This is a genomic window from Streptomyces endocoffeicus, assembly GCF_016741935.1.
GTDB classification, from domain to species: Bacteria; Actinomycetota; Actinomycetes; order Streptomycetales; family Streptomycetaceae; genus Streptomyces; species Streptomyces endocoffeicus.
The window spans coordinates 1-51,105 of the sequence record NZ_JAERRG010000049.1 but is presented as its reverse complement, the minus strand read 5'-3'; the positions used below and the strand labels follow the sequence as shown (position 1 = coordinate 51,105).

The following is a 51,105-nucleotide window of genomic DNA, read 5'->3' as shown; positions in this document are numbered from 1 at the left end:
GTTGTTTTCGACTTTAGCAGACGATCATCCGCCGAACCTAATCGGCTTCGTGTGATGCCCGCGGGTGTCAAAAGGTGCTCCGTTTGGATTTCCATCCGTCTGCGGAGCGGTTCAGATGCGCTTTGGGGGCGAGCGGACTCCGCTCACCACAACCGTTTAAACCTACCTCCCCGGACTACCTTGGTCAAGGACTCCGGGCAAGATTCTTTATACGGTCCGGCCGGAGTGCCTGTGCACTCCGCTTGCCGCGACCCTCCAACGTACGCACCGGTACCCCTCGGGTCAATAGGTTCCGGGAAGTTTCTCAATGTCGCAGGTCAGAGGGGTTGGAGGGCCGTCAGGCCGCGAAGGACGACGGTGGGCTCTCCAGGTGCTCCAGCTCGATGCCGGGGGCGGCGAGCACCACGTCGCCGGCGATGTGGACCGTCCGTACCTCTCCGGTGTCCAGCTCGCTCACCTGGTACTCGTCCACAACGAGTGGTCCGGTGTCGGTGTCGTGACCAGCTCTGTCGAGGAGTGCCCAGGACTGATCCAGGGTGAGGGGTGCGAGGACCGGATCGGTGAAGGCCACGAGGCGTACGCGGACGGCCCCGGCGCCCGGTTCCAGCCGCAGCAGGCGGGAGACGGCGACCAGGAAGGCCGGAGAGGCGCCGGTGAAGGAATGGGCGCGGACATTGCCCTCCGTCGCGTGCTCCCCGGTGGGGTCCGTGCGGACCCAGGTGACCCCGTCCAGGGCGGCGCCCCTGACCTGCCAGCTGGACGCGTGCAGCTCCATCCTGAGCGGGCGGCCGAGCTCGTCGAGAGTGAGGTCCACGGATCCGGTGTGATCGCCGGAGGGTGAGGTCCGCTGTGCGACATAGCGCCATCCGCTGGGGCCGGGAGCGCAGTGGAAGTGCTCCTCGCCCAGGGGGGCGTGATCGTGCGGGTCGTGGAGGGAGTAGCGGCCGCGGGGCATGGTGAGGTCCTTGACGAGCGTCGGGCCCGCCCGGCCGGATGGCGCGGACGGGCCCTGGGGCCCCCGCCGGGGCGGGGGCCGGGTCAGCGGCCGCCGACGGTGTGGTCGGCGGCGCCGGTGCGATCAGCGGATGCGATCAGTAGCGGTAGTGGTCGGGCTTGTACGGGCCCTCCACCGGGACGCCGATGTAGGAGGCCTGCTCGGGCCGGAGCGTGGTCAGCTTGGCTCCGAGCGCGTCCAGGTGGAGGCGGGCGACCTTCTCGTCCAGGTGCTTGGGGAGCACATAGACGTCGGTCGGGTACGACTCCGGCTTGGTGAAGAGCTCGATCTGGGCGATGGTCTGGTTCGCGAAGGAGTTGGACATCACGAACGACGGGTGACCGGTCGCGTTGCCGAGGTTCAGCAGACGGCCCTCGGAGAGCAAGATGATCTTCTTGCCGTCGGGGAAGGTCCAGGTGTGGACCTGCGGCTTGACCTCATCCTTCACGATGCCCGGGAGGGCCGCGAGCCCGGCCATGTCGATCTCGTTGTCGAAGTGGCCGATGTTCCCGACGATCGCCTGGTGCTTCATCTTGGCCATGTCCGAGGCCAGGATGATGTCCTTGTTGCCGGTCGTGGTGATGAAGATGTCGGCGGTCTCCACCACGTCGTCCAGGGTGGCGACCTGGTAGCCGTCCATCGCGGCCTGCAGCGCGCAGATCGGGTCGATCTCGGTGATGATCACCCGGGCGCCCTGGCCGCGCAGCGACTCGGCGCAGCCCTTACCGACGTCACCGTAGCCGCAGATGACCGCGACCTTGCCGCCGATCAGCACGTCGGTGGCGCGGTTGATGCCGTCGACCAGGGAGTGGCGGCAGCCGTACTTGTTGTCGAACTTGGACTTGGTGACCGCGTCGTTCACGTTGATCGCCGGGAAGAGCAGCGTGCCGTCCCGCTGCATCTCGTAGAGGCGGTGAACGCCGGTGGTGGTCTCCTCGGTGACCCCGCGGATCTCGGAGGCCAGCTGCGTCCACTTCTGCGGGCTCTCCGCGATGGTGCGGTTCAGCAGTTCGAGGATGACGCGGTGCTCGTCGTTCTCGGCGGTGGCGACGTCAGGGGCGGCGCCGGCCTTCTCGTACTCGACGCCCTTGTGGACGAGGAGGGTGGCGTCGCCACCGTCGTCCAGGATCATGTTGGGCCCGCCGGTGGGGGTGCCGGGCCAGGTCAGCGCCTGCTCCGTGCACCACCAGTACTCCTCCAGGGTCTCGCCCTTCCAGGCGAAGACCGGGATGCCCTGCGGGTTCTCCGCGGTGCCCTCGGGACCGACGGCGATCGCGGCCGCGGCGTGGTCCTGGGTGGAGAAGATGTTGCAGGAGGCCCACCGGACCTGGGCGCCGAGGGCGACCAGGGTCTCGATCAGCACGGCGGTCTGCACCGTCATGTGCAGGGAGCCGGTGATACGGGCGCCGGCCAGCGGCTGCTGCTCGGCATACTCCTTACGGATCGCCATCAGGCCGGGCATCTCGTGCTCGGCGAGGGTGATCTCCTTACGGCCGAAGGCAGCCAGGGAGAGGTCCGCGACCTTGAAGTCCTGACCGGAGACGGCTGTCGTCATGAGTGCTGCTCCTCGTCGATCGTGTGCGAGCGAGAGTGGTTCGGCTGGGCATGCGAGGCGTCGGGCAGGGCTCCCGACAACGGGCACACCTGTCCCCTTCTACCTCACAGTGCGCAGTCCGTCGGAGGCCCTCTCTCCCTCGGCCGACCCGGGGTGCGGGCCGCCCGACCGCCATCAGCAGCGACGTCTGGCTCGGTCACGAATCTACACCGATCGGCGGAGCGAACCCCAGCCCCCATCGGTCATCTTCGGCCGTACGGCTATGACCAGGGGCGACGGGGGCGCTGTTTTGGGCGGTGTCGGCCGCGCTGCTTTGGGGGGGGGCGACGGCCGCGCTGCTCGGGGACCGTGGGGTGCGTTGCTTCGGGGGCCGAGGTCGCGTCGTTTGCGGAGTCGGGGGTTCAGCCCGTCGCTTAGATCCCGGCCGGATGTATTGCACGATGCCACGAGCGCGGGGACGCTGGCAGCTTCCCGCGCCCGCTCAACGCGTTAAGGAGAACCACGTGACCAGTCCAGCCGATCCCCCCAACGGTGCGGGGGCCAGCGGACCGGGGCTCAAATTGCTCGCGGTGACCGCGTGTCCCACGGGTATCGCCCATACCTATATGGCCGCTGAGAAGCTGGCCCAGGCGGCGGAGTCGCTCGGCCACAGCATGAAGGTGGAGACCCAAGGCTCGATCGGGGCCGAGAACGTACTGTCTGACAACGATGTCAGCGAGGCTGACGGCATCATCATCGCCGCCGACAAGGACGTCGACCGCAGTCGTTTCGTCGGCAAGAGGGTGCTTGTCGTCGGGGTCGCCGATGGCATTCACCGGCCGCAGCGGCTGATCGAGCAGGTGCTGGACGCGCCGGTGTACGAGGGCGACGGTTCTGGCGCCGGGCGCGGTGGTGCCTCGGGGGCGGCGGCTTCCGGGGGTGGTGGCGGTGGCGGCAGTAAGGGGCGCAGCGTCACCTATAAGGCGCTCATGAACGGTGTCTCGTACATGATCCCGTTCGTGGTGGTCGGCGGTCTGCTGATCGCGGTCTCGCTCGCCCTGGGCGGTGATACGACGTCCAAGGGCATCGTCATCCCCGACGACTCCTTCTGGAAGACGGTCAACGACATCGGGAGCATCGGCTTCGAGCTGATGATCCCGGCCCTGTCCGGCTATATCGCCTACGCCATCGCGGACCGGCCCGCGTTGGTGCCCGGCATGGTGGGCGGTTGGATCGCGGCGCACGGCGAGCTGTACGACAGCGAGGCGGGCGCCGGCTTCATCGGGGCGATCGTCACCGGCTTCCTGGCCGGTTATCTGGTGCTGTGGATCAAGCGGGTCAAGGTTCCGAAGTTCGTCCAGCCGATCATGCCGATCATTGTGATCCCGATCGTGGCGACCTCGGCGCTCGGCCTCTTCTTCATCTATGTCCTCGGCGAGCCGATCTCCTGGGTCTTCGAGCAGCTCACTGACTGGCTCGGTGGGCTGACCGGCACGAGTGCGGCGGTGCTCGGCATCATTCTCGGGCTGATGATCGCGTTCGATATGGGCGGTCCGGTCAATAAGACGGCGTTCCTTTTCGGTGCCGGGCTGGTGTCCAAGAACCCCGAGGTCATGGGGGCGTGCGCGGCGGCCATTCCGGTACCGCCGCTGGGCCAGGGGCTGGCCACGCTGTTGCGCCGCCGGATGTTCGACGACCAGGAGCGGGAGACCGGGCTGGCGGCGCTCTTCATGGGCTTCTTCGGCATCACGGAGGGCGCGATTCCGTTCGCGGCGGCGCGTCCCGCGCGGGTCATTCCGGCGAACATGGTGGGTGGCGCGGTCGCCGGGGCGATAGCCGGGGTGGCGTCGGTCGAGGACAACGTGCCGCATGGGGGGCCGATTGTGGCGGTTCTCGGTGCGGTTGGTGGGGTGCCGATGTTCTTTGTCGCGGTGGTGGTGGGTACGGCGGTGACGGCGTTGGTGACGATTGGGTTGATGTCCGTGGGCGGTGCTGGTGATTCGGGCGGTGCGGGTGGTGTGGTTGGTGCGGGTGGTGTGGCTGGTGCGGGTGCCACCGCGGGTGGTGGCACCGGGGCATCGTCGGTCGCGGCTGAGCCCGTCCTTGCTGGGGTGGGCGGCGGCGGTGACCGTGCCGGGGAGGCGAGTGGTGCTGCGGGTGCCCGTAAGGCGGTCGCTTCTCAGAGCGGGGCCGGCGAGGCCGGTGCTGGGGGCCAGGTGCTGTCCGGGTATCTCACTGAGCAGACCGTCAAGGAGCGGCTGGCGGCCGACGGTAAGGACGCCGCGATCCGTGAGATGGCTGAGCTGCTGGCCGCGACCGGCAAGGTGACGGATGCGGAGGAGCTGGTGCGGGCCGCGTTTGCCCGGGAGGACCAGGGCACGACCGGGCTCGGCGAGGAGATCGCGATTCCGCATGCCAAGACGGATGCGGTGACCGCTCCGGTCGTCGGCTTCGCGCGTTCCCCTGAGGGGATCGAGTGGGGTGCGCCGGATGGGACGAAGGCCCGGCTGGTGTTCATGATCGCGGTGCCGGAGGCGGATGCGGGGGATGAGCATCTGCGGATTCTGGCGTTGCTGTCGCGGAAGTTGATGGCTGAGGAGTTTCGGGAGCGGTTGTTGGAGGCGGGGGATGTGGGGGCGATATTGGGGGTGCTTGGGGAGATTGAGTAGGGCGGGGGTTGGGGGTGGGTTTTTCCCCCACCCCGCCCCTTCCCGAAACCGGGGGCAAAGCCCCCGGGCCCCCACCGGGGCTCCGCCCCGGACCCCGGCTCGGGCACTCGGCCCAGGCTCCGGTTCGGGCTGTGCCCGAACCCCAGCCCGAGTGCTCCGCCCCGGACTCCGGTTCAGGGGCTCTGCCCGGACCCCGGCCCGAGGATTTCCGCTCCGGACTCCGGTTCAGGTTCTCCGCCCGGACCCCGGCCCGAGGATTTCCGCCCCGGGCTCCGGTTCAGGGGCTCCGCCCGGACCCCGGCCCCCGGTTTTCCGCCCCGGGCTCCGGTTCTCCGCCCGGGGTCCGGCTCGGGGTTCCGCCCCACAGCCCGGTTCAGGGTCCTACCCCAGAGCCCCGGCCCTGGTCTCCGCCCCGGTTCCTGGGGTTCGAGGACTCAGTTCCCCTGTCCACGCCCCCTGCTCCGCCGTCCCGACGGTTTGTGCGGCGCGTAGCGTCCGGACCGCGGTGCGTTGTCGAGTGCGGGACGGTTGGGGGGCACCCGTTCCGCTATTCGGAACGGGTGGGCACAAACCGGGTGATACGTGTTGGCCCTCCGAACCCGTGATCTCGGGTTCGGAGGGCCAACTGCGAGGCGGCTCTGCCCCGTTCGCTCAGGCGGATGTCGAGGTTCGGAGGATGTCGGGTTCCAGGTAGATGACTCGGGCGATCGGGACCGCCTCGCGGATGCGGGCCTCCGCGGCGTCGATCGCGCGGGCGATCTCTACCGCTGTGTCGTCGTGCTGGACCGCGATCTTGGCGGCGACCAGCAGTTCCTCGGGGCCGAGGTGGAGGGTGCGCATGTGGATCACGCTGGTGACGGTCTCGCCGTCCACGACGGCTTCGCGGATCTTGGCGACCTCCGTGGCGTCGGCCGCCTCGCCCAGCAGCAGCGACTTGGTCTCGGCCGCGAGCACGAGGGCGATCACCACCAGCAGGATGCCGATGCAGAGGGTGCCGATGCCGTCCCAGACGCCGTCGCCGGTCAGCATGGTGAGGCCGACGCCGCCGAGCGCGAGGACCAGGCCGACGAGGGCGCCGAAGTCCTCCAGGAGGACGACGGGGAGCTCGGGGGCCTTGGCGCGGCGGACGAACTGGGACCAGCTCTGCTTGCCGCGGATCTCGTTGGACTCCTTTATGGCCGTACGGAAGGAGAAGCCCTCGGCGATGATCGCGAAGATGAGCACTCCGACCGGCCAGTACCAGTGCTCCAGCTCATGGGGGTGCTGGATCTTCTCGTAGCCCTCGTACAGCGCGAAGACGCCACCGATGGTGAACAGCACGATGGAGACGAGGAAGCCGTAGATGTAGCGCTCGCGGCCGTAGCCGAAGGGGTGCTCGGGGGTGGCCTCGCGCTTGGCCTTCTTCCCGCCGAGGAGCAGCAGCCCCTGGTTGCCCGAGTCGGCGATCGAGTGCACGCCTTCGGCGAGCATCGACGACGAGCCGCTGAAGGCGAACGCCACGAACTTGGCTGCGGCGATAGCCAGGTTCGCGCCCAGCGCGGCAACAATCGCCTTGGTTCCGCCTGATGCACTCATATGTGCCGAATTTCCCTTCCACTTACATGGCAGCTCACGGCGGCTTTGCCAGTGCTTTACCGCCTCACGGCGGGCCATTGTTCCAGCCCCTCCAGCGGGCTGTACCTCAGGCGGTCACTGTGGCCCTGAACACAGTGCCATCGCCGCTCAGGGTGGCCTCCTCGCCGGCCGGTACGAAGGCCGACTCCCCGCGCTTCAGCGGGAGTTCGCCGTCCGCGCCGCGTAGGGAGACCTCGCCCGAGGCGCAGAGCAGGATCTGCGGGCCGGTCGCCGGCAGCGGGCTGGGAGCGGCGCCGTCGGCCAGGACGTGGCGGGAGAGCCGGAACTCGTCGATCGGGGTGGTGTAGAGCTCCTCGCCGGAGGAGTCCGCTTCGGGCCGCAGCACGCCGGGGGCGGCGCTCTCGAAGCGGACGACGCGCAGCAGCTCGGGGACGTCCACGTGCTTGGGCGTCAGCCCGCAGCGCAGCACATTGTCGGAGTTGGCCATGATCTCGACGCCCAGGCCGTCGAGATAGGCGTGCGGTACGCCGGCGCCGAGGTAGAGGGCCTCGCCGGGCTGGAGGGTCACGAAGTTGAGCAGCATCGCGGCGATCGCGCCGGGGTCGCCCGGGTAGTGCCGGGCGATGGAGGCGTACGCCGCGTACGCCGGGGCGTACGGTCCGTCCTGCGCGCCGAGCCGCTCGGCGGCGGCAGTCGCCTGCCTTACGGTCTCCGTCATCGCCTCCGGGTCGGCCGTAAGGACGGCGGTCAGCACCTCGCGCAGGGCGTGCGACTCCGGGTGGGCGTGCAGGATGTCGACGTACGGCTTGAGCGAGTCGACATCGAGGGCGGCCAGCAGCTCGGCCGCCTCGTCCGGGTCGCGGAAGCCGCACAGCCCGTTGAACGGCGTGAGTGCGCATATCAGCTCGGGCTTGTGGTTGGCGTCCTTGTAGTTGCGGTGCGGGGCGTCGGCCGGGACGCCGCGCTCCTCCTCGTCCGCGAAGCCCTCCTTTGCCTGCGCGAGGTCCGGGTGAACCTGGAGCGACAGCGGCGAGGCGGCGGCCAGCACCTTCAGCAGGAACGGCAGCCGGGGCCCGAAGAGCCTTACGGCGGCCGCGCCGAGCTCGCCCTCGGGGTCCGCGGCGATCACCTCGGAGAGCGCGACGGAGCCCGCGCCCCGGTCGACCCGGGACGGCGCCCCGGGGTGCGCACCCATCCACATCTCGGCCTGCGGCTCCCCGGTCGGCCGGACGCCCAGCAGCTCCGGGATGGCGGTGGTGGAGCCCCAGGCGTAGGGGCGCACGGTGTTGACGAGGCGGTCCATGCGGTGCGGTTCCTGACTGTGCAGTGAGGGACGTGGGGCAGGTGGTGCGTGCCTTACGGCCTTGGGCACGGCCTTACGGTCGTACTCAAGGTCTCTGACGGCCTCAAGTTCTATCCGGCGAAGCGAGCGCGAGGTAAACGGCGGCGAAATCCGTGATGGCGAGAAGTTCCGCGGCGCTCTCCAGTGGGGTGCCCTCGGCCGGTTCCAGCTCGCTGAACGCGGTCTCGTGCGCCAGCGCGAGCTCCCGGGCGGTCGGCACGGCCGAGACGGGGCCCACCGGCTCGTCGTGGAGCAGCACGATCCGGGCGCGGAGCGCCTCGGGCTCCTCCACCCGGTCGCGGAAGAAGTCGTCCGGGTCGGCGCCGCCCGCGAACGCCCCGGTCAGCAGCGCGCCATGCGCGGCGAGCGCCCCGGGGAGCTCGGCGACGAGCGCGGGGCGCCCGGCGAGCGCCGCGAGCAGCCCCGAGAAGCGCCGTCCGGTCGCGGCGGCGACCGGGCCCTCGGTCCACAGCAGCGGAAGCGCCCCGGCGAGCTCGGCCGCGAGCGTCTTGGCGGGGTTGGTGTAGGTGGCGATGGCCGGGCCACAGCGCTCGGCGACCTGGTCGAGCCGGTCGGCGACCTGCTGCAGCGCGGTGGGCGGCGCGGACACCAGGCCGATCCGGTCGACCAGCAGGAGCAGCGGGGTGAGCAGGGCCCACAGCGTGCCGGGCAGCGCGGGACCGGTCATCTCGTCGGGGGCGGTGCCGGGCGGCTCGACGGGCTGCGGGACGGATGGCGTCCCGTACGGGGCGGGGGCGTCGCCCAGGGCGCCCTCGGCGAGGGCGGTGCCCTCGGTGCCGGTCGCGCCGGGCGCGTGCGGGTCCCCGCGGTAGGGGTCGGTGCCGTACCCGCCGGTGGCGTACGGGGCCGAGCCGTTCGGCGCCGTGGCCAGCGGCACCGTCAGGCCGCGGGCCTGCGCGACCGCGTCGGCCAGCGGGGACTGGCCCGGGGCGACGGAGACGATGGCGCAGCCACGGCGGTACGCCTGCTCGACCAGACGCGGAAGGCCCGGTTCCGTGCCGTCCGGGGTCGCGATGACCAGCAGGTCCAGCGGCCCCGCCCAGCCGGGCAGCGTCCAGCGCAGCGCGCCCGGCGCGGGGGCCACGCCGGTGGGCGCGATCAGGCTGACCGGGCAATTGCCTCCGCTGAGCGCGCCGAGGAGATCGGCGGTGCAGCTTCCGGCCGCCCCCGGGCCCGCGACCATGACGGCGCGCGGGCGCCCGTCCGGCTTGAGGTCGCCTATCCCGGCCTCGGTGGCGTGCCGGGCGGCGGTACGGACGCGGGCACCGGCCTCGGCGGCCCCGCGCAGCAGTCCGCGGGTATCCGCGCGGGCGAGCGCCTCGGGGGCGTCGAGGAGGGATTCGTCGAGCATCGTGCTTCGGCCTCCGATCGCCGTGGCGGGCGGTACGCGTGGGATCGCGCGGGGCTTACGCGTGGGACCGCGCGGGGCTGGGGCCCGGCGGACCGGCGGGTCAGGCCGGGCGGCGCGCCTCGTCGACGAGCAGCACGGGGATGCCGTCCCGCACGGGGTACGCGAGACCGCACCCCTCGCCCGTGCACACCAGCTCGAGGGTCTCCGGGGACTGCTCCTCGCGCAGCGGGGCGTGGCACGCCGGGCAGGCGAGGATCTCCAGAAGACCGGCTTCGAGCGGCATGGGGGCGTCCCTTCGGGTATGGGTCCAGCCGGACATCGGTCCGGCGAGGTCAGCGTACCGCCGGGCGGGCCCGGGGCGCCGCCGGTGTACAACCGGAGCCCGGGGGCTCCCGAGGGCCCCCGTAGCGGGTGCGGGTCCTGCGCACGGGCCTCCGTAAGGGCACGGGGGCTTCTGCGAGGGCTGCGGGAGCCGCGCGCGGACAGCCGCAGGACCCGCGGGACTCCGTAAGGGCGTGCGGACCTCCGGTACGGCGCCGCGGGCCCTCCGTAAGGCCGCGGGCCCTCCTAAGAGGGTGTGACCCGACAGGGCGTCGCGGGCTTCGTAAGGGCGCCCTGGGCCTGCATGAGGCGGACGACCGCAAGGGCCGCCTGCGGGCCTCCCCGCGGAGCCGCGGACCTACCTGAGGGGCGGGCGGGTCGGCCGCGCCGACCGCCGTAAGGACGTCCCGACCCCGTATGGACGCCGGGACCGTCCCCTCGCAGCCCCTACGGCCGCGTGAGGACAGTCGTAAGGGGGGTGCGGGGCTCCCTACGGCCCGTCCGCCTCCCGGAGGAGGGGACGGCCGCGCGTCGACAGCCGTGAGGACGTGCGGGACTCCCCACGGGCTCATCCGCCTCCCGGAGGAGGCGGATGAGCCCGTCGAGGAGCCGGACCGGCCGGATCGGCCGCGCGGCGGCCGCCTTAAGGGCTAGGCGCGGACGATGGAGAGGACCTCGTCGCGGACCTCGGCCGCCGTCTCCTGGTCCCGGGCCTCGACGTTCAGGCGGAGGAGCGGCTCGGTGTTGGAGGGGCGGAGATTGAACCACCAGTTGGGGGTGGTGACCGTAAGGCCGTCGAGTTCGTCGAGTTCGGCGCCCTCGCGGCGCTCGTACGCCGCCTTGACGGCCTCCATGCGCCCGGCCTGGTCGTCGACGGTGCTGTTGATCTCGCCGGAGGCCGCGTACCGGTCGTACTGGGCGACCAGGTCCGACAGCGGGCCCTTCTGGCCGCCGAGTGCGGCCAGGACGTGGAGGGCGGCCAGCATGCCGGTGTCCGCGTTCCAGAAGTCGCGGAAGTAGTAGTGCGCGGAGTGCTCGCCGCCGAAGATCGCGCCGGAGCGGGCCATCTCGGCCTTGATGAAGGAGTGGCCCACGCGGGTGCGGACGGGGGTGCCGCCGTTCTCCTTGACGACCTCGGGGACCGACCAGGAGGTGATGCAGTTGTGGATGACCGTCCCGCCCGGGTGCTTGGCCAGCTCACGGGAGGCGACCAGGGCGGTGATGGCGGAGGGGGACACCGGCTCGCCGCGCCCGTCCACGACGAAGCAGCGGTCGGCGTCGCCGTCGAAGGCGAGCCCGATGTCGGCGCCGGTCTCCCGGACCCGGGCCTGCAGATCGACGATGTTCTTGGGGTCGAGGGGGTTGGCCTCGTGGTTGGGGAAGGTGCCGTCCAGCTCGAAGAAGAGGGCGTCGAGCTCGAGCGGGAGCCCCTCGAAGACGGTCGGGACGGTGTGGCCCCCCATGCCGTTGCCCGCGTCCACGACGACCTTCAGCGGCCGGATGGCGGTCAGGTCCACCAGCGAGCGCAGATGGGCGGCGTAGTCGTCGAGGACGTCCCGCTGGGTGATGGTGCCGGCCTCGGCGGCGGGCTCGGGCGCGCCGCTGTCCGCCCATCCCTCCACCAGGGCGCGGATCTCGCCGAGCCCGCTGTCCTGGCCGATGGGGGCGGCGCCCGCGCGGCACATCTTGATGCCGTTGTACCGCGCGGGGTTGTGGCTGGCGGTGAACATCGCGCCGGGCAGGTTGAGATATCCGCTCGCGAAGTAGAGCTGATCGGTCGAGCACAGTCCGATCTCGGTCACATCCACCCCGAGCGAGGCGGCGCCGCGCGCGAAGGCCCGCGCCAGACCGGGCGAGGAGGGGCGCATGTCATGGCCGACGACGATCGCGTCCGCGTCGGTCACCCGGGCGAAGGCGGCGCCGAAGAGTTCGGCGAGCGACTCGTCCCACTGGTCCGGGACCACACCGCGCACGTCGTAAGCCTTCACGATCTGCGACAAGTCGGGCACAGCCAACCCCTTCTGGAGGTCCTGGTGGAGATGTCTTGCGGACGTCTCCGCGTACGTCCCTGCGGACGTCTCCGCGTACGTCCCTGCGGACCTCAAAACCTACCCGCAGGACCTGGGTCGGAACTGTGAGCCCCGTCGCGCGGCGTGCTGTCGGCCAACTTGCGCGGCCCGCCACGGGGCCATCCCCGGCCCGGGTCACGGCAGCATCCAGCCCAGCAGGAACGACGACTGCGCGACGACGATCAGGCACATCACCAGCAGCAGCACGAGGCTCCACGGCAGCACCTTACGGAGCAGATCGCCCTCGCGCCCCTTCAGACCGACCGCCGCACACGCGATGGTGAGGTTCTGCGGGGAGATCATCTTGCCGAGCACCCCGCCCGAGCTGTTGGCGGCGGCCAGCAGATCCGGGGACAGCCCGGACTCACGGGCGGCGGTCACCTGGAGAGCGCCGAAGAGGGCGTTCGCGGAGGTGTCCGAGCCGGAGACGGCGACGCCGAACCAGCCGAGCACCGGGGAGAGGAAGGCCAGTCCGGCCCCGGCGGCCGCGACGAAGTGACCGATGGTGGCGGCCTGCCCGGAGAGATTCATGACATAGGCGAGCGCGAGCACCGAAGTGACCGTAAGGATCGCATGACGCAGTTCGCGCACCGTGGCGGCCCACTCCCGCAGGGCGTCGCCCGCGGTCACCTTGAGGACGGCGGCGGTGGCCACTCCGGCCACCAGCACCAGGGTGCCGCCAGTGGCGATCAGCGGCATCGAGAAGACGTTGGCGCCCACCGCCTTTCCGCCGGGGTCGGCGACGTCCAGGAAGGGCCAGTCGAAGGTGCGGGTGGCCTTGGCCAGGAGGTCCTTGACCGGGCCGATCTGGGCGATGGAGAAGATCGCGACGATGAGCGCGTACGGGGCGTAGGCGCGCACCACCTCCCGGCGCGGGTCCTCGCGGTCCAGGTCGTCGCTGCGTACGCCGGTGAGCACGGCGGCGCGCACCGGCTCCTCGGCCGGGCGGCGGGCAGCGGGCACGGCCATCAGCACGGCCGCGCCGACCAGCGCCGCCGCGATGTCGGCGAGCTGGACGGAGAGGTAGTTGGAGACGGTGAACTGGGCGATGGCGAAGGCGACCCCACAGGCGAGCGCGGGCGCCCAGGTCTCGCGCAGCCCGCGCCGCCCGTCGACGAGCGCGACCAGCAGCAGCGGAACGACGAGGGCGAGCAGCGGGGTCTGCCGGCCCACTAAGGAGGCCACGGAGTCCAGCGGCAGCCCGGTGACCTGAGCGAGCGTCACCACCGGGGTGGCCATGGCGCCGAAGGCGACCGGCGCGGTATTGGCGACGAGCGCGACGACGGCGGCGCGCACCGGGTCGAAGCCGAGCGCCACGAGCATGACCGAGCAGATCGCCACCGGTGCGCCGAACCCGGCGAGGGCCTCCAGGAGCGCACCGAAACAGAAGGCGATGACGAGGGCCTGGATGCGGGGGTCGTCAGAGAGCCGGCCGAAGGAGCGGCGCAGCACGTCGAAATGGTCGGTACGGACGGTCATCCGGTACACCCACAGGGCGTTGACGACGATCCACAGGATGGGGAAGAGGCCGAAGAGCACCCCTTGGGCGGCGCTGGAGACGGTCTGGCCGACGGGCATCCCGTACGGGAGGCAGGCGACGAGGGCGGCGACGACGAGCCCTATGGGGCCCGCGTAGTAGGCGCGCATCCGCACCCCGCCGAGCAGGACGAGGACGGTGACGAGGGGAAGGGCGGCGACGAGGGCGGACAGGGAGAGTGAATCGGCGACGGGGTCCAACTGCTGCACGAACACACGGGCCTCCCGGCATGGGCCATCCCTGGAAGGTCACATCCGAGATGCGGAAACGGAGGACCCTGGGGTGCAGGCATGGTCGTGTCCGCGCCAAGTCACAGTCAATGCTCCGTCAGCAAGTGATCCCGGGGAACGCCGCGGAACGCGGGAAGATCGCGGGAGATCGCGGGAAGGTTGCGGGAGATCGCCGGAGCGAAAGCCGATCAGGGCTCGGGCGACCGCAGGACCCGCAGATGGCCGCGGCGCGCGACCTCACGCGGATCGCCCTCCCGGCCGCCGTGTCCGCCCCCGGATCCCCCGGAACCGGCCGCCGCCCCCGCCGCGCGCTCAGGCGGGCGGGCGGCCTCGCGGACCGCGTTGGCCAGCGCCTCCAGATCGTCACCGCTGGGCCGGGGCGGGCCGCTGTCGACGGCGAGCCGGACGACCTCCCAGCCGCGTGGGGCGGTCAGCCGCTCGGAGTGCTCCGAGCACAGGTCGTAGCAGTGGGGCTCGGCGTAGGTGGCGAGTGGCCCGAGGACGGCGGTCGAATCCGCATAGACGTACGTCAGCGTCGCGACGGCGGGGCGGCCGCAGGCGGTGCGCGAACAGCGACGTACAGGGCTCACGACGTTGGACGGTACCGCACTCTTGAGCGGGCCGCGACGACTCTCCACCAGCTCACTCCGCCGTGTCGTCCCGGTTCGCACCGTGCACCCGAAACGTGAACTTACTGGCTGACCAGCGTGGACCGCCGACGCGGCCGGAACCGCCGACAACGAATCCGGTCAGCACTCGAACCGAGAGGGATCATCCTGGGCCAGGGAAGCGACCCAAGAGACGTCCGTTTTTGGACCCAAGCATGGCTGGAATGTTCATTTGGCGACATCCGGCACGGCTGTCCGGTAAGCGCATGAGGGCGGGGCTACGACGGCTACCCTCGGAGTGATGACCAGCCCCGTACACCCCCACCAGTCCGAGCCGCGTCCCCGTCGTCGCGATCGCCACGGACGAGGTATGCGCGGCCCCATCGCGCCTCCCCAGGTGCCGCTCTCGGTCAGCCGCGCGGAGTCCTTCGTCGATCTTGTGCAGGACTCGGCGGAGCGGCTGGAGAGACGCTGGCCACAGCTGTCCGGGGTCGACTTCACGGTGCTCGAGGTGCCCACGTCGGGGCTCGGCGGCCCGGGGCCGGGCGGTGGCCCGGACGGGCACGGCGGAGCGGACGGCTGGGACGGCGAGTCCGTGCCGCTCGGGCGCTTTATCGCGGCCCGCGGGGACGCGCCGGACCGGATCGTGATCTACCGCCGCCCGGTCGAGATCCGGGCGAAGAACCGGGACGAGCGGGCGCTGCTGGTGCACGAGGTCGTGGTCGAGCAGGTGGCGGAGCTGCTGGGGCTGGCGCCGGAGTCCGTGGATCCGCGGTACGGGCAGGACTAGGTCGCGGTACGGGCGGGAGTAGGCCGCGGTACGGGCGGGGGCGGCGGGCACGCCGTACGGGCCCGTACCGGCAGGGCCAGGAGGCGTCCGGCGGGTCGTGGCGCCTGCGGCGGGCTGCTCCCCTCCCCGCCCCTTCCCACAACTGGGGCTCCGCCCCAGACCCCGCTCCTCAAACGCCGGAGGGGCTGGAAGGCCAAACGCCGGAAGGGCTGGAAGGCGAGGCTCCAGCGCCGCCCTAGTCGTCGTTGAGCAGGGACAGGTCCTGGCCCGCCTCGGGGACCGCGACCGTGCCGCGGTCGTCCGGCAGCGACTGGATCGTGAACATCGGCACCCCGCCCTCCGACAGTGCCAGCATCCGCGAGGCGTGCACCGGGCCGCCGGAGAGCCGCTCGACCGTCACCGCGTACGGGCCCTTGCCCGAGGTCGGGCGCGGGGGCTCCAGAGCCTTGGTGGTGCCGCCCTTGACCTCGTAGGTCTTGCTGACCGGGCTGCCGCCCCCCGCGCCCGCCGAGGCGGTGATCCGCACCTTGGCGGACGCGCGCGGCGCCACCAGGGAGAGCGTGGAGCCCTTGGTGCGGTTGTCGGCCGCGGTGGCGCTGCGCTCGATCGCGGCGGTCGCGGGGATGAACGCCGTCTCCTGGTCGCTCCCCTTGCCCCGGGTCACCTGGAGCGCGGCCACGACCGGTGTGGCCGGGCCCTCGCCGCCCTCGGGGGTGAGCAGCAGCGAGCCGGGCTCGCCCTTGGTCACGTCGCCGAGGTCGATCGCGGCCGTCATTCCGCTCTTGACGTGCAGCGACTCATGCCCGGCCGGGGTGATCGCGTTGTTCGGCCCGGCCAGCCGCACCTTGAGGTCCGCGTCGTCGGACCCGGGCGCGAAGACGATCAGGCGGGCCGAGGTGGCGTCCTTGGGGATGCCGGGGATCGCGACGCTCGTCGAGGGCACGGCGGAGGCGGGGAGCCAGTCGCCGCCCGCCTTCTGGTCCATGGCCTGCACGGCCGCGCCGATCCGGCCGGTGCGGGCCGTCACGTGGAGTGTGGCGCCGGCCGCCCGCTGGTCGGTGAGGGTCGAGAGCAGGACCGGGACCGTGGAGCGCGGCGGGACCGTGATCGCTTCGTCGGTGGAGGGCTTCAGCCGGCCGCTCGGTCCGTAGAGCTTCAGGTCCACCTCGGCCGCGGCGTCGTCCGGGTTCGTCAGGTGGACGAAGTCCTGGCGGTTCCGGTCGGTGCTGACGCCGGGGAGCCAGAAGTCCGTGTCGGGCGCGGTGCACGCGGTGCCCAGGAGGCCTCGCCCGCTGCCCGCGTCGATCGTGGTGGTCTGCTGGACGGTCCAGCCGGGTGCGAAGCGGCCGTCGGCGGTGCCGATGAGCGCGGGCGCGCCCGCGCTGCTCTCCTCGGTGGTGACGGGCTTGCCGGGCTCCTTCAGGGGCAGCACGGGCTTGTCGCCGCCCGGGGCCGCCTGGCCGCCCTTCCCGCCGTCCTTACCGTTCTTGCCGTCGTCCTTACCGCCGCCGTCGCCGCCGGGATCCGTCGTGTCGTCAGCGGGGCTCTGGGCGGGCAGCAGTTCGGCGGCGCCGTCCTTGGCGTCCACGCCGTCCCGCTTGGGCGTGTACGCGGTGTAGGTGGTGCTGCTCACATCCGAGGAGGAGGGCGTCGGGCACAGCAGCGTCGAGCGCTGCACGGGCAGCCGGGTGGCGGCCTTCGCGGAAGCGTCCGCGTCGTCGGAGGAGCCCCCCGTGAGGGCCGCGACGCCGGTGACGGCGGCCAGCGCCGTGGCCGCGCCGATCAGGGACAGGGTGGTGCGGTTCATCGCTGCTGATCGCTCCCGTCGCGGCGGTCCTCGGGGTCGTCGCCGCCGTACGTCGTGTCGCCCTGCGGGGGGTAGCCGCCGTCGGCATAGGGCTGCTGCTGGTCGTAGCCGTAAGGGTCGGCGTACTGGCCGCCCGCGTACGGGTCCGCCGGGTACTGGCCCTCCTGGTAGCCGGCCGGATAGCCGGTGTCCTGATAGCCGCCCTGGTAGTCACCGGCCGGGTACTGGCCGGTGGAGTACTGGCCCGCGTAGCCCTCGCCCTGGTACTGCTCGCCCTGGTACTGCTCCCCCGCGTACTGCTCGCCCTGGTACTGACCGGCCGGGTACTGGCCGTATCCGGCGTCGGCGTACGTCTGCGCGTCCCACTGCTGCCCGTACTGCTGCTGGTGCGGCACCGCCGCGTACGGGTCACCGGCGGCCGTCTGGTCGCCGTAAGGGTCGTTCGCCATCGCGTTGTCGCCGTAAGGGTCGCCCATGGCGGCCGGCTCGGCGGCCGGCCGCAGCGGTGGCTCCCCCGGCATGGGCGGCTCTCCCGGCAGCGGCGGCTCTCCCGGCAGCGGCGGCTCTCCCGGCAGCGGGGGGATCCCGCCCGGCTGCCCGGGCATGGCGTCCGGCTGCCCGGGGATGGCGTCCGCGGCGGCCGGGTCCGTCTCCGGCCGCCCCTTGGCGCCGCCGTCCTGCGCGGCCTGCGCCGCCTGCGCCTCCGCGGCAGCCCGCAGCCGCCGTGCCCGGCGGCCGTCGCCCGCCAGGTCCTCGGCGGTGACGGCGGCGGCCGTGCCCTCCGCGTCCGGCATGTCGTCGTCGACGTTCCGGCGGCGGCCCGGCAGCGCGAGCACCAGCAGCACCACCGCGAGCAGCCCCTGCGCCCACACCCATGCGGTGTGCGTGATGGGCGTGTCGTAGGTGAGGTCCAACCGGCCGCCGCTCGACGGGAGTTCGAAGCCCTGCGCCCAGCCGTCGACCGTCATCGGCTTCAGCGGCTTGCCGTCGAGCGTGGCCTGCCAGTCGGGCGCGGACCGGTCGGCGATCCGCAGCACCCGCCCGGCCGTGCCGTCCGGGACCGTGGTGTGCGCCTCAACGGGGCCGGAGGCCACGTGCACCGGCTTGGCCGCCGCCCCGCCCGCCGGGCGGCCCGAGGACTCGGCCGGGACGATGGAGACCCGCGAGACCCGCTGGTTGACCCGCCACAGCACGCCGCCGTGCTCCCGGCTGAGCTGGGTGAGGCCCGGGGTCGCGTTCAGCACCCGCTCCATCTCGGGCGACGCGCCCTTCTGGACGTACACATAGCGCACCGCGTAGCCGCCGAGCTGACGGGTCTGGTCGGCGCCGGAGCCCGCGATCAGATTGGCCACCACGCCGTCGAGCCGGGTGTCGGAGCCGCCCGCCGACGCGAGTTCGCCGTCGCCGAGCCGGGCGCCGGAGCCGCGCACCAGGGCGTAGTCGGCGTGCGCGGCGCTGCTGTCGCCGCCGAGCACCAGGGTGCGGGCCTGGTCCTCGGTGGCGCTCTCGGCCGCCACGAACGCCGGGACCTGCGAGGGGTCGCGCCGCCCCACCGGGCCGTCCGCGCCGCCCGTCATCCAGGTGACGGCGGCGTACAGCGGCGCGGCGACCGTGGCGACCGCGATCAGCAGCGCGACCGGCTGGCGCCAGCCGAAGCTCTGCGCCGCCACCCGCTCCCGCGCGTCCTCGGCGCCGACCACGGCGGCGGTCAGCAGCGCCAGGCCGTAGACGAGGGTCGCGGGCCCGGCCCAGCCGGAGCCGCTCGTGAGTGCCGCGAAGAGGAAGCCGGTGAGCGCCACGGCCCACGCGGTGCGCACCACCGTCTGCCGCTCCCCGCGCATCAGGGCGGCGAGCGCGGCGAGGACGAAGCCGAGCAGCAGCAGCGTGCCGCCACCGTTGGGGCCGCCGGGGCTGAGCGCGAGCAGGTCCAGCGCGGACGCGGAACCGGCGCCGCGGTCAAGACCGGCCTCCTCGAGGAAGCGGGCCGGGTCGGTGACGAGGTCAAGCGACCAGGGGGCGAGCACGACGAGCGGGGTGCCGACGAGGCTCAGGAACCGCAGCCCGTACCCCATGAGCTGCTCGGTGCCGCTCTGCCGGTGGCGCAGCACGAGCACACCGGCGCCCAGGAGGAGCGCCATCGGCCAGACGACCGGGGTGAAGGCCATGATGAACGTCAGCAGCAGCGCGTACGCCCACGTCGCCCGCCAGCTCGGCAGCCGCGTCCCGTTGCCGGTGAAGCCGGTCGCGGCGGCCGCCGCGCGGGCCATCAGCGGCAGCAGTACGGCGAGCACGGCGGTGCCGAGCCGCCCGCCCGCGAGCGCCCCGGTCGCGGCCGGGAGGAAGGCGTACGCGACGCTTCCCCAGGCGCGCAGCAGCCGGGACTCGACCAGCGGCCGGGAGGCGAAGTACGCGATGAACCCGGCCAGCGGCACCGAACACACCAGCAACAGGGTCAGCGTGAAGCCCGTGGAGCCCAGGAAGACCGTGGCCAGCGAGGCGAGGGCGGCCAGATACGGCGGCGCGGACTGCGTGCCGCCGGTGCCGACCGGATGCCAGCCGTCCACATAGCTCGACCACAGCTCGGAGACATGGGCGGGCGCGGGCAGCAGGGCGCCGCCCGCGAGCGCGCCGGCGCCGAGCAGATCCCGGCAGGCGACCAGCGAGACCACCAGCAGCACGAGGAAGAGCATCGGGCCGGGCCTGCGCGCGATCCGCTTGAGCCGGGCGAACTGCTCGATCTCCAGGAAGTCGGCGTCGTCGCCGCCGGGCCCGGACTCGACCGCGCCGTGCCGCCCCCCGGAGGACAGCTCGGGCTCGGAACGGCCGCCTATATTGCTGGCGACTTGCTCGACCGTCGCCCTTACGGTCGCGCCGGGCGGCGGGAAGAGCGGCCGCAGCTCGTTCGGCTCCGTCGCGGGGCGGCCTCTGCGCTTACGGGCGGCGAGGATCCGCCCCGGCCGCAGCAGGACGCCGAAGAGACCGGCGACCTCGTCCAGGGCCTGCCCCGGCACCTTGCCCACGAGATAGGCCAGGGTGCGCAGCAGCGTGCCGAACAGGAGCCGCAGCATCACATAGGGCAGCACCGCGCCCCGGGTGTTGACCAGCAGGGTGTAGACGGCGCCCGCTTTGTCCACGCGATGCGGGTTGGCGACGGAGCGCCCCACGCAGTCGATGGGCCGCCGCTCGCGCGCGGACGCCTCCGCGTGCCGCACCACGGCGTCCGGGGCCACCAGCACCTGGTGCCCGGCCGCCTGGGCGCGCCAGCACAGGTCGACGTCGTCGCGCATCAGGGGCAGCCGGGAGTCGAAACCGCCCAGCTGCTCCCACACATCGCGACGCACCAGCATGCCCGCGCTGGACACCGACAGCACCGGGCGCACCTGGTCGTGCTGGCCCTGGTCCTGCTCGCGCCGCTCCAGGCCGGTCCAGCGGCGGCCGCTGCGGGCGATGCTGACGCCGACTTCGAGCAGCTGCCGGCGGTCGTACCAGCCGCGCAGCTTGGGTCCGACGATCGCGGGCTCGCGGTTGGCGGTGAACTCGGCGTCGACGACCCGCAGCAGCTCGGCCAGGGCGTCCGGCTCGGGGGCGCAGTCGTCGTGCAGCAGCCACAGCCACTGGACGGGCTCGCCGTGCGGCAGCTCCGGCATGTCGTACGCGTCGTCGCGCCAGGTGCGGTTGACGGGGTCCCAGCCGCTGGGGCGCTTGAGGTAGCCGAGCTCCTCGGGGCCCAGCACCGGGGCCGTACGGACCGCTTCGGCGACGGCCGTGCCGAAGCCGCTGCGGCGCGCCATGTGCAGCACCCGCTCCTCGCCGAGGGTCTCGGTGAGCAGCCGGGCGGAGTCGTCGGCGCTGCCGGTGTCGGCCGCGACGACGCTCTGGACCGGGCGCTCCTGGCCGAGCAGACCGGACAGCGCGTCGGGCAGCCAGCGGGCGCCGTCGTGGGCGACCAGGACGGCGGTGACGACATGGCGCGGATGGGCCGGTGTCTGAACCGGTTCGTGAGCGGGCGCAAACGCGGCGGTGGCGGCCGGGTATTGGGCCGCCGGATGGCTGTGCACGGACATCGAGGTACGGGCCCCGGTTCGCTGGACTGCGGTGGACGCGCGCGCCCCAAGGGGGGCGTTGGAGCGTCTCGGACGGGGCCCCACACTAACGGCTGTGTATGCGACGGGTCCGCCTCCCGTCGCCATGGGCTCGGGGGCGGACCGGTCGCGGTGGCTCACTCCGCCGTGAACTGTGCGGATATGTCAGCGCGGGTCATGCGGTTCTGCCAGGTCCGGCGGGTCCGGCGGGTCCGGCGGGTCCGGCGGCCCTGATGACGGGCTCGGCGGATCTGGCGGCTCTGATGAACCTGGCGGACCTGGCGGATCCGGCGGATCCCAGACGCCGTGGGTCAGACGGCGGCCTTCTTCAGGCGGCGGCGCTCGCGCTCGGACAGACCGCCCCAGATGCCGAAGCGCTCGTCGTTGGCGAGGGCGTACTCGAGGCATTCGGAACGGACCTCGCAGGCGAGGCAGACCTTCTTCGCCTCACGGGTGGATCCGCCCTTTTCCGGGAAGAACGACTCGGGATCGGTCTGGGCGCACAGCGCGCGCTCCTGCCAACCGAGCTCCTCGTCCGCCTCTTCGACCAGCAGTTGCTGGAACAACTCGGTCATGTGCGCCCCTCGTCTGTCTTTGCGTCCCCGTGCCTGATGCCGTTGGTGAAGCGGCAGAACGACACGAGTGAAATTACAAGTGTGCCGATCCGGGCCAGTCAAGCCGAGATCTGCTATTGGGCCTCTTATTCACTCTGCGGAACCAAGGCTGCGCGGAAAGTGTTCAAATCGGCCTAAACGTGACACCTTCCCCATCCGTTGCCTGGGGTCCCTCCTCTCACTCACTGAGGAGGACGCCATCGGCGCCGGTCCCGTTGCATCGCGCGAGAGATGGTGCGGAGTGGGCGGGGCGGTGCGGGAGTGATGCGCTTGATGCGCCGTGTCGCCAATACAACGCGCGCACAAACCTTTCTGCCTCCACAGCGACCGGATGAGGTGAACCTTGACCTGAAACGTGAGATGAAGTTGACAGCGGCGCGGCGTTCCGGGTCTCCTTGGTGGCATGTCAGTGACCCACGCGCCCCTGCCGACCCGTGACCACGGGTTCCGCTGCGCTGTGCGGGCTCGCTGTCGCTGTTCGAGCTGTTGATGCCTCCTGAGCTCCAGCTTTCTCCGCGTTCCGCTCGCGGCGTCTCGCACTGAGACCGCACACCGCGTCCAGATCGCACTCGGGCCCTTACCGCGCCCCTCCCGCCCCACCGCGTCCTTACGGCGCTCTTTCCGCGCCCTTCCCGCCGAGGAACCCCACCGCATGAACAGCGACGTCCAGATCGCCGGTGACCCGCTCGCCATCCCGCATCTGCTGCCGCCCGTACCCGCGCACCCCTCCACCGTCTCCGCCTTCGCGGGCCTGGCCCGCACCATCGCGGCCGACCGCGACGGCTGGGCGTCCCTCGTCCAGTACGACGCCACCAGCCGCTGGTACCACCGACTGCGCACCGGCCCCGGTTATGAGGTGTGGCTGCTCAGCTGGGTGCCCGGACAGGGCAGCGGGGCCCATGACCACGGCCGCTCCTCCGGGGTGCTGACCGTGCTCCAGGGCGAGCTCACCGAGCGGGTGGGGACGCGCGGCGCGCGGCATACCCTGCACGCCGGCGCACAGCGCGTCTTCGCGCCCGGTTATGTGCACGACGTGGTCAACGACGCCCTCGAACCGGCCGTCAGCCTGCACATCTACTTCCCCGGGCTGACCGAGATGCCGCTGCACCCCACCCAGAGCGCCGAGTTGCCCGCCGGGGCCGGGGCGGACGCGCTGGGCGCCCTCGGCGGCTGAGCCGCCCCGAACGCCCCCGATGTCCGGGGCTGCTGCAAGACTGTCCTCCATGCGCATTGTGGTTCTGGCAGGCGGTATCGGCGGCGCCCGTTTCCTTCGCGGTCTGATGTCGGCGGCTCCTGACGCCGACATCACCGTCATCGGGAACACCGGTGACGACATCCACCTCTTCGGCCTCAAGGTCTGCCCCGACCTCGACACCGTGATGTACACCCTCGGCGGTGGCATCCACGAGGAGCAGGGCTGGGGCCGGGCCGACGAGACCTTCACCGTCAAGGAGGAGCTGGCGGCGTACGGAGTGGGGCCCGAGTGGTTCGGCCTCGGCGACCGCGACTTCGCCACGCACATAGTCCGAACGCAGATGATGGGCGCGGGCTATCCGCTGAGCGCCGTCACCGAGGCGCTGTGCGCCCGGTGGCAGCCGGGGGTGCGACTGCTGCCCATGACGGACGACCGCGTCGAGACTCACGTCCTGATCGACACGGCGGACATCGGCGGCTCCGCCGCGGGTGACGGTGAAGGCCGTAAGGCCATCCACTTCCAGGAGTACTGGGTGCGGCTGCGCGCCTCCGTCCCCGCCTACGCCGTCGTACCCGTCGGCGCCGACCAGGCCAAACCGGCACCCGGCGTCCTGGAGGCCATCGCCGACGCCGATGTCGTCCTCTTCCCGCCGTCCAACCCGGTGGTCAGCGTCGGCACGATCCTCGCCGTGCCCGGCGTGCGCGAGGCCATCGCCGACGCCGGGGTCCCGGTCGTGGGCCTGTCCCCCATCGTGGGCGACGCGCCCGTGCGCGGCATGGCCGACAAGGTGCTCGCCGCCGTCGGCGTCGAGTCCACCGCCGCCGCCGTCGCCAAGCACTACGGCTCCGGGCTGCTGGACGGCTGGCTCGTCGACACCGTGGACGCGGGCGCGGTCGAGGAGGTCGAGGCCGCCGGGATCCGCTGCCGGGCGATCCCGCTGATGATGGCGGACCTCAAGGCCACGGCGGCGATGGCGGCCGAGGCGCTGGCGCTGGCGGAAGAGGTGCGGGGATGAGCGCGGTGCGGGGCGGGTCGGGCGAGTTGCCGTCGTACCAGGTGTGGGCCCTGCCCGGGATGCCCGAGGTGCGGCCCGGTGACGACCTCGCCAAGCTGATCGCCGACGCCGCGACCTCGGGCGGTCTGCCGGGGCTCGCGCACGGCGATGTGCTGCTGGTCACCTCCAAGATCGTCAGCAAGGCGGAGGGGCGCGTCGTCGAGGCGGCCGACCGCGAGGCGGCCATAGACGCCGAGACGGTACGGGTCGTGGCGCGGCGCGGCCGTACGCGGATCGTCGAGACCCGCCACGGTCTGGTCATGGCCGCCGCCGGGGTCGATGCCTCCAACACCCCTTCCGGGACCGTTCTGTTGCTCCCCGAGGACCCCGACGCCTCGGCGCGGGCGATCCGGGCCGGGCTGTGGGAGGTGCTCGGCGTGGAGGTCGGCGTCGTCGTCACCGACACCTTCGGGCGGCCGTGGCGGACCGGGGTCACCGACGTCGCCATCGGCGCGGCCGGGGTGCGGGTCCTGGACGATCTGCGCGGCGGAGTCGACGCGTACGGGAACGCGCTGAGCGCGACCATCGTCGCCACCGCCGACGAGCTGGCCGCCGCGGGTGACCTGGTCAAGGGCAAGGCCGAGGGGCTGCCGGTGGCCGTGTTGCGGGGGCTTCCGCACGTGGTGGCGTTCGAGGGGCTGGACGGGGTTGCGGAGCCTGACCGGCGGGGGGTTGAAGGGTCTGATCGGTGGGGGGCTGAGGAGGACGCGGGCGCGAGCGCGTTGGTGCGCGGGGCCGCGGACGACATGTTCCGGCTGGGCACCTCCGAGGCCGTACGGGAGGCGGTGACGCTGCGCCGTACGGTGCGGGAGTTCACCGATGAGCCGGTGGACGGCGCGGCGGTGCGGCGCGCGGTCGCCGCGGCCGTCACCGCACCGGCGCCGCACCATACGACGCCATGGCGGTTCGTCCTGCTGGAGTCGGAGGAGTCGCGGACGCGGCTGCTGGACGCGATGCGGGACGCCTGGATCGCCGATCTGCGCGGGGACGGCTTCTCGGAGGAGAGCGTCGCCAAGCGGGTGCGGCGCGGGGATGTGCTGCGCAAGGCTCCGTACCTGGTCGTCCCGTGCCTGGTCGCCGACGGCGCCCACACGTATCCCGACCCGCGGCGGAACACGGCGGAGCGCGAGATGTTCGTGGTCGCGGCCGGGGCCGGGGTACAGAACCTGCTGGTCGCGCTGGCGGGCGAGGGGCTGGGCTCGGCGTGGGTGTCGTCCACGATGTTCTGCCGCCCGGTGGTGCGTGAGGTCCTGGGCCTGCCGGACGACTGGGACCCGATGGGCGCGGTCGCGGTCGGCCAGGCGGCGGTGCCGCCGGCGGCGCGGCCGGAGCGGGGGGTCGAGGGGTTCGTGGTGGTGCGGTAGGTGTGTGCGGTAGGTGTGCGGTAGGTGTGTGCGGTCTGGGTTTTGGGGCCGGGGTTGTGCGGGGGCGGGGTTGTGCGGGCCGGTTGCGCGGTGGGGTCGCGTGCGCGGGGGTTGGGGGCGCGCGTTGTGCGGAGTGGGAGCGCGGATGCGGGGGTGGTTGCTGGGGTGCGCCTTGGGGTTGGACGGGGGTGGTTGGGGGTGGCTGGGCGCCGTAGCGCGGGATGCGCGGTCGGAGGTGTGGCGGGTGCGCGGCCGGTGGTGTGGTGGGGGCCGAACCGGTGGGGCTGCGGTGGGTCGTAGGGTGGCCGCGTGTGTGAGAGACGTGTCTGGAGTCCCCCGGGCCCCTGTGACCTCGCGCGTAACCTCGGTGTGCTGCAGCGAGGGCCCAGGGATCCCGCGTTTCAGGTCGGCGCGGACGGCGCGTTCTGGCGGGCGAGCCGGACTCCGGCCGGGCCCGGGACCCTACGGATCGCGCGCAAGGGCGCGGAGGTCGAGGGGCGGGCCTGGGGGCCGGGGGCCGAGTGGCTGCTGGACGGGCTGCCCGCCCTGCTCGGGGCGGACGACGACCCGTCCGCGTTCGTGCCCCGCCATCGGCTCGTCCACGAGGCGCACCGGCGTCACCCCGGCCTCCGGCTCATCCGGACCGGGCTGGTCCTCGAGTCTCTGATCCCCTCGATCCTGGAGCAGAAGGTCACCGGGATTGAGGCGTACCGGGCCTGGCGGCTGCTGCTCCAGCGCCATGGCGAGCCCGCGCCCGGACCGGCGGAGGGGATGCGGATGCGGGTCATGCCCGATCCGCGGGGCTGGGCGCTGATTCCGTCGTGGGAGTGGCATCGGGCGGGCGTGGACACCAAGCGCTCGTCGACGATTCTGCGGGCGGTCCGGGTTGCTCGGCGGCTGGAGGAGGCCACGTCCATGGACCTTGCCGCTGCCTCGGCCCGGCTGCGGTTGATTCCGGGGATCGGGCCTTGGACGGCGGCGGAGACGTTGCAGCGCAGCAATGGGATGCCGGATGCGGTTACGGTTGGCGATCTGCATTTGCCGGGGATTGTCGGGTATGCGCTTTCGGGGGTGCGGGGGGCGGATGATGAGGCGATGCTTGAGCTTTTGGCGCCTTATGCGGGGCAGCGGTATCGGGCGGCGCGGCTGATTTTGTTGTCCGGGCGTATGCCGCCTCGGCGGGCGCCTCGCTTGGCGGTGCGGGACTTTCGGGGGATGTAGGGCCCTGCCATGGGGCGTGGTTGCCGTCGCCTTTGCCTTCGCCTTCGCCGGGGTGCGGGGCGGGTTGCCGTCGCCTTCGCCTTCGCCGGGTGCGGGGTGGGGGTGCCTCCGGCGGTGAGCCCCCACCCCGCCCCTTCCCGAAACGATGGGGCTCCGCCCCCTCGGCCCCCGCCGGGGCTCCGCCCCCGACCCCGCTCCTCAAGCGCCGGAGAGGCTGGGGTTGCGGGGCTCCGCCCCGGACCCCGCTCCTCAAACGCCGGAGAGGCTGAATTTCCGCTCCTCAAGCGTCGGAGAGGCTGGTTGCGCAGAGACGGGACTCCGCGCCTGCCCGGCTCCGCCCCGGGCTCGGCGGCTCCTCAATCGCCGGAGGGCTGGGTTCCCGCCGGGCAGGGCAGGTCCCGCCGGGCAGATCGGGTTCCCGCCGGAGGGGCCATGTTCTCGCCGTCGGCGGTTGGGGTGGTGGTGGGGAGGCTTGCCGTCAGGGCGTTACTGGTCGGATGAGAAGCGGACCGCTCCTGCCGGGATGTCGGCTCCGCACCACACCCGGACGCCGTCTCGTAGCTCGTTGTCGGGGCCGACGAGGGCGCCGTCGCCGACTACCGCGCCCTGGAGGACCGTGCGGGCGCCGATTCGGGCACCGGCGCCGACGAGGGAGTCGTGGACCTGGGCGCCCTCCTCCACGATGGCGCCCTCCAGCAGCGTGCTGCCGTCGATGCGCGCGCCCGCGCCCACCCGGGCCTGGGGGCCGATGACCGTACCGCCGGTCAGTTTGGCGTCGACCGCGACCGAGGCGCTGTCCAGGACGAGGCGGTCGCCGCAGCGGCCCGGCACGGCCGGGGAGGGGGCACGGCCCAGCACCAGGTCCGCGGAGCCGCGGACGAACGCCTGGGGGGTGCCCAGGTCGAGCCAGTACGTGGAGTCCACCATGCCCTGGAGGTGGGCGCCCTCCGCCAGCAGACCGGGGAAGGTCTCGCGTTCCACGGAGACGGGGCGGTCGGCGGGGATCGTGTCGATGACCGAGCGGTTGAAGACGTACGCGCCCGCGTTGATCTGGTCGGTGACGATCTCCTCGGGGGTCTGCGGCTTCTCCAGGAACGCGGTGACCCTGCCCCGTTCGTCCGTGGGCACCAGCCCGTACGCGCGCGGGTCCGGGACCCGGGTGAGGTGCAGGGAGACATCGGCGCCCGTCGTGCGGTGGTTGTCGACGAGGGCGCGGATGTCGAGGCCGGTGAGGATGTCGCCGTTGAAGATGAGCACCGGGTCGTCGGGGCCCGAGCGCAGCCGGGAGGCGACGTTGCGGATGGCGCCGCCGGTGCCGAGCGGTTCCTCCTCCGTGACGTACTCCAGGTGCAGGCCGAGCGAGGAGCCGTCACCGAAGTACGGCTCGAAGACCTCCGCCAGATAGGACGTGGCGAGCACTATGTGCTCGACCCCGGCGGCGCGGGCACGGGCGAGTTGGTGGGTCAGAAACGGAACGCCGGCCGCCGGGACCATCGGCTTGGGAGTGTGCACCGTCATCGGGCGCAACCGGGTTCCCTTGCCGCCGACCAGGAGGATCGCCTCTGGCGATGGCGTTGCTGGCGCATTGGTCACGTACGTCTCTGCTTCCTGCTGGGGCTCGCCGGTCGGCGGCCAGTGTATGCAGATCCCCGGACCGCGCCTGATCAGCGCCCCTGGAGGCGGGCGGCCGTCTTCCGCACCGACCCGAGCTTCTCGTAGAGACGCTTGCCGGGGCACTCGGTGGCAAAGCCGTCGCGGTGACCCGCGATCACATGGAGCTTTACGTTGGCGCCCTTTTTGTACTTGTTGCCGCCGCCCGACACCAGATGCGTCGTACCGCGCGGATTCCGCTTGAAGAGACCCAGCTTCCACGCGGTGAGCTTGGCGACGGCCTTCACGGCCTTGGCCGAGGGCTTCTTGGAGGTGAAAGTGCCGAGGACGGCGACGCCCATGCTGTTGGTGTTGAAGCCCAGCGTGTGCGCCCCGCGTACGGCTTTGGTCACACCGCCGGAGCGGCCTTCGTAGATTTTTCCGCACTTGTCGATGGTGAAGTTGTAGCCGTAGTCACGCCATCCCAGGCTCTGCACGTGGTAGCGGTAGATACCGCGCAACACGGAGGGCGCCTGTGAGCAGCTGTAGCTGTTGCCCGTCACGGTGTGGTGGATGAAGGCGACCTTCACGGTCTTGCTGTAGACGTGGCCCGTTTCACGGATCTTCTCGTCGGCGCCCCAGCCCGCGCGCGTGACGATGCCGGGCCGCGGCGCGCTGTAGCGGGCGGCACCCGCATTGGCCGTCTCGGCGTCGGCATCGGCATCGGTGTCGGTGTCGGTGTCGAGCGCGCTGGGCGGCGGAGTGGTGGTTACGGATACGGAGGGTCTGGGGGTCGGCTTCACGGACGACGTGGGGGGCGAGGACGATCCGGCGGACGGTCCCGACGGCCCGGAGGCCCCCCAGGACGGCCTTCCCGGCGAACCCACCGCCGTCGGCTTCGCACCCGGCACGCCGCCCCCTGACGCCGACGCCCCACCCCCCGCCGTCGTCGGCACCGGATGCCCCGGAAGCGCGCGGAGCGCGGCCCGGTCCGGCCCCGGCGGCCTCGGCGGCCCCGGTGGCGGGGGCTCACCCGGGTCGATCAGCTCCAGCCGCAGCCCGGACGGCAGGGCCGCCGCCCCCACATCCGCCGCCCCCGCGTCCCGCGCCCCCGCGTCTCCCGCCCGCGCATCTCCCGCCCGCGCGTCCCGCGCCCCCGCGTCTCCCGCCCGCGCGTCCCGCGCCCCCGTATCTCCCGCCCGCGCGTCCCCCGCCCCCGCCCCCGCGTCCGCCGTCGCCGACCGTTCCGGCCGCACCCGTGCCTGGACGGCGTCCGAGGCGCCGACCCACAGCGGCGCGGTGCCGCCGTGCGCCCGTGCGCTCCGGAGTTCGGGCGAGTCCGGGTCGGGGGCCTCATCCCCGTACCTCGACAGCTCGCGCCATGGCGACCACGCGCCGCCCACCGCGCGGGTGCGCACCTGCGCCCGGCCGCGGAGCTCAGCGGAGGGCCGGTCCCAGACGATGCCGACGAGCGAGAACGGCCGCACGCCCGACGCGGTGACGCCCCGCTCGACCGCGGCGTCACCGCGCCCGGTGGCCACGCCCCGGTCCGGCCCGCCGCCCGCGAGCGAGTGCGGCGGGCGCAGCGGCAGCGATCGCGTGGAGCCGACGGCGGCGGCGACGGCGACAGTCCGCTCGGTACGGGCGTGGGCGGGGCCGGGGTGCAGGGCGAGGGGAAGGGCGAGGGCGGCGGTGCACGCGACGCCGATCGAGGATGCCAGGTATGCACGCATGATTGAAATCGTCTACATAAGGGGACAAAGCTGTCCATTCGGAAGAGCGCACACGTCGCGGACCGTCCGGTGACCCGGACCCCACCGACCCCATCCGCGCCGCATCTTCGGCGCGTAGGCTTGCGCGGGTGAACGCCACCGATCGCACCCCTGCCGACCTGCTGGGATCCGCGCTCGACGCGGATCCCTCGCGCCCGCTCGTAACCTTCTACGACGACGCCACGGGCGAACGCGTCGAACTCTCCGTGGCCACCTTCGCCAATTGGGTGGCGAAGACCGCCAATCTCCTCCAGGACGATCTCGCCGCCGCGCCCGGCGACAGATGCGCACTACTGCTCCCCGCCCACTGGCAGACCGCCGTGTGGCTGGTGGCCTGTTCCTCGGTCGGGGTCCTCGTGGACATCGGGGGCGACCCGGCCTCCGCCGACCTCGTCGTCAGCGGCCCGGACAGCCTCAAGGAGGCGCGCGAGTGCTCCGGGGAGCGGGTGGCGCTGTCGCTGCAGCCGCTGGGCGGCCGCTTCCCGCAACTGCCGGAGGGGTTCGCGGACTACGCCGTGGAGGTGCCCAGCCAGGGCGACCGCTTCGCCCCGTACTCCCCCGTGGACCCGTATACGCCCGCGCTGGCCGTCGACGGTCAGGAGCTGACGAGCGCCGAGGTGGTGGAGCGGGCGGGCGCCGACGCCGCCGGGCGGGGGCTCGGACCCGGTTCGCGGATCCTGTCGGGGCTGTCGTACGGCACCTGGGAGGGGCTGTCGTACGGGCTGTACGCGCCGCTGGCCAGTGGCGGTTCGGTGGTGCTCTGCCGTCATCTGGACCGGCTGGACGAGAAGGGGCTGGCCGGGCGCAAGGAGAGCGAACGCGTCACCGCCACCACACCCTGATCCCACGCCCACGGCCACACCGACGTCCTGACCCGTCCGGCGGACCGAGAGCCGAGTCCACGGGCCGCGCCACCCACCCCGCGCGATGATCTACGGATACGTACAACCATGTACGGGCTTCGCATGTCTGTTCCGTTAATCGGTATCCCGGCATGCGATGCCGCTCCGCCCCCGGGCGGAAAACGGGTGGGAGGACGCGGACGTGACGACCGACAGCTCTGAGCCTGCGCCGAGACGCAGGCGCCGCTGGCCGCGCGTCCTCGCGCTGGGCGTGGCCTTGCTGGTGCTGTCGGTCGCCGGGGTGGGGTGGTGGTTCTACGAGCGCCTCGACGGCAATATCCGCACCGACACCCGGACCGCGAACGAGCTGAAGAAGTACGAGGCCGAGCGGCCGGTCTCGGTGGTGCGGGACGCGCAGAACATCCTGCTGATCGGCTCCGACAACCGGGGCGGCAAGGGCAACGGCAAATACGGCAAGGACACCGGCACCCAGCGCTCGGACACCACGATCCTGCTGCATCTGCAGGCCGGCGGGAAGAGCGCCACCGCCGTCTCCATCCCGCGCGATCTGATGGTGGACATCCCGGCCTGCGAAGGGCCGGACGGAAAGCGCACCCAGGCCCGGTTCGCCCAGTTCAACTGGGCGTTCGAATCCGGTGGCGCGGCCTGTTCGATCCGCACCGTCGAGAAGCTGACCGGGATCCGCGTCGACCACCACATGATCGTGGACTTCAGCGGCTTCAAGCGGCTGGTGAACGCGGTGGGCGGGGTGGAGATGTGCCTGAAGGAGCCCGTGGACGACGCCGAGGCACATCTGAAGCTGCCCGCGGGCCGTCAGGTCCTCCACGGCGAGCAGGCCCTGGGCTATGTGCGCGCCCGGTACAGCATCGGCGACGGCAGCGACACGGAGCGCATCGGGCGGCAACAGGAGTTCATGAGCTCGCTTGTGAAGAAAGTGCAGAGCAATGGTGTGCTGCTCAATCCCGCGAAGCTGTATCCGGTACTCAACGCGGCGACGTCCTCGCTGACCACGGATCCGGGCCTGGATTCGCTCAAAGATCTGTACGCTCTGGTGCGCGGGGTGCGGGACATCCCCCGGGACAAGATCCGCTTCCTGACGATTCCGCGGCAGCCCTACACGTACAACAAGAACCGCGATGAGCTCGTCCAACCCGATGCCGACCGGCTGTTCCGGCAGTTGCGGCTGGATCGGCCGGTGTCGGTGTCCCATGCCGTCACGGCTTCGACGGGCGGCGGACCCAAGGCCGCCGACCTCACCGGGTACCGGGGAACGACGGCGGCGCGCGGCATCTGCGAGTAAAAGGATCATAAGGGCGACCCATGATTCGTGAAGGATCGGATAAGGATTGGGCAGATTGCCCAGTTGTAGGGAAGTGGAATTTGTCACCGGCGTCGCTTGACGCTGATCTGGACGGATAGTGTGAGCGATCCGGTGCGCTCTACGAGGTGGCCGCGCACTGCGTAAGGACGGATGGAGCGCCTTGAGGGGGAGGCGCCGCGTGGCACCGACGGAGGACACAGGCGACCGTGGACGCGCAAGGCCCTGGCGGGGCGGGTGACTTCGACCCAGCCGATCAGTGGGTGTTCGACCCGAATACGGGGAACTACGAGCTGCGGCTGAATGCCGCCGAGACATCGGCGGACGACACCACGGAGCTGCGACGGGTCTCCAGATCATCGAGCGATGACGACGCCGTCGGCTCCGAGCCCAGAGGGCGCCGCCGCGCGGCCAAACGGGAGGCGGCGAAGGAGAAGGCGACGGGCCCGGTCAGCCGTCGCAAGCCGAAGCCGAAGAAGTCGAAGACGAAGAAGGCGCTCTACTGGGGCAGCGGCACTCTGGCCTTCCTGCTGGTGGGCGGTTCGGCCGCGGCGTACTTCGTCTATCAGCACCTGAACAACAACATCAGCAAGGTCGACGTCGGCGAGAACAACGCCGCGGTCTCCGACGGCCCGATGAACATCCTGCTGATCGGCACCGACCGCCGGGACGGCAAGGGGAACGAGGGCTACGGCGACGCGGGTAGCGTCGGCCACGCCGACACCACCCTGCTGTTCCACGTCTCCGAGGACCGGTCGAACGCGACGGTGCTGAGCTTCCCGCGCGACATGATCACCGACATCCCCGACTGCACCGTGAAGGAAGACGGCAAGGAGAAGACGATCCCGGGTGAGGAGGAGGTGCGGTTCAACACCAGTCTGGGACAGGAGGGCCGCAACCCCGGCTGCACCTGGCAGACGGTGGAGAAGCTCACCGGGCTGCAGGTCGACCACTTCATGATGGCCGACTTCAACGCGGTCAAGAGCATGTCCACGGCGGTCGGCGGGGTGGACATCTGCCTCGGCAAGGACATCAACGACCCCAAGTCGCACCTGAACCTGAAGAAGGGGCGGCACACGGTCCAGGGCGAGCAGGCCCTGGCGTTCGTCCGGACCCGGCACGCCGTCGGCTTCGGCGGCGACCTGGACCGGATCAAGCTCCAGCAGCAGTTCCTGAGCTCGCTGATGCGCAAGATGAAGGCCAGCGGGACGCTCACCAGCCCGGGGAAGATGTGGGACCTGGCCCAGACGGCCACCAAGGCGCTCACCGTGGACACCGGGATCGGCACCGTCTCCAAGCTGGCCTCGCTGGGGAAGAACCTGAGCAAGGTCGATCTCAAGAACGTCACCTTCGCGACCGTTCCGGTCGTCGACAACACCGACGGTGCGACCGTGCTGCTCGACAAGACCAAGGCCGAGCCGCTCTTCTCGATGGTCCGGCAGGACGTCTCGCTGACCGAGGTCAAGAAGAAGGAGAAGGCGGCCAAGGACGAGCAGGCGGCGCGGCTCAAGGGGCCGAAGGCCGATCCCGCCGACGTCCGGGTCAAGGTGCTCAACGGCAGTGGGCAGTTCGGCGCCGCCCAGGAGACCGTCGACTGGATGCAGAACACCGAGGGGATGTCCCGCACCAGCAACGGCGGAAACGCTCCGTCAGAACTGAAGAAGACGACGCTGGAGTACGCTCCCAACCAGGCCGACCAGGCGCGTCGGCTGGCCGACAGCATGGGGCTGCCCGCCTCCGCCATGAAGGAAGGCACGAAGGACGCCGAGCCGATGGCGGAGATGACCCTGACGCTGGGCGCGGACTTCAAGGGCGCCGGCACACCGATCTCCGCCCCGTCGAAGGCGCCGAAGGACATTCAGAGGGTCGAGGCCGACGACAAGGACGTCTGCGCCAAGTGACCGTCGCCGGCCAGCGGATCCACCCTCGTCCATCGGGCCGGACGACAGAGAGACTGCGGGGAGGGCCCGATGCGGGAGAGCAGTGTGCGGGGGGAGAGAGGGCGGCGGGCCACCGTTCCCGAACCACGTGAGCAGGGTGAGGACGACAGCCCGCCGAAAGGGGAGGGCCCCGCGTCGCACGGCGCGGGGCGCCGGCCGGGTGGTCAGGGGCGGCCGAAGCGGAGCCGCGGGGTACGGATCCTGCGCTGGACCGCCCTGACGCTGGCCGTGCTGGTGCTCGGCGCGGCCGGCGCCGGATACTTCTACTACGAACACCTGAACGGCAATCTGAAGAAGGAGGATCTGGACCTCGGCGACAGCAAGATCGGCAAGCCCGAGCCCAACGCCGCCGGACAGACCCCCCTCAACATCCTGCTCATCGGCTCCGACAGCCGGAACACCGCGGAGAACGTCAAGCTGGGCGGCGCCAAGCAGGACGCGGACCGCAAGCCGCTGGGCGATGTGCAGATGCTGGTGCACGTCTCTGCCGACCGCGCCAACATGTCGGTGGTCAGCATCCCGCGCGACACCCGGGTGACCATCCCCCAGTGCACCGATCCGCACGACGGCACGGTGTATCCGAAGACCGAGGGGGCCATCAACCAGTCGCTCCAGCACGGCGGTCCGGGCTGCACGGTCGCCACCTGGAAGGAGCTCACCGGCGTCTACATCGATCACTTCATGATGATCGACTTCTCCGGGGTGGTCTCCATGGCGGACGCCATCGGCGGCGTCCCGGTGTGCGTGGACAACAACGTCTACTCCCATGACAGCAAAGGCCATGGCTCCGGGCTGAAGCTGACCAAGGGCACCCACAACGTCAAGGGCGTCCAGGCCCTCCAGTGGCTGCGCACCCGCTACGGCTTCGAGGACAACAGCGACATCGGCCGGGCCAAGGCCCAGCACATGTATATGACGTCGATGATCCGCCAGCTGAAGTCGGGCACCAAGCTCAGCGACCCGGGCAAGCTGATGGACCTCGCGGAGGCCGCCACCGACGCGCTGACCGTCGACCACGGCCTCGGCACCGTCAAGAAGCTGTACGACCTGGGCAATGACCTCAAGCGGGTGCCGACCAAGCGCACCACCATGATCACCATGCCCTGGGAGTACGGCGGCGGCGGGGAGTACGTACTGCCCAAGCCGGGCGACGCCGAGCAGACCTTCTCGCTGCTGCGCAACGACATAAGCCTGGACGGCAAGGACAAGAAGAAGCCCGACGCCACCCCGGCACCCACCGCGCCCAAGGAGCAGATCCCGGTGGTGGTGCAGAACGGCACCGCCAGCACCGTCCTCGGGCCGGTCTCCGGCCGGGCCGCGGTCATCACCTCCGAACTGGCGCGGCTGGGCTACGCCAAGGCCACCGCGAACACGGTGCTCATCTCGCAGGCCGACACCACCGTCCTCTACCCGGACGAGCCCCGGCAGGGCGACGCCCTGGCCGTGGCCAAGGCGCTGAAGCTGCCGAAGTCCGCGGTGAAGTCGTCGAAGTCGGTGCAGGAGGTCACCCTGGTGGTCGGCAACGACTGGCGCGAGGGGACCGCCTATCCGAAGGCGGCGGTGGACGACGGCGACAAGACGCCCAAGAGCGCGGACGCGCTCAACGGCGAGGAGAAGGGCTGCATGAAGGTCAACCCGGGCTACACCTTCTGACGCACCCGAGCCTCGTCGGACGCCCCGTCACGCATGCGGAGGGGCCGGACCCGCACCGGGTCCGGCCCCTTCGGCGTACGAGGCGTACGAGGCGTACGAGGCGTCGTTGGCGTACGAGGCGTACGGGCGCCGCTACCGCGCCATGACCGCCGGGCGGCGACTGGCGATGACCTTCTTGGCGAGCGCCCGCGGACTGGTCAGAAAGCCCCAGCCCCACGACATGTGCATGGTCGCCAGCGCCACCGGGATCCGCAGCCGGGCCGTCACCGGAAGCCCCTTGCCCGCCGGGAGCGAGCCCGCGACGATCGCGGCCAGATAGCCGCCGGGGATCACGAAGCCCCACGGGGTGACGGCCGCGCCCAGCACGATGCCCGCCGCGATGGCGACGACGGCGGTCGGCGGGGCGAGGTAGCGCAGGTTGATCGAGCCCTGGTGGAAGCGGGCCACGACATGGCGCCAGCGGCCGTAGTCCTTGTACTGCTTGGCCAGGGCCCGCACGTTCGGCCGCGGCCGGTAGGAGACCTTCAGCTCGGGCGAGAACCAGATCAGCCCGCCGGCCTCGCGGATCCGGAAGTTCAGCTCCCAGTCCTGGGCGCGGATGAACTCCTCGTTGTACCCGCCCTGCTGCTCCAGCGCCTCGCGCCGGAAGACGCCCAGATAGACGGTCTCGGCGGGGGCCGCCTCACCGCCGGTGTGGAAGGCCGCGTTGCCCACCCCGATCTTGGAGGTCATGGCGGCGGCGACGGCCTTCTCCCAGTCGTTCTCGCCCTCGGCGTGCATGAGCCCGCCGACGTTCTGCGCGCCGGTCTCCTCCAGGAGCCGTACGGCGGTCGCGATGTAGTCGGGCGAGAGCATGCCGTGGCCGTCGACCCGGACCACCACCGGATGGCGGGACGCCTTGATCGCCGCGTTCAGGGCGGCGGGGGTGCGGCCCGTGGGATTGGGGACCGTATGCACCCGGGGGTCCTCCGCCACCAGTTCGGCGGCGATCTCGTCGGTGCGGTCCGCGGACGGGCCGAGCGCGATCACCACCTCCATCTCACCGTCGTACTCCTGCTCCAGGATGTGCCGTACGGCATTGCGCAGATGGCGTTCCTCATTGAGCACCGGCATGATCACGGAGACGGCCGGGAGCTGATGCGGGGGCATGGCACCTCGGGGTTCGGGGGCCGGGCCCCAGGAAACTGGGGGTGGGGGCCCCAAAGGACTGCGGTTTCCGGGCCACGTTACCGCGAATGGGGGACACCGGAACGCGCCGCCCGGGTGGCAGCGCCCCGTACGGGCGGCGTGGGGCCGTCAAGGCGATCGTCGTATGGGCCTACGGTGAGGCGGTTCCGCCCAGCCCGCCGAAGTTCACGGAGGTCCCCGGAGTGAGTGCACCGGTCCGGTCGCCGCGCCCGTCGCGCCCCCGCTCCCGCCGCCCCCGCTGGGGGCTGCGGCTGGCCACGGGCGGCGCCTGTCTGGTGCTGGCGGTCAGCGGCATCGGGCATCTGCTGGTCAGGGAGCTCGATTCCGGGATCCACCGGGTGGATGCCTTCGGCGGCCTGGACAACCGGCCGAAGAGCGCCGGCGGGGGCGTCAACTTCCTCGTGGTCGGCACAGACGGCCGGGAGAAGATCACGCCTCGGGAGAAGGCGCTGTACCGGCTGGGCGGAGCCCCCTGCCGCTGCACCGACACGATCATGCTGATGCATCTGTCGGGCGACCACCGCCGGGTCAGCGCGGTCAGCCTGCCCCGCGACTCGTACGCCAGGATCCCCGCGTACACCGACGCCACCGGCAAGCGCCATCCGAGCCATCCGCGGAAGCTGAACGCCGCGTACGCCGAGGGCGGGCCGAGCCTGACCGTGCGCACCGTGGAGCATCTGACCGGCGTCCACATCGACCACTACCTCGAGGTGGACTTCACCAGCTTCATGAAGACGGTCGATGTGCTCGGCGGGGTGAAGATCTGCACCGCCCGGCCGCTCAAGGACGACCACACCGGTCTTGACCTGCCGGCCGGCACCCATGTGCTGAACGGCGGCCAGGCGCTGCAGTACGTCCGCTCCCGGCATGTGGACGGCACCTCCGACCTGGGCCGGATCCAGCGGCAGCAGCGCTTCATGGCGGCCGTGGTCCACCAGACCACGGCCGGGGGCATCCTGCTCAACCCGGTGCGGTTCAACCGGGTGGCCGGGGCCCTCCTGGGCTCGGTCCGCGCCGACCACGGCTTCGGCGCGGAGGACATGGTCGCCCTGGGGCGGGCGATGAGCGGGGTCTCCCCCGCGTCCTCGGAGTTCGCCTCGGTCCCGGTGGTGCTGCCCGGTGTGGCGGTGAAGGGGGCCGGCTCCACGCTCCGCTGGAACCAGGCCGGGGCCGAGCGGCTCTTCACCACCCTCCGCGAGGACCGGCCGCTCGTCACCCACCGCCCGAAGCGGGTCCGGGCCACCCCGGTGGACGTGGACCCGGCCCGGGTCCGGGTGCATGTGCTCAACGGCACCGATACGACGGGGCTCGCCCGCCGCGCGGACCGCGCGCTGCACGCCACCGGCTTCGCCACCACCGGCTCCCCCGCCGACGCCGCGACCCCCGACGTCCGGCACACGGAGATCGCGTACGACCCCGTCTGGGACCGCTCGGTGCGCTCACTGGCGGCCGCGCTGCCCGGGGCCCGGCTGAAGCCGGTGGCCGGGCAGGGCGCGGTGATGCAGATCACGCTCGGCGCGGACTACAAGGGCGTACGGCCGGTCCGGGTCGAGGCGCCGAAGACCGACACCGCCGGGTTCGGGGCCGTCACCGGCGACGAGGTCGTCTGCCCCGAGGGCGGCACCACCCGCTCCCTCTGACCTCTTCGGGTCACGGCCGGCCGGCGCCGGCCCGGGGTCACGGCCGGGGTCGGCGCCGACCCGGGGGTCACGGCCGGTCGGCGCCCTCGGTGGCGTCGTCGGCGCGCCCGGCGGTGTTTCGCCGGGCGCGGAGTTCCTTGATCGCGCGGCGGCGGGCCAGCCGGTGGGTCCGGCGGATCTCGGCCTCCTGGTAACGCCGCTTGTCCCGCTCGCTCTCCGGGATGACCGGGGGCACCGGCCGGGGCTTGCCGTCGGCGTCGACGGCGGCGAAGACCAGATAGGCGCTGCCGACCTGGGTGGCGGGCGTGGACTCGTTCCACCGCTCGGCCAGCACCCGCACCCCGATCTCCATGGAGGACCGGCCGGTCCAGTTGACCTGGGCCTTCACATGGACGAGGTCGCCGACTCTGACCGGTTCGAGGAAGGCCATCTCGTCCATCGACGCGGTGACCGCGGGCCCCTCGGAGTGGCGTCCGGCGACCGCTCCCGCGGCGTCGTCCACCAACTTCATGATCACGCCGCCGTGGACGGTCCCGAGGAGATTGGTGTCACTACCGGTCATGATGTGTGACAGCGTGGTGCGAGAGGCGGAGGTGGGCTTTCCCGGAAGCTCCGGTTCCGCACCCTGGGCCTGTTTGGTCATGTCGTCCACCTTATGCGGACCAGATTCTTATCAGGTCTGCAACAGCCCTGCCGCGATCCGGCACCCGCCCTGTAATGCGACCCACCCGACCAGGCACACTGCATTGCATGAGCGAATGGCCCCAGGGAAGGTCCGGCGACGGTAGCGGCCGGTACGGACGTGGTAGCGGCAGCGCCGAGCCGGAAGGGGCTCGTGCCATGCCACAGGTGAGACGCGGCGCGCCCGGTCCGGGCGGTCCGGGCGGTCCGGGCGGTCCGGGCGGTCCGGGCGGTCCGGGCGGTCCGGGCGGTCCGGGCGGTCCGGGCGGTCCGCCGTACGACGAGCCACCGCTGCCGCCCGGTCTCTCACCCCACGGCACCGTTCCGCGACAGCAGGCGTCCCAGGGCTATGACGACTACGACGACGGTTACAACACCGGTCAGGTCTACGGCCGCGGCGACGGCGGACCGGGCGGCGGCGGCCCCCACGGCCCCGGTGGCCCCGGCGGCCCCGGCCCGCGTCCGGTGAGGCCGAAGAACTGGAAGCGCCGGATAACCATCGGCCTGGTCACCCTGGTCGTCCTGCTGCTCGCCGTCGGCATCGGCACCTACATCTGGGCCGACTCCAAGCTCCGCAACGAGGTGGACCTCAGCAAGGTCGAGGACCGGCCCGGCGGCGGCAAGGGCACCAACTACCTGATCGTGGGTTCGGACAGCCGCGAGGGCATGTCCGACGCGGACAAGAAGAAGCTGCACACGGGCTCGGCCGACGGCCGCCGCACCGACTCCATGATCCTTCTCCATGTCGGTGACAACGGCAACACCATGGTCAGCCTCCCGCGTGACTCCTGGGTCACCATCCCGGCCTTCACCGGCTCGGAGAGCGGCCGGCGGATCCCGCAGAGCCAGAACAAGCTGAACGCCTCGTACTCCTCCGAGGGCCCCGGACTGCTCGTCCGCACGATCGAGTACAACACCGGTCTGAAGATCGACCACTACGCGGAGATCGGCTTCGACGGCTTCGCCAACCTGGTGGACGGCGTCGGTGGCGTCGATATCGACGTCCCGCAGGACATGAAGGACAAGAAGTCCGGCAATGACCTGAAGAAGGGCAAGCAGACGCTGAACGGCCAGCAGGCGCTCGCCTTCGTCCGGCAGCGCTACGGCCTCGCGGGCGGCGACCTGGACCGCACCAAGAACCAGCAGAAGTTCCTGTCCGCGCTGGCCAACAAGGCGGCCTCGCCGAGCACGATCATGAACCCGTTCAAGCTCTACCCGACGATGGGCGCCGGCCTGGACAACCTGGTCGTCGACAAGGACATGAGCCTGTGGGACGTGAAGGACATGTTCTTCGCGATGAAGAGCGTCTCCGGCGGCGACGGCAAGCAGATGAACATGCCGATCTCCAACCCCGGCCTGGCCACCTCCAAGGGCAGCGCGGTGCAGTGGGACATGGCCAAGGTCAAGCAGCTGATGGGTGAGCTGAAGAACGACGACAAGGTCACCGTCTCCAGCAACTGATCCGGACCAGTCCGGACCACCACAGAAGACCGCTGCCGGGCCCGTCGGGCCCGGCAGCGGTCTTTGGTCTTTCGAAGACTACGGAGGGAGGGACTACGGAAGGTTGCGCGCCATCACGATGCGCTGAACCTGATTCGTGCCCTCGTAGATCTGCGTGATCTTGGCGTCCCGCATCATCCGCTCGAGCGGGTAGTCACGGGTGTAGCCGTAGCCACCGAGCAGCTGGACGGCGTCCGTGGTGATCTCCATCGCGGCGTCGGAGGCGTAGCACTTGGCCGCGGCGCCGAAGAACGTCAGGTCCTCCTTGCCGCCCCCGAGGGACACCCGCTCGGACCGGGCCGCCGCCGCGTAGGTGAGCTGCCGGGCGGCCTCCAGCTTCATCGCCATGTCGGCGAGCATGAACTGGACGCCCTGGAAGTCGCCGATCGGCTTGCCGAACTGCTTGCGCTCCTGGACGTACCCCTTGGCGTAGTCGAGCGCGCCCTGGGCGATGCCGAGGGCCTGGGCGGCGATGGTGATCCGGGTGTGGTCGAGGGTCTTCATGGCGGTGGCGAAGCCGGTGCCCTCGGCGCCGATCATCCGGTCGGCGGGGATGCGGACGTTGTCGAGGTAGACCTCGCGGGTCGGGGAGCCCTTGATGCCGAGCTTCTTCTCCGGGGCGCCGAAGGAGACGCCCGGGTCGGACTTCTCGACGACGAAGGCGGAGATGCCCTTGGAGCGCTTCTCGGGGTCGGTGACGGCCATCACCGTGTAGTACTCGGAGACCCCGGCGTTGGTGATCCAGCGCTTGACGCCGTTGAGCACCCAGAAGTCGCCGTCGCGGACCGCCTTGGTCTTCATCCCGGCCGCGTCCGAGCCCGCGTCCGGCTCGGAGAGGCAGTACGAGAACATCGCGTCGCCCTTGGCGAGCGGGGCCAGGTACTTCTTCTTCAGCTCCTCGGAGCCGGAGAGGATGACCGGCAGCGAGCCCAGCTTGTTGACCGCGGGGATCAGCGAGGAGGAGGCGCAGACCCGGGAGACCTCCTCGATGACGATCACCGTGGCCAGCGCGTCCGCGCCCGAGCCGCCGTAGGACTCGGGGACGTGCACCGCGTGGAGATCGTTCGTGACGAGGGCGTCCAGCGCCTCCTGGGGGAAGCGGGCCTCCTCGTCGACCTCGGCGGCATAAGGGGCTATCTTCGCCTCGGCGAGAGAGCGGACGGCGTCCCGGAGCATGTCGTGCTCCTCGGACGGCCGGTACAGGTCGAAGTCGTTCACCGAGGACGTCAAGCCTCTCACTCCCCAAGAGTGCTAACTACCGTTAAGTAACTGAATTCTAGAGGCGACGCCTCGGTAGGTATACGTGAGTTACCTGACAGAGTCGGCTGAGCCCGTCCGCCGGTCCCGACTATGCTCAGGCACCGCATCTGCGATCGACCGTTCTGGAGCACTGCATGGCCCTCAAGATCACCGTGATCGGCACCGGCTACCTCGGCGCCACCCACGCAGCGGCCATGGCGGAGCTGGGCTTCGAGGTGCTGGGCCTCGACATCGTGCCCGAGAAGATCGCGATGCTCACCCAGGGCCGGGTGCCGATGTACGAACCCGGGCTCGAGGAGCTGCTGCGGCGGCACGTCGTGGGGATCGAGGGGTCCAGCGGGCGGCTGCGCTTCACCACCTCCTACGAGGAGGCCGGGGAATTCGGCGACATCCACTTCATCTGCGTGAACACCCCGCAGAAGCACGGCGAGTACGCCTGTGACATGAGCTATGTGAACTCCGCGGTGGAGTCGCTGGCCCCGCATCTGCGCCGCCCTGCGCTGGTCGTGGGCAAGTCCACGGTGCCGGTCGGCAGCGCCGACCTGCTCGCGGCCCGGCTGGCCGAGCTGGCCCCGGTGGGGGCGGACGCGGAGCTCGCCTGGAACCCGGAGTTCCTGCGCGAGGGATTCGCTGTCCAGGACACCCTGCACCCGGACCGGATCGTGGTCGGCGTCGCGGGCGACCGGGCCGAGAAGCTGCTCCGCGAGGTGTACCAGACGCCCATCGGCGAGGGCTCGCCCTTCGTGGTGACCGACTTCCCGACCGCCGAGCTGGTGAAGGTCGCGGCCAACTCCTTCCTGGCGACCAAGATCTCCTTCATCAACGCGATGGCCGAGGTCTGCGAGGCCGCGGGCGGCGATGTGGTCAAGCTCGCCGAGGCCATCGGCTACGACGAGCGCATCGGCAAGAAGTTCCTCCGGGCCGGGATCGGCTTCGGCGGCGGCTGTCTGCCGAAGGACATCCGGGCCTTCATGGCGCGCGCCGGTGAGCTCGGCGCCGACCAGGCGCTGACCTTCCTCCGCGAGGTCGACTCGATCAACATGCGGCGCCGCGGCCATATGGTCGAGCTGGCCCGCGAGGCCGTCGGCGGCGCCTTCCTGGGCAAGCGGGTCGCGGTGCTGGGCGCGACCTTCAAGCCGGACTCCGACGACGTCCGGGACTCACCCGCGCTCAATGTGGCCGGGCAGATACAGCTCCAGGGCGCTCAGGTGACCGTCTTCGACCCCAAGGGCATGGAGAACGCCCGCGCCCTCTTCCCGACCCTCGCCTACGCCCCGACCGCGGCCGCGGCCGCGGAGGGCGCCCATGCGGTGCTGCACCTCACCGAGTGGCGCGAGTTCCGCGAGCTGGACCCGGCGAGCCTCGGCACGGTCGTCGCCGAGCGCCGCATCCTCGACGGGCGCAACGCGCTGGACCCCGACGTCTGGCGGGACGCCGGGTGGACCTACCGGGCGCTCGGGCGCCCGATGGCGTGAGGCCGCGGTAAGGCTCCCTGTTCGGCGGGCCCGGCGTGAGGCCTCCTGTTTCAGGGGGCCGCTCGTCACGGGGCCGCTCGTCGCGGGGCCGCTCGATGTCGGGCGTCGGTGCCGTTCGGTTACTCGGCAGCGTCCGGCCCGGCGGCGTCCAGTTGGTCGATCGTCGCGATGGACGGGCCGCGTGTGGTGTGCGCCGCGCGTGCCGCGGCTTCCGCGCCGCGCAGCGTACGGACCGCGTTCTGCCAGGTCAGCTTGGCCAGATCGGCCGATGACCAGCGGCGGTCGAGGAGTTCGGCCACCAGGTTCGGATAGCCCGCGACATCGCCCAGGCCCTCCGGGGTGAAGGCGGTGCCGTCGAAGTCGCCGCCGATGCCGATGTGGTCGACGCCCGCCACCTCGCGCATGTGGTCGAGGTGGTCGGCGACGGTCGACACGGTGGCCATGGGGCGCGGGTTGGCCTCCTCGAAGGCGCGCTGCACCTTCATCGCGGCGGGCGTCATCTCCAGCGGATGCAGCCCATGGGCGCGCATGTTCTCGTCCGCCTCCCGGGTCCAGGCAACCGCCTCCGGCAGCACGAACTTGGGCACGAAAGTGGCCATCGCCACCCCGCCGTTGGCCGGGAGCTGGGCCAGGACGTCGTCCGGGATGTTCCGCGGGTGGTCGCACACGGCGCGCGCGGAGGAGTGCGAGAAGACCACGGGCGCCTCGGTCACCCGGAGCGCGTCCCGCATGGTGTCGGCCGAGACATGGGAGAGGTCGACGAGCATGCCCAGGCGGTTCATCTCACGCACCACCTCCTCGCCGAAGCGGGTGAGGCCGTGAGCCTTCGGCTCGTCGGTCGCCGAGTCGGCCCAGGGGACATTGTCGTTGTGGGTGAGCGTCATATAGCGCACACCGAGGTCGTAGAGGGTGCGCAGGGTGGCCAGGGAGCAGTTGATGCTGTGCCCGCCCTCGGCACCCATGAGGGAGGCGATCCGGCCCTCGGTCCGGGCCGCCTCCATGTCGTCGGCGGTGAAGGCGGGGCGCAGGTCGGTCGCGTACCGGTCGGTGAACCGGCGGACGACGTCGATCTGTTCGAGGGTGGCGCTGACCGCCGTGTCGCCCTGGAAGTCGGAGCGGACGAATACTGACCAGAACTGGGCGCCTACGCCGCCGGCCCGTAGGCGGGGCAGGTCCGTGTGGGTGTAGGCGGTGAGGTCGGTGGCCATGTCGCGCTGGTCGAGGTCGTAGCGGACCTGCTCGCGCAGGGCCCAGGGGAAGTCGTTGTGGCCGTCCACGATGGGGTGGGTGGCCAGCAGGTCGTGGGCTTGCGCGAGGTGATCGGTCATGTTCGTAGTTTCGCGTGGGGTGGCGTCGAAGTCACGTGTTGTGGGCGCGAGTGGGGTGGGTGGGGTGGGTGGGGGTCTGCGGTGGGGTGCGCCTGCGGTGGGGTGCGCCTGCGGTGGGCTGTGCCCCACCCCGCCCCTTCCCGAAACCGGGGGCTCCGCCCCCGGGCCCCCGCCGGGGCTCCGCCCCGGACCCCGCTCCTCAAACGCCGGAGGGGCTGGGAGTTACCCCGGAGGGGCTTAATTCCCGCTCAGTGGCCGAAGCCGAACGAGCCCGCCCCGTCCACCTTCGCCCGCAGGCGCTTGCCCTTCTCCGTGGCCTGGGCGTTGAGTTCGTCCTGGAACTCGCGCATCCGGGCCTGGAGTCCGGCGTCGTGCGCGGCCAGGATGCGGGTGGCGAGCAGTCCCGCGTTGCGGGCGCCGGCTACGGAGACCGTGGCCACCGGGACCCCCGCGGGCATCTGGACGATCGACAGCAGGGAGTCCATGCCGTCCAGGTACTTCAGCGGGACCGGCACCCCGATGACCGGCAGCGGGGTGACGGACGCGAGCATGCCGGGGAGGTGGGCGGCGCCGCCCGCGCCCGCGATGATCGCCTTGAGGCCGCGGTCCGCCGCGTTCTCGCCGTAGGCGACCATCTCGCGCGGCATGCGGTGTGCCGAGACGACATCCACCTCGTACGGGACCTCGAACTCGTCGAGGGCCTTGGCCGCTTCTTCCATGACGGGCCAGTCGGAGTCGGAGCCCATGACGATGCCGATCACAGGAGCGCTCATTCGGTGATGGTCCCTCGGAGGTAGTCGGCGGCGTGGCGGCCGCGCTCGCGGACGTCGGCCAGGTCGTCGCCGTAGGTGTTGACGTGGCCGACCTTGCGCCCGGGCTTCACGTCCTTGCCATACATATGGATCTTGAGCGCCGGGTCGCGCGCCATGCAGTGCAGATACGCCCCGTACATGTCGGGGTAGTCGCCGCCGAGCACATTGGTCATCACCGTCCACCGGGCGCGTGTGCGCGGGTCGCCCAGCGGGAGGTCGAGCACGGCCCGTACGTGGTTGGCGAACTGGGAGGTGACGGCGCCGTCCTGGGTCCAGTGGCCGGAGTTGTGGGGGCGCATGGCCAGCTCGTTGACCAGCAGCCGGCCGTCGCGGGTCTCGAAGAGCTCGACCGCGAGATGGCCGACCACCCCGAGTTCGGCGGCGATCTTCAGCGCCATCTCCTGCGCCTGGCCGGACAGTTCCTCGGAGAGGCCGGGGGCGGGGGCTATCACGGTGTCACAGACCCCGTTCACCTGGATCGACTCCACGACGGGGTAGGCGACGGCCTGGCCGTGCGGGGACCGTACGACATTGGCGGCGAGCTCGCGGGCGAAGTCGACCATCTCCTCGGCGAGGACGGGAACGCCCGCGCGGAACGGCTCGGCCGCGTCCTCCAGACCGCGGACGACCCAGACGCCCTTGCCGTCGTAGCCGCCGCGCACCGTCTTGAGGACGACCGGGAAACCGTCGCCCTCGGCCGCGAATCGCGCCACGTCCTCGGGGTCGGCCACGATGCGGTGGCGGGGGCACGGCACACCGGCCGTACGCAGCCGCTCGCGCATCACACCCTTGTCCTGGGCGTGCAGCAGCGCCTCGACTCCGGGGCGGATGACCACGCCGTCCGCTTCCAGGGCGCGCAGATGCTCGGCCGGGACATGCTCGTGGTCGAAGGTGACCACATCACAGCCCTGTGCGAAGGCACGAAGGGTGTCCAGGTCGCGGTAGTCGCCGATGACGACATCGCTGACCACCTGGGCCGCCGAGTCCTGCGGGGTGTCACTGAGCAGCTTGAACCTGATGCCGAGGGGGATGCCCGCCTCATGGGTCATACGGGCGAGCTGGCCGCCGCCGACCATGCCGACTACCGGGAATGTCACCCTCCCAGGGTAACTTCCCCCTTCGACCGGCCCTGACCTGCGTTGGAGGAACCTCCAGACAATCCGCCGGGCCCAGCCTCGCGGCCTGAAGGGCGCGAGGCGCGGCCGCTGGTTAGCATGGGGGGATTGATGACGCCGACGGACGGGGCTGAACGATCACCATGAGTGAACGGAGCACACTCGGTGGGCTGCGTGCCCGGATGGGGCAACTGACCCGCGAGATCGCGAAGTTCGGGGTGGTCGGCGGTGCCGGCGTCTTCGTCAATCTCGCGGTGTTCAACCTGGTGCGCGGGGTCTCCGAACTCCCCGTGGTGCGGGCCAGCATCGTGGCCACGGTGGTCGCCACCGGCTTCAACTACCTGGGATACCGGTACTTCACCTACCGGGATCGCGACAAGCAGGGCCGCACCAAGGAGCTCAGCCTCTTTCTGCTGTTCAGCGCCATCGGCCTGATCATCGAGAACGGTGTGCTCTACACCGCCACCTATGGCTTCGGGTGGGACAGCTCACTCCAGAGCAATGTGTTCAAGTTCGTCGGTATCGGCCTGGGCACCCTCTTCCGCTTCTGGTCCTACCGGACCTGGGTGTTCCGGACGCTGCCGGCGCGGGAGGCCGTCGAGCGCGCGGAGGCCTTCCTGTCCGAGGCGCCGCCCGCCCAGGCCACCCGGAAGCAGCCGGTCCGGAAGTAGCCGGCCCGGAAGTGGCGTCCAGCGGCCCGGCAGGGCCGGTAGCGCCCAGCAGCACGGCAGGGCCCCTCAGGAGGGCGAGGGGTCCTCGGCCTCCCGGCTGAGGAAGAGCGCGAACACCGGCGGATGCTGCTGGAGCAGCTCCAGACGGCCCCCGTCCGCCTCCGCCAGGTCCCGCGCCACGGCGAGCCCGAGCCCCGTGGAGTTGCGTCCGCTGACCGTCCGCTCGAAGACCCGCGCCCCCAGGTCCGGCGACACTCCCGGCCCCTCGTCGGAGACCTCCACCACGGCCTGGTTGCCGGTGACGCGCGTACGCAGCGCGACCGTGCCGTCACCGTGCATCAGCGAGTTCTCGATCAGTGTGGCCAGCACCTGGGCGACCGCGCCCGGGGTGCCGACCGCGCGCAGCCCCTTCTTGCCCGAGCGCACGATCGCGCGGCCCTCGCTGCGCGAGGCCGGGCGCCACTCCTCGATCTGCTGCTTGACGACCTCGTCCAGGTCGAAGGCGACCGCGGAGCCGCTGCGCGGATCGCGCGAATTGGTCAGCAGCCGCTGGACGACATCGGTGAGCCGCTCCACCTGGCCCAGCGCGATCGTCGCCTCCTCCTTGACCGTCTCCGGGTCGTCGGTGAGCGTGATCTCCTCCAGCCGCATCGACAGCGCCGTCAGCGGCGTACGGAGCTGATGGGAGGCATCGGCGGCCAGCCGGCGCTCGGCGGTGAGCATCCGGGCGATGCGCTCGGCGCTCGCGTCCAGGACATCGGCGACCCGGTCCAGCTCCGGCACCCCGTAGCGCCGGTGGCGCGGCCGGGGGTCCCCGGAGCCCAGCCGCTCGGCGGTCTCCGCGAGATCGGTGAGCGGGGCGGAGAGCCGGTGCGCCTGGCGTACGGCGAGGGCCACCGCGGCGAGCACGGCGAGCAGCGCCACCGCCAGGATGATCAGCATGGTGCGGCCGATCTCGCGGCTCACCGTGGAGCGGGACGCCTCGACCCGGACGACCTCGCCCTGCTCCCCCGGCTCCTCGGCGGAGATGACACTGCCCGTGGGGCGCTTGCCGATCTTCACCGTGCGGTGGTCGGGCATCCTGATCACGGCGTAGCGGCCGGGCTCGATCTGCTCGCGCAGCACTCTGGGGGTGACCCCCTCGCCGCCCAGCAGCCTGCTGTCGACGATGCTGACCAAGCGCACCGCGTCGGAGCTCACGCTCTCCTGGGCGCTGTTCTCGATGGTCCGGGTCTCGACGATGACCAGCGACAGCCCGAAGACCGCGATGACGACGAGCACCACGGCCAGGGTGGAGTTGATCAAGCGACGGCGCATTTCCCTACCGTGTCAGCTCTGGTCAGCTTTTCTCGAATCTGAAGCCGACGCCGCGGACGGTGGCGATATAGCGGGGGTTGGCCGCATCGTCACCGAGCTTCTTGCGCAGCCAGGAGATGTGCATGTCGAGGGTCTTGGTGGAGGACCACCAGGTGGTGTCCCACACCTCGCGCATCAGCTGATCGCGGGTGACCACCCGCCCGGCGTCGCGCACCAGGACCCGCAGCAGATCGAACTCCTTGGCGGTCAGCTGGAGCTCCTCGTCGCCCATCCAGGCGCGGTGCGACTCGACGTCGATCCGCACCCCATGGGTGGCCGGCTGCTGTTGCTGCGTCTCGACGGCGCCGCGCCGCAGCAGCGCCCGGACCCGGGCGAGCAGCTCGGCGAGCCGGAACGGCTTGGTCACGTAGTCATCGGCACCGGCGTCCAGGCCGACCACCGTGTCCACCTCGTCCGCGCGGGCCGTGAGCACCAGCACCGGAAAGCCATGGCCCTCCGTACGGAGCCGACGGCAGACCTCGAGCCCGTCCATCCCGGGCAGGCCGAGGTCGAGGACGATCAGATCGACGCCTCCTTGCAGACCGGCGTCGAGCGCGGTGGGTCCGTCCTCACGCACCTCGACCTCGTACCCCTCACGGCGCAGGGCGCGGGCGAGCGGCTCCGAGATGGATGCGTCATCCTCGGCGAGCAGTACTCGGGTCATGGGGGTGATGGTAGTCCGCTGAGGTCGGGGCACGGGGCGCGTACGGCGCGACGGACGGAGCACGAAAGGTTGCACGCCTCGCTCGTGAGGTATCTCTCACCGTTCCCAAAGGTGTCAAGAGCGTGTCGTATGGTGAAACAACGTCTGCAGCACTCCTCCGGGGCCTTTGGTGGCGACGACGCACCCAAAGGTCTCTGTCATGTCCGGAGCGGGACGAGGTTGGCACGACCGGCCAGGCCCACATCCGGCGCTCAGTCGCTCAGCCAACCCCCATGGGCGCTGGCCCCGCCGGCAGCGCTCCCTGAGCACGCAAGGAAAGCACCATGGCGTCCAGCCTGACGAAGGGCGCCACCGCGCAGGGGACCCCTGCCGGCGGCAAAACCTTCTTCGGCCACCCCCGCGGCCTGGCCACTCTCTTCATGATCGAGATGTGGGAGCGGTTCAGCTTCTACGGCATGCGGGCCCTCCTCGTGGTCTATCTGATCTCCGGTGGCCCGGACGCCAAGGACGGCGGGCAGGGCGGCGGGCTCGGGATGACCGAGGGCAACGCGGTGGCCATCTACTCGGTGTACCTGGCCATGGTCTATCTGCTGGCCATGCCGGGCGGCTGGTTCGGCGACCGGGTCTGGGGTCCGCGCAAGACGGTGGTGATCGCGTCCGGCATCGTCATGGCCGGGCATCTGGCGCTCTCCGTCCCCGGCCAGGCGACCTTCTTCGCCGGCCTCGGCCTGGTGGCGCTCGGCTCCGGTCTGATCAAGGCCAATATCTCGACGATGGTCGGCCAGCTCTACGACGGTCCGCAGGACCCGCGCCGGGACGGCGGCTTCACCATCTTCTACATCGGCATCAACCTCGGTGCCTTCGCCGCTCCCCTGGTGATCGGCACCGTCGGCCAGTCGTACAACTGGCACCTGGGCTTCGCGCTCGCCGCCCTCGGCATGGCGCTGGGCCTGGTCCAGTTCCTGATCGGCACCCGCCACCTGAGCGCGGAGAGCAACGTCGTCCCGACCCCGCTGGCCGCCGAGGAGCGCCGCTCCTGGCTGCGCAAGGCGATGATCTGGCTGATCGTGGCCGCGGTCTTCTACACCGGCGTGGTGCTCAGCGGCAGCTGGACCCTCAACTGGGTGCTGATCCCGATCACCATCCTCGGCCTGATCATCCCGACCGGGGTGCTGATCCGGATCAAGCGCGACCGGGAGCTCTCGGCGGTCGAGCAGACCAAGGTGAGCGGCTACATCTGGTTCTTCGTGGCCGCCGCCGTGTTCTGGATGATCTACGACCAGGGCGGTTCGACGATGTCGGCCTTCGCCGACTCCAAGACCGCGGACACGATCTTCGGGCTGCACTTCCCGTCCTCGTGGTTCCAGTCCGTCAACCCGCTGATGATCATGGCGCTGGCGCCGGTCTTCGCCTGGCTGTGGCTGTGGCTGGCACGGCGTGACCGGGAGCCGAACACCACGCTGAAGTTCGCGATGGCCCTGGTCCTGGTCGGCGCCTCGTTCTTCGTCTTCGTCGTGCCGATGGGGATGGCCGGGGACGGGACCAAGGTCAGCCCGCTGTGGCTGGTGTCGATCTACATGATCCAGACGATGGGTGAGCTGTGCCTGTCGCCGGTCGGCCTGTCGGTGACCACCAAGATGGCGCCGGCGAAGTACGCCAGCCAGATGATGGGCGTGTGGTTCCTGGCCGTGACCGCGGGCGACTGCGTCACGGGCCTGCTGTCCATCGCCGGGGTCGACCTGAGCGGGGTCGGGGTGATCGGGCTGGAGGCGACGATGGCGGCGCTCGCGGGCTTCGCGGTCTTCATGTACCGGAGGAAGGTCGTGGCGTTGATGGCCGACGTCCACTGACGTCCGTAAGGACGCCTTGAGACGCTCACGAGGGGCCCGGCGCGGGTGATC

General features: G+C 71.4%; 37 protein-coding genes. 15 read left to right on the top strand and 22 right to left on the bottom strand.

Annotated features, from left to right (window positions below):
- Positions 1-337 precede the first annotated feature (337 nt).
- Together JK364_RS50055 and ahcY are read right to left on the bottom strand one after the other, a co-directional pair.
- On the bottom strand, positions 338-955 hold the full coding sequence (locus tag JK364_RS50055) for a hypothetical protein (protein WP_201858147.1): 618 nt from the start codon (positions 953-955) through the stop codon (positions 338-340).
- A gap of 136 nt (positions 956-1,091) precedes the next feature.
- Complete coding sequence (ahcY, locus tag JK364_RS50050; protein ID WP_201858146.1) at positions 1,092-2,549, bottom strand: adenosylhomocysteinase; 1,458 nt, start codon at positions 2,547-2,549, stop codon at positions 1,092-1,094.
- Between the two features lie 503 nt (positions 2,550-3,052).
- On the opposite strand from ahcY, the gene JK364_RS50045 reads away from it, so the two are divergent.
- Positions 3,053-5,197 carry a fructose-specific PTS transporter subunit EIIC gene (locus JK364_RS50045; protein ID WP_201858150.1) on the top strand — a complete coding sequence of 715 codons (2,145 nt, stop codon included), beginning with the start codon at positions 3,053-3,055 and terminating at the stop codon, positions 5,195-5,197.
- 651 nt (positions 5,198-5,848) lie between these two features.
- Here JK364_RS50045 and JK364_RS50040 read toward each other — a convergent pair.
- From JK364_RS50040 to JK364_RS50010, 7 genes are all read right to left on the bottom strand, one after another.
- A complete protein-coding gene (locus JK364_RS50040; RefSeq protein ID WP_201858145.1) occupies positions 5,849-6,772 on the bottom strand; it encodes a cation diffusion facilitator family transporter in 924 nt (307 codons plus the stop codon).
- A gap of 106 nt (positions 6,773-6,878) precedes the next feature.
- The gene (manA, locus tag JK364_RS50035; RefSeq protein WP_201858144.1) at positions 6,879-8,075 is read right to left on the bottom strand and encodes a mannose-6-phosphate isomerase, class I; all 1,197 of its coding nucleotides are present in this window, start codon (positions 8,073-8,075) and stop codon (positions 6,879-6,881) included.
- A gap of 103 nt (positions 8,076-8,178) precedes the next feature.
- Positions 8,179-9,486, bottom strand: a complete 1,308-nt coding sequence (locus tag JK364_RS50030; protein WP_201858143.1) for an SIS domain-containing protein — start codon at positions 9,484-9,486, stop codon at positions 8,179-8,181.
- A gap of 100 nt (positions 9,487-9,586) precedes the next feature.
- A complete protein-coding gene (locus JK364_RS50025) occupies positions 9,587-9,769 on the bottom strand; it encodes a Trm112 family protein (RefSeq protein WP_037954286.1) in 183 nt (60 codons plus the stop codon).
- Positions 9,770-10,457: 688 nt separating this feature from the next.
- Complete coding sequence (locus JK364_RS50020) at positions 10,458-11,816, bottom strand: phosphomannomutase/phosphoglucomutase (protein ID WP_201858142.1); 1,359 nt, start codon at positions 11,814-11,816, stop codon at positions 10,458-10,460.
- Between the two features lie 195 nt (positions 11,817-12,011).
- A complete protein-coding gene (locus JK364_RS50015; RefSeq protein WP_201858141.1) occupies positions 12,012-13,628 on the bottom strand; it encodes an L-lactate permease in 1,617 nt (538 codons plus the stop codon).
- A 203-nt stretch (positions 13,629-13,831) separates the two neighbouring features.
- The gene (locus tag JK364_RS50010; RefSeq protein WP_201858140.1) at positions 13,832-14,281 is read right to left on the bottom strand and encodes a DUF3499 domain-containing protein; all 450 of its coding nucleotides are present in this window, start codon (positions 14,279-14,281) and stop codon (positions 13,832-13,834) included.
- Between the two features lie 340 nt (positions 14,282-14,621).
- On the opposite strand from JK364_RS50010, the gene JK364_RS50005 reads away from it, so the two are divergent.
- Positions 14,622-15,041: a metallopeptidase family protein gene (locus JK364_RS50005; RefSeq protein WP_201858139.1), complete on the top strand. Its 420-nt coding sequence runs from the start codon at positions 14,622-14,624 to the stop codon at positions 15,039-15,041.
- 235 nt (positions 15,042-15,276) lie between these two features.
- Here JK364_RS50005 and JK364_RS50000 read toward each other — a convergent pair whose 3' ends face one another.
- The 3 genes from JK364_RS50000 to JK364_RS49990 all read right to left on the bottom strand — a co-directional run bounded on the left by JK364_RS50000 (position 15,277) and on the right by JK364_RS49990 (position 21,505).
- Positions 15,277-16,848 (bottom strand): DUF5719 family protein, encoded by a 1,572-nt coding sequence (locus JK364_RS50000; RefSeq protein WP_201858138.1) that lies wholly within the window; start codon positions 16,846-16,848, stop codon positions 15,277-15,279.
- Positions 16,845-20,912: a glycosyltransferase family 2 protein gene (locus JK364_RS49995; RefSeq protein WP_201858137.1), complete on the bottom strand. Its 4,068-nt coding sequence runs from the start codon at positions 20,910-20,912 to the stop codon at positions 16,845-16,847. Before JK364_RS49995 ends, JK364_RS50000 begins: the two co-directional genes overlap by 4 nt.
- 329 nt (positions 20,913-21,241) lie before the next feature.
- The gene (locus tag JK364_RS49990) at positions 21,242-21,505 is read right to left on the bottom strand and encodes a WhiB family transcriptional regulator (protein WP_004952403.1); all 264 of its coding nucleotides are present in this window, start codon (positions 21,503-21,505) and stop codon (positions 21,242-21,244) included.
- Between the two features lie 691 nt (positions 21,506-22,196).
- Here JK364_RS49990 and JK364_RS49985 point away from each other — a divergent pair.
- From JK364_RS49985 to JK364_RS49970, 4 genes are all read left to right on the top strand, one after another.
- Entirely contained in the window at positions 22,197-22,718 is a 522-nt protein-coding gene (locus JK364_RS49985) for a cysteine dioxygenase (protein WP_201858136.1), read from the top strand.
- A 49-nt stretch (positions 22,719-22,767) separates the two neighbouring features.
- Entirely contained in the window at positions 22,768-23,754 is a 987-nt protein-coding gene (gene cofD / locus JK364_RS49980) for a 2-phospho-L-lactate transferase (RefSeq protein ID WP_201858135.1), read from the top strand.
- Positions 23,751-25,157 (top strand): coenzyme F420-0:L-glutamate ligase, encoded by a 1,407-nt coding sequence (locus tag JK364_RS49975; protein ID WP_201858134.1) that lies wholly within the window; start codon positions 23,751-23,753, stop codon positions 25,155-25,157. Before cofD ends, JK364_RS49975 begins: the two co-directional genes overlap by 4 nt.
- Positions 25,158-25,466: 309 nt before the next feature.
- On the top strand, positions 25,467-26,378 hold the full coding sequence (locus tag JK364_RS49970; protein ID WP_201858133.1) for a DNA-3-methyladenine glycosylase family protein: 912 nt from the start codon (positions 25,467-25,469) through the stop codon (positions 26,376-26,378).
- 486 nt (positions 26,379-26,864) lie between these two features.
- On the opposite strand, the gene manB is transcribed toward JK364_RS49970, so the two are convergent.
- Positions 26,865-27,971, bottom strand: a complete 1,107-nt coding sequence (gene manB, locus JK364_RS49965; RefSeq protein WP_201858132.1) for a mannose-1-phosphate guanylyltransferase — start codon at positions 27,969-27,971, stop codon at positions 26,865-26,867.
- A 71-nt stretch (positions 27,972-28,042) separates the two neighbouring features.
- Positions 28,043-29,701, bottom strand: coding sequence for a peptidoglycan recognition protein family protein (locus JK364_RS49960; RefSeq protein ID WP_201858131.1), 1,659 nt, complete (start codon positions 29,699-29,701; stop codon positions 28,043-28,045).
- Between the two features lie 128 nt (positions 29,702-29,829).
- Between JK364_RS49960 and JK364_RS49955 the strand changes: the two genes are divergently transcribed.
- From JK364_RS49955 to JK364_RS49940, 4 genes are all read left to right on the top strand, one after another.
- Positions 29,830-30,582, top strand: coding sequence for a TIGR03089 family protein (locus tag JK364_RS49955; RefSeq protein ID WP_201858130.1), 753 nt, complete (start codon positions 29,830-29,832; stop codon positions 30,580-30,582).
- Positions 30,583-30,784: 202 nt separating this feature from the next.
- Positions 30,785-31,903, top strand: a complete 1,119-nt coding sequence (locus tag JK364_RS49950; RefSeq protein WP_201858129.1) for an LCP family protein — start codon at positions 30,785-30,787, stop codon at positions 31,901-31,903.
- A 227-nt stretch (positions 31,904-32,130) separates the two neighbouring features.
- Entirely contained in the window at positions 32,131-33,822 is a 1,692-nt protein-coding gene (locus tag JK364_RS49945) for an LCP family protein (RefSeq protein WP_201858128.1), read from the top strand.
- 69 nt (positions 33,823-33,891) lie between these two features.
- Positions 33,892-35,514 carry an LCP family protein gene (locus tag JK364_RS49940; RefSeq protein WP_201858127.1) on the top strand — a complete coding sequence of 541 codons (1,623 nt, stop codon included), beginning with the start codon at positions 33,892-33,894 and terminating at the stop codon, positions 35,512-35,514.
- Positions 35,515-35,646: 132 nt separating this feature from the next.
- Here the strand turns inward: JK364_RS49940 and JK364_RS49935 are convergent, their stop codons facing one another.
- On the bottom strand, positions 35,647-36,663 hold the full coding sequence (locus JK364_RS49935; RefSeq protein ID WP_201858126.1) for a glycosyltransferase family 2 protein: 1,017 nt from the start codon (positions 36,661-36,663) through the stop codon (positions 35,647-35,649).
- Positions 36,664-36,884: 221 nt separating this feature from the next.
- On the opposite strand from JK364_RS49935, the gene JK364_RS49930 reads away from it, so the two are divergent.
- On the top strand, positions 36,885-38,342 hold the full coding sequence (locus tag JK364_RS49930) for an LCP family protein (RefSeq protein ID WP_201858149.1): 1,458 nt from the start codon (positions 36,885-36,887) through the stop codon (positions 38,340-38,342).
- 67 nt (positions 38,343-38,409) lie between these two features.
- Here the strand turns inward: JK364_RS49930 and JK364_RS49925 are convergent, their stop codons facing one another.
- A complete protein-coding gene (locus JK364_RS49925) occupies positions 38,410-38,985 on the bottom strand; it encodes an acyl-CoA thioesterase (protein WP_201858125.1) in 576 nt (191 codons plus the stop codon).
- Between the two features lie 107 nt (positions 38,986-39,092).
- Between JK364_RS49925 and JK364_RS49920 the strand changes: the two genes are divergently transcribed.
- Complete coding sequence (locus JK364_RS49920; RefSeq protein WP_201858124.1) at positions 39,093-40,484, top strand: LCP family protein; 1,392 nt, start codon at positions 39,093-39,095, stop codon at positions 40,482-40,484.
- Positions 40,485-40,577: 93 nt separating this feature from the next.
- Here JK364_RS49920 and JK364_RS49915 read toward each other — a convergent pair whose 3' ends face one another.
- On the bottom strand, positions 40,578-41,753 hold the full coding sequence (locus JK364_RS49915) for an acyl-CoA dehydrogenase (RefSeq protein WP_269146440.1): 1,176 nt from the start codon (positions 41,751-41,753) through the stop codon (positions 40,578-40,580).
- Between the two features lie 164 nt (positions 41,754-41,917).
- Here JK364_RS49915 and JK364_RS49910 point away from each other — a divergent pair, with 164 nt between their 5' ends.
- The gene (locus tag JK364_RS49910) at positions 41,918-43,258 is read left to right on the top strand and encodes a UDP-glucose dehydrogenase family protein (protein ID WP_201858123.1); all 1,341 of its coding nucleotides are present in this window, start codon (positions 41,918-41,920) and stop codon (positions 43,256-43,258) included.
- 119 nt (positions 43,259-43,377) lie between these two features.
- Here the strand turns inward: JK364_RS49910 and JK364_RS49905 are convergent, their stop codons facing one another.
- The 3 genes from JK364_RS49905 to JK364_RS49895 form a co-directional block, all read right to left on the bottom strand.
- Positions 43,378-44,586 carry a dipeptidase gene (locus JK364_RS49905; RefSeq protein ID WP_201858122.1) on the bottom strand — a complete coding sequence of 403 codons (1,209 nt, stop codon included), beginning with the start codon at positions 44,584-44,586 and terminating at the stop codon, positions 43,378-43,380.
- 248 nt (positions 44,587-44,834) lie between these two features.
- Positions 44,835-45,359, bottom strand: a complete 525-nt coding sequence (purE, locus tag JK364_RS49900) for a 5-(carboxyamino)imidazole ribonucleotide mutase (RefSeq protein ID WP_201858121.1) — start codon at positions 45,357-45,359, stop codon at positions 44,835-44,837.
- A complete protein-coding gene (locus JK364_RS49895; RefSeq protein ID WP_201858120.1) occupies positions 45,356-46,495 on the bottom strand; it encodes a 5-(carboxyamino)imidazole ribonucleotide synthase in 1,140 nt (379 codons plus the stop codon). The genes purE and JK364_RS49895 overlap by 4 nt, the downstream gene beginning before the upstream one ends.
- A gap of 161 nt (positions 46,496-46,656) precedes the next feature.
- Between JK364_RS49895 and JK364_RS49890 the strand changes: the two genes are divergently transcribed.
- Positions 46,657-47,184, top strand: a complete 528-nt coding sequence (locus JK364_RS49890; RefSeq protein WP_201858119.1) for a GtrA family protein — start codon at positions 46,657-46,659, stop codon at positions 47,182-47,184.
- A 66-nt stretch (positions 47,185-47,250) separates the two neighbouring features.
- Here the strand turns inward: JK364_RS49890 and JK364_RS49885 are convergent, their stop codons facing one another.
- Positions 47,251-48,501: a sensor histidine kinase gene (locus JK364_RS49885; RefSeq protein ID WP_201858118.1), complete on the bottom strand. Its 1,251-nt coding sequence runs from the start codon at positions 48,499-48,501 to the stop codon at positions 47,251-47,253.
- Positions 48,502-48,523: 22 nt separating this feature from the next.
- Positions 48,524-49,204, bottom strand: coding sequence for a response regulator transcription factor (locus tag JK364_RS49880; RefSeq protein WP_020870789.1), 681 nt, complete (start codon positions 49,202-49,204; stop codon positions 48,524-48,526).
- Between the two features lie 323 nt (positions 49,205-49,527).
- Here JK364_RS49880 and JK364_RS49875 point away from each other — a divergent pair, with 323 nt between their 5' ends.
- The gene (locus tag JK364_RS49875) at positions 49,528-51,054 is read left to right on the top strand and encodes a peptide MFS transporter (protein WP_201858117.1); all 1,527 of its coding nucleotides are present in this window, start codon (positions 49,528-49,530) and stop codon (positions 51,052-51,054) included.
- Positions 51,055-51,105: the final 51 nt, after the last annotated feature.

Bases quoted from the DNA above. Each gene is read 5' to 3' on its own strand.
- JK364_RS49875 (WP_201858117.1), top strand. From the start codon at position 49,528: ATGGCGTCCAGCCTGACGAAGGGCGCCACCGCGCAGGGGACCCCTGCC.
- JK364_RS49975 (WP_201858134.1), top strand. From the start codon at position 23,751: ATGAGCGCGGTGCGGGGCGGGTCGGGCGAGTTGCCGTCGTACCAGGTG.
- JK364_RS49990 (WP_004952403.1), bottom strand. From the start codon at position 21,505: ATGACCGAGTTGTTCCAGCAACTGCTGGTCGAAGAGGCGGACGAGGAG.
- ahcY (WP_201858146.1), bottom strand. From the start codon at position 2,549: ATGACGACAGCCGTCTCCGGTCAGGACTTCAAGGTCGCGGACCTCTCC.
- JK364_RS49920 (WP_201858124.1), top strand. From the start codon at position 39,093: ATGAGCGAATGGCCCCAGGGAAGGTCCGGCGACGGTAGCGGCCGGTAC.
- manA (WP_201858144.1), bottom strand. From the start codon at position 8,075: ATGGACCGCCTCGTCAACACCGTGCGCCCCTACGCCTGGGGCTCCACC.
- JK364_RS49905 (WP_201858122.1), bottom strand. From the start codon at position 44,586: ATGACCGATCACCTCGCGCAAGCCCACGACCTGCTGGCCACCCACCCC.
- JK364_RS49880 (WP_020870789.1), bottom strand. From the start codon at position 49,204: ATGACCCGAGTACTGCTCGCCGAGGATGACGCATCCATCTCGGAGCCG.
- JK364_RS50005 (WP_201858139.1), top strand. From the start codon at position 14,622: ATGCGCGGCCCCATCGCGCCTCCCCAGGTGCCGCTCTCGGTCAGCCGC.
- JK364_RS49985 (WP_201858136.1), top strand. From the start codon at position 22,197: ATGAACAGCGACGTCCAGATCGCCGGTGACCCGCTCGCCATCCCGCAT.
- JK364_RS49960 (WP_201858131.1), bottom strand. From the start codon at position 29,701: ATGCGTGCATACCTGGCATCCTCGATCGGCGTCGCGTGCACCGCCGCC.
- JK364_RS49935 (WP_201858126.1), bottom strand. From the start codon at position 36,663: ATGCCCCCGCATCAGCTCCCGGCCGTCTCCGTGATCATGCCGGTGCTC.
- JK364_RS49995 (WP_201858137.1), bottom strand. From the start codon at position 20,912: ATGTCCGTGCACAGCCATCCGGCGGCCCAATACCCGGCCGCCACCGCC.
- JK364_RS50000 (WP_201858138.1), bottom strand. From the start codon at position 16,848: ATGAACCGCACCACCCTGTCCCTGATCGGCGCGGCCACGGCGCTGGCC.
- cofD (WP_201858135.1), top strand. From the start codon at position 22,768: ATGCGCATTGTGGTTCTGGCAGGCGGTATCGGCGGCGCCCGTTTCCTT.
- purE (WP_201858121.1), bottom strand. From the start codon at position 45,359: ATGAGCGCTCCTGTGATCGGCATCGTCATGGGCTCCGACTCCGACTGG.
- JK364_RS50030 (WP_201858143.1), bottom strand. From the start codon at position 9,486: ATGCTCGACGAATCCCTCCTCGACGCCCCCGAGGCGCTCGCCCGCGCG.
- JK364_RS49940 (WP_201858127.1), top strand. From the start codon at position 33,892: ATGCGGGAGAGCAGTGTGCGGGGGGAGAGAGGGCGGCGGGCCACCGTT.
- JK364_RS50040 (WP_201858145.1), bottom strand. From the start codon at position 6,772: ATGAGTGCATCAGGCGGAACCAAGGCGATTGTTGCCGCGCTGGGCGCG.
- JK364_RS49910 (WP_201858123.1), top strand. From the start codon at position 41,918: ATGGCCCTCAAGATCACCGTGATCGGCACCGGCTACCTCGGCGCCACC.
- JK364_RS49890 (WP_201858119.1), top strand. From the start codon at position 46,657: ATGAGTGAACGGAGCACACTCGGTGGGCTGCGTGCCCGGATGGGGCAA.
- JK364_RS49925 (WP_201858125.1), bottom strand. From the start codon at position 38,985: ATGACCAAACAGGCCCAGGGTGCGGAACCGGAGCTTCCGGGAAAGCCC.
- JK364_RS50025 (WP_037954286.1), bottom strand. From the start codon at position 9,769: ATGCCGCTCGAAGCCGGTCTTCTGGAGATCCTCGCCTGCCCGGCGTGC.
- JK364_RS50055 (WP_201858147.1), bottom strand. From the start codon at position 955: ATGCCCCGCGGCCGCTACTCCCTCCACGACCCGCACGATCACGCCCCC.
- JK364_RS49885 (WP_201858118.1), bottom strand. From the start codon at position 48,501: ATGCGCCGTCGCTTGATCAACTCCACCCTGGCCGTGGTGCTCGTCGTC.